At 58.4% G+C, this 54,279-nt stretch carries 69 protein-coding genes and 4 tRNA genes (1 of these 73 only partly in view); 23 read left to right on the top strand and 50 right to left on the bottom strand.

Going from position 1 to position 54,279, the window contains the following annotated elements:
• On the bottom strand, positions 1-907 hold the 5' portion of the coding sequence (locus BR41_RS22400) for a hypothetical protein (protein ID WP_035061842.1). The gene continues 248 nt to the left of window position 1, outside the view; the window shows 907 of its 1,155 coding nt (coding positions 1-907); it begins with the start codon at positions 905-907; the stop codon falls past the left edge of the window.
• 245 nt (positions 908-1,152) lie between these two features.
• Here BR41_RS22400 and BR41_RS22395 point away from each other — a divergent pair, with 245 nt between their 5' ends.
• The 4 genes from BR41_RS22395 to BR41_RS22380 all read left to right on the top strand — a co-directional run bounded on the left by BR41_RS22395 (position 1,153) and on the right by BR41_RS22380 (position 5,760).
• The gene (locus BR41_RS22395) at positions 1,153-1,875 is read left to right on the top strand and encodes a response regulator (protein WP_035061839.1); all 723 of its coding nucleotides are present in this window, start codon (positions 1,153-1,155) and stop codon (positions 1,873-1,875) included.
• Positions 1,875-3,344, top strand: a complete 1,470-nt coding sequence (locus BR41_RS22390; protein ID WP_084187544.1) for an ATP-binding protein — start codon at positions 1,875-1,877, stop codon at positions 3,342-3,344. The genes BR41_RS22395 and BR41_RS22390 overlap by 1 nt, the downstream gene beginning before the upstream one ends.
• 284 nt (positions 3,345-3,628) lie before the next feature.
• Positions 3,629-4,921: a voltage-gated chloride channel family protein gene (locus BR41_RS22385; protein WP_051711644.1), complete on the top strand. Its 1,293-nt coding sequence runs from the start codon at positions 3,629-3,631 to the stop codon at positions 4,919-4,921.
• Positions 4,922-4,980: 59 nt separating this feature from the next.
• Positions 4,981-5,760: an SDR family NAD(P)-dependent oxidoreductase gene (locus BR41_RS22380; protein WP_035061836.1), complete on the top strand. Its 780-nt coding sequence runs from the start codon at positions 4,981-4,983 to the stop codon at positions 5,758-5,760.
• Between the two features lie 91 nt (positions 5,761-5,851).
• Here the strand turns inward: BR41_RS22380 and BR41_RS22375 are convergent, their stop codons facing one another.
• The 4 genes from BR41_RS22375 to tssB form a co-directional block, all read right to left on the bottom strand.
• Positions 5,852-6,379, bottom strand: a complete 528-nt coding sequence (locus tag BR41_RS22375) for an REP-associated tyrosine transposase (protein WP_035061835.1) — start codon at positions 6,377-6,379, stop codon at positions 5,852-5,854.
• Between the two features lie 68 nt (positions 6,380-6,447).
• Positions 6,448-8,040, bottom strand: coding sequence for a type VI secretion system protein TssA (gene tssA / locus BR41_RS22370; protein WP_051711642.1), 1,593 nt, complete (start codon positions 8,038-8,040; stop codon positions 6,448-6,450).
• A 60-nt stretch (positions 8,041-8,100) separates the two neighbouring features.
• Positions 8,101-9,642, bottom strand: coding sequence for a type VI secretion system contractile sheath large subunit (gene tssC, locus BR41_RS22365; RefSeq protein ID WP_035061834.1), 1,542 nt, complete (start codon positions 9,640-9,642; stop codon positions 8,101-8,103).
• 34 nt (positions 9,643-9,676) lie between these two features.
• Positions 9,677-10,183, bottom strand: a complete 507-nt coding sequence (gene tssB, locus BR41_RS22360; RefSeq protein WP_035061831.1) for a type VI secretion system contractile sheath small subunit — start codon at positions 10,181-10,183, stop codon at positions 9,677-9,679.
• Between the two features lie 271 nt (positions 10,184-10,454).
• Between tssB and tssK the strand changes: the two genes are divergently transcribed.
• The 4 genes from tssK (at position 10,455) to BR41_RS22340 (ending at position 14,714) form a co-directional block, all read left to right on the top strand.
• Positions 10,455-11,819: a type VI secretion system baseplate subunit TssK gene (tssK, locus tag BR41_RS22355; protein ID WP_308417281.1), complete on the top strand. Its 1,365-nt coding sequence runs from the start codon at positions 10,455-10,457 to the stop codon at positions 11,817-11,819.
• Positions 11,816-12,535, top strand: coding sequence for a DotU/TssL family secretion system protein (locus BR41_RS23395; RefSeq protein WP_051711640.1), 720 nt, complete (start codon positions 11,816-11,818; stop codon positions 12,533-12,535). The genes tssK and BR41_RS23395 overlap by 4 nt, the downstream gene beginning before the upstream one ends.
• Before the next feature lie 593 nt (positions 12,536-13,128).
• Positions 13,129-14,181, top strand: coding sequence for an OmpA family protein (locus tag BR41_RS24785; RefSeq protein ID WP_169741357.1), 1,053 nt, complete (start codon positions 13,129-13,131; stop codon positions 14,179-14,181).
• A gap of 47 nt (positions 14,182-14,228) precedes the next feature.
• Positions 14,229-14,714, top strand: a complete 486-nt coding sequence (locus tag BR41_RS22340; protein ID WP_035061829.1) for an Hcp family type VI secretion system effector — start codon at positions 14,229-14,231, stop codon at positions 14,712-14,714.
• 332 nt (positions 14,715-15,046) lie between these two features.
• On the opposite strand, the gene BR41_RS22335 is transcribed toward BR41_RS22340, so the two are convergent.
• The 5 genes from BR41_RS22335 to BR41_RS22315 all read right to left on the bottom strand — a co-directional run bounded on the left by BR41_RS22335 (position 15,047) and on the right by BR41_RS22315 (position 16,343).
• A tRNA-Glu gene (locus tag BR41_RS22335) sits at positions 15,047-15,122 on the bottom strand.
• Positions 15,123-15,144: 22 nt separating this feature from the next.
• Positions 15,145-15,221 (bottom strand) — tRNA-Arg (locus BR41_RS22330).
• A gap of 30 nt (positions 15,222-15,251) precedes the next feature.
• Positions 15,252-15,327, bottom strand: a tRNA-Glu gene (locus BR41_RS22325).
• 43 nt (positions 15,328-15,370) lie between these two features.
• A tRNA-Ala gene (locus BR41_RS22320) sits at positions 15,371-15,446 on the bottom strand.
• 96 nt (positions 15,447-15,542) lie between these two features.
• Complete coding sequence (locus BR41_RS22315; RefSeq protein ID WP_051711638.1) at positions 15,543-16,343, bottom strand: outer membrane protein assembly factor BamD; 801 nt, start codon at positions 16,341-16,343, stop codon at positions 15,543-15,545.
• On the opposite strand from BR41_RS22315, the gene rluD reads away from it, so the two are divergent.
• A complete protein-coding gene (gene rluD, locus BR41_RS22310; RefSeq protein WP_035061826.1) occupies positions 16,342-17,394 on the top strand; it encodes a 23S rRNA pseudouridine(1911/1915/1917) synthase RluD in 1,053 nt (350 codons plus the stop codon). The two genes, BR41_RS22315 and rluD, sit on opposite strands and share 2 nt — an antisense overlap.
• A complete protein-coding gene (gene pgeF, locus BR41_RS22305; protein ID WP_035061823.1) occupies positions 17,381-18,118 on the top strand; it encodes a peptidoglycan editing factor PgeF in 738 nt (245 codons plus the stop codon). Before rluD ends, pgeF begins: the two co-directional genes overlap by 14 nt.
• On the opposite strand, the gene BR41_RS22300 is transcribed toward pgeF, so the two are convergent.
• From BR41_RS22300 to BR41_RS22260, 9 genes are all read right to left on the bottom strand, one after another.
• Positions 18,078-18,344, bottom strand: a complete 267-nt coding sequence (locus BR41_RS22300) for a hypothetical protein (protein WP_211251836.1) — start codon at positions 18,342-18,344, stop codon at positions 18,078-18,080. The two genes, pgeF and BR41_RS22300, sit on opposite strands and share 41 nt — an antisense overlap.
• An 81-nt stretch (positions 18,345-18,425) precedes the next feature.
• On the bottom strand, positions 18,426-19,211 hold the full coding sequence (fliR, locus tag BR41_RS22295; RefSeq protein ID WP_035061820.1) for a flagellar biosynthetic protein FliR: 786 nt from the start codon (positions 19,209-19,211) through the stop codon (positions 18,426-18,428).
• 10 nt (positions 19,212-19,221) lie between these two features.
• Positions 19,222-19,491: a flagellar biosynthesis protein FliQ gene (gene fliQ / locus BR41_RS22290; protein WP_035061817.1), complete on the bottom strand. Its 270-nt coding sequence runs from the start codon at positions 19,489-19,491 to the stop codon at positions 19,222-19,224.
• A 5-nt stretch (positions 19,492-19,496) separates the two neighbouring features.
• Positions 19,497-20,249, bottom strand: a complete 753-nt coding sequence (gene fliP / locus BR41_RS22285; RefSeq protein ID WP_035061815.1) for a flagellar type III secretion system pore protein FliP — start codon at positions 20,247-20,249, stop codon at positions 19,497-19,499.
• Complete coding sequence (gene fliO / locus BR41_RS22280) at positions 20,246-20,716, bottom strand: flagellar biosynthetic protein FliO (RefSeq protein WP_084187540.1); 471 nt, start codon at positions 20,714-20,716, stop codon at positions 20,246-20,248. Before fliO ends, fliP begins: the two co-directional genes overlap by 4 nt.
• Positions 20,716-21,150 (bottom strand): flagellar motor switch protein FliN, encoded by a 435-nt coding sequence (gene fliN, locus BR41_RS22275; protein WP_035061812.1) that lies wholly within the window; start codon positions 21,148-21,150, stop codon positions 20,716-20,718. Before fliN ends, fliO begins: the two co-directional genes overlap by 1 nt.
• Positions 21,143-22,156: a flagellar motor switch protein FliM gene (fliM, locus tag BR41_RS22270; RefSeq protein WP_035061809.1), complete on the bottom strand. Its 1,014-nt coding sequence runs from the start codon at positions 22,154-22,156 to the stop codon at positions 21,143-21,145. Before fliM ends, fliN begins: the two co-directional genes overlap by 8 nt.
• 60 nt (positions 22,157-22,216) lie before the next feature.
• On the bottom strand, positions 22,217-22,852 hold the full coding sequence (locus tag BR41_RS22265) for a flagellar basal body-associated FliL family protein (RefSeq protein ID WP_051711637.1): 636 nt from the start codon (positions 22,850-22,852) through the stop codon (positions 22,217-22,219).
• A 113-nt stretch (positions 22,853-22,965) separates the two neighbouring features.
• On the bottom strand, positions 22,966-24,045 hold the full coding sequence (locus BR41_RS22260) for a flagellar hook-length control protein FliK (RefSeq protein ID WP_035061806.1): 1,080 nt from the start codon (positions 24,043-24,045) through the stop codon (positions 22,966-22,968).
• A 110-nt stretch (positions 24,046-24,155) separates the two neighbouring features.
• Here BR41_RS22260 and flhB point away from each other — a divergent pair, with 110 nt between their 5' ends.
• From flhB to BR41_RS22200, 12 genes are all read left to right on the top strand, one after another.
• Positions 24,156-25,295, top strand: a complete 1,140-nt coding sequence (flhB, locus tag BR41_RS22255; protein WP_035061805.1) for a flagellar biosynthesis protein FlhB — start codon at positions 24,156-24,158, stop codon at positions 25,293-25,295.
• A gap of 122 nt (positions 25,296-25,417) precedes the next feature.
• The gene (gene flhA, locus BR41_RS22250; RefSeq protein WP_373278367.1) at positions 25,418-27,442 is read left to right on the top strand and encodes a flagellar biosynthesis protein FlhA; all 2,025 of its coding nucleotides are present in this window, start codon (positions 25,418-25,420) and stop codon (positions 27,440-27,442) included.
• A gap of 76 nt (positions 27,443-27,518) precedes the next feature.
• Entirely contained in the window at positions 27,519-29,045 is a 1,527-nt protein-coding gene (gene flhF / locus BR41_RS22245; RefSeq protein WP_035061801.1) for a flagellar biosynthesis GTPase FlhF, read from the top strand.
• On the top strand, positions 29,038-29,928 hold the full coding sequence (locus BR41_RS22240; protein WP_035061799.1) for a MinD/ParA family ATP-binding protein: 891 nt from the start codon (positions 29,038-29,040) through the stop codon (positions 29,926-29,928). The genes flhF and BR41_RS22240 overlap by 8 nt, the downstream gene beginning before the upstream one ends.
• A 13-nt stretch (positions 29,929-29,941) precedes the next feature.
• Positions 29,942-31,012 carry an ABC transporter permease gene (locus BR41_RS22235; protein ID WP_035061798.1) on the top strand — a complete coding sequence of 357 codons (1,071 nt, stop codon included), beginning with the start codon at positions 29,942-29,944 and terminating at the stop codon, positions 31,010-31,012.
• A 2-nt stretch (positions 31,013-31,014) separates the two neighbouring features.
• Complete coding sequence (locus BR41_RS22230; protein ID WP_035061795.1) at positions 31,015-31,776, top strand: ABC transporter ATP-binding protein; 762 nt, start codon at positions 31,015-31,017, stop codon at positions 31,774-31,776.
• Positions 31,773-32,819 (top strand): MlaD family protein, encoded by a 1,047-nt coding sequence (locus tag BR41_RS23390; protein ID WP_051711635.1) that lies wholly within the window; start codon positions 31,773-31,775, stop codon positions 32,817-32,819. The genes BR41_RS22230 and BR41_RS23390 overlap by 4 nt, the downstream gene beginning before the upstream one ends.
• A gap of 10 nt (positions 32,820-32,829) precedes the next feature.
• On the top strand, positions 32,830-33,423 hold the full coding sequence (locus BR41_RS22220) for an ABC-type transport auxiliary lipoprotein family protein (RefSeq protein ID WP_035061793.1): 594 nt from the start codon (positions 32,830-32,832) through the stop codon (positions 33,421-33,423).
• Between the two features lie 55 nt (positions 33,424-33,478).
• The gene (locus BR41_RS22215) at positions 33,479-34,222 is read left to right on the top strand and encodes an RNA polymerase sigma factor FliA (protein ID WP_035061792.1); all 744 of its coding nucleotides are present in this window, start codon (positions 33,479-33,481) and stop codon (positions 34,220-34,222) included.
• A gap of 40 nt (positions 34,223-34,262) precedes the next feature.
• Positions 34,263-35,003 carry a flagellar motor protein gene (locus tag BR41_RS22210; RefSeq protein WP_035061789.1) on the top strand — a complete coding sequence of 247 codons (741 nt, stop codon included), beginning with the start codon at positions 34,263-34,265 and terminating at the stop codon, positions 35,001-35,003.
• A gap of 237 nt (positions 35,004-35,240) precedes the next feature.
• Positions 35,241-35,993: a GNAT family N-acetyltransferase gene (locus tag BR41_RS22205; RefSeq protein WP_035061787.1), complete on the top strand. Its 753-nt coding sequence runs from the start codon at positions 35,241-35,243 to the stop codon at positions 35,991-35,993.
• A gap of 202 nt (positions 35,994-36,195) precedes the next feature.
• Positions 36,196-36,897: a lysophospholipid acyltransferase family protein gene (locus tag BR41_RS22200; protein ID WP_169741356.1), complete on the top strand. Its 702-nt coding sequence runs from the start codon at positions 36,196-36,198 to the stop codon at positions 36,895-36,897.
• Here the strand turns inward: BR41_RS22200 and BR41_RS22195 are convergent.
• The gene (locus BR41_RS22195; protein WP_035061785.1) at positions 36,894-37,715 is read right to left on the bottom strand and encodes a symmetrical bis(5'-nucleosyl)-tetraphosphatase; all 822 of its coding nucleotides are present in this window, start codon (positions 37,713-37,715) and stop codon (positions 36,894-36,896) included. The two genes, BR41_RS22200 and BR41_RS22195, sit on opposite strands and share 4 nt — an antisense overlap.
• A 265-nt stretch (positions 37,716-37,980) precedes the next feature.
• Between BR41_RS22195 and BR41_RS23875 the strand changes: the two genes are divergently transcribed.
• Positions 37,981-38,913 (top strand): HDOD domain-containing protein, encoded by a 933-nt coding sequence (locus BR41_RS23875; protein ID WP_169741355.1) that lies wholly within the window; start codon positions 37,981-37,983, stop codon positions 38,911-38,913.
• A gap of 43 nt (positions 38,914-38,956) precedes the next feature.
• Here BR41_RS23875 and rplQ read toward each other — a convergent pair whose 3' ends face one another.
• The 30 genes from rplQ to tuf form a co-directional block, all read right to left on the bottom strand.
• On the bottom strand, positions 38,957-39,343 hold the full coding sequence (gene rplQ, locus BR41_RS22185) for a 50S ribosomal protein L17 (protein WP_035061784.1): 387 nt from the start codon (positions 39,341-39,343) through the stop codon (positions 38,957-38,959).
• A 25-nt stretch (positions 39,344-39,368) separates the two neighbouring features.
• Positions 39,369-40,352, bottom strand: a complete 984-nt coding sequence (locus tag BR41_RS22180; protein WP_035061782.1) for a DNA-directed RNA polymerase subunit alpha — start codon at positions 40,350-40,352, stop codon at positions 39,369-39,371.
• 39 nt (positions 40,353-40,391) lie between these two features.
• Positions 40,392-41,018, bottom strand: coding sequence for a 30S ribosomal protein S4 (gene rpsD / locus BR41_RS22175; protein ID WP_035061780.1), 627 nt, complete (start codon positions 41,016-41,018; stop codon positions 40,392-40,394).
• Between the two features lie 14 nt (positions 41,019-41,032).
• Positions 41,033-41,425 carry a 30S ribosomal protein S11 gene (rpsK, locus tag BR41_RS22170; RefSeq protein ID WP_018748522.1) on the bottom strand — a complete coding sequence of 131 codons (393 nt, stop codon included), beginning with the start codon at positions 41,423-41,425 and terminating at the stop codon, positions 41,033-41,035.
• A gap of 30 nt (positions 41,426-41,455) precedes the next feature.
• On the bottom strand, positions 41,456-41,818 hold the full coding sequence (rpsM, locus tag BR41_RS22165) for a 30S ribosomal protein S13 (RefSeq protein WP_035061777.1): 363 nt from the start codon (positions 41,816-41,818) through the stop codon (positions 41,456-41,458).
• Positions 41,819-41,879: 61 nt separating this feature from the next.
• Entirely contained in the window at positions 41,880-41,993 is a 114-nt protein-coding gene (gene rpmJ / locus BR41_RS22160; RefSeq protein WP_018748524.1) for a 50S ribosomal protein L36, read from the bottom strand.
• 37 nt (positions 41,994-42,030) lie between these two features.
• Entirely contained in the window at positions 42,031-42,249 is a 219-nt protein-coding gene (infA, locus tag BR41_RS22155; protein WP_035061773.1) for a translation initiation factor IF-1, read from the bottom strand.
• A 16-nt stretch (positions 42,250-42,265) separates the two neighbouring features.
• Positions 42,266-43,570, bottom strand: a complete 1,305-nt coding sequence (gene secY, locus BR41_RS22150) for a preprotein translocase subunit SecY (RefSeq protein WP_035061772.1) — start codon at positions 43,568-43,570, stop codon at positions 42,266-42,268.
• Positions 43,571-43,596: 26 nt separating this feature from the next.
• On the bottom strand, positions 43,597-44,037 hold the full coding sequence (rplO, locus tag BR41_RS22145; protein ID WP_035061771.1) for a 50S ribosomal protein L15: 441 nt from the start codon (positions 44,035-44,037) through the stop codon (positions 43,597-43,599).
• Between the two features lies 1 nt (position 44,038).
• The gene (rpmD, locus tag BR41_RS22140; RefSeq protein ID WP_035061769.1) at positions 44,039-44,224 is read right to left on the bottom strand and encodes a 50S ribosomal protein L30; all 186 of its coding nucleotides are present in this window, start codon (positions 44,222-44,224) and stop codon (positions 44,039-44,041) included.
• A complete protein-coding gene (gene rpsE / locus BR41_RS22135) occupies positions 44,224-44,736 on the bottom strand; it encodes a 30S ribosomal protein S5 (protein ID WP_035061767.1) in 513 nt (170 codons plus the stop codon). The genes rpmD and rpsE overlap by 1 nt, the downstream gene beginning before the upstream one ends.
• A gap of 19 nt (positions 44,737-44,755) precedes the next feature.
• The gene (rplR, locus tag BR41_RS22130) at positions 44,756-45,109 is read right to left on the bottom strand and encodes a 50S ribosomal protein L18 (protein ID WP_035061765.1); all 354 of its coding nucleotides are present in this window, start codon (positions 45,107-45,109) and stop codon (positions 44,756-44,758) included.
• Between the two features lie 13 nt (positions 45,110-45,122).
• Positions 45,123-45,656 (bottom strand): 50S ribosomal protein L6, encoded by a 534-nt coding sequence (gene rplF, locus BR41_RS22125; RefSeq protein ID WP_035061763.1) that lies wholly within the window; start codon positions 45,654-45,656, stop codon positions 45,123-45,125.
• Between the two features lie 12 nt (positions 45,657-45,668).
• Positions 45,669-46,061 carry a 30S ribosomal protein S8 gene (gene rpsH / locus BR41_RS22120; protein WP_035061761.1) on the bottom strand — a complete coding sequence of 131 codons (393 nt, stop codon included), beginning with the start codon at positions 46,059-46,061 and terminating at the stop codon, positions 45,669-45,671.
• A 15-nt stretch (positions 46,062-46,076) separates the two neighbouring features.
• The gene (gene rpsN / locus BR41_RS22115) at positions 46,077-46,382 is read right to left on the bottom strand and encodes a 30S ribosomal protein S14 (protein ID WP_035061760.1); all 306 of its coding nucleotides are present in this window, start codon (positions 46,380-46,382) and stop codon (positions 46,077-46,079) included.
• Positions 46,383-46,389: 7 nt separating this feature from the next.
• Positions 46,390-46,929 (bottom strand): 50S ribosomal protein L5, encoded by a 540-nt coding sequence (rplE, locus tag BR41_RS22110; protein ID WP_035061759.1) that lies wholly within the window; start codon positions 46,927-46,929, stop codon positions 46,390-46,392.
• Between the two features lie 10 nt (positions 46,930-46,939).
• Positions 46,940-47,260, bottom strand: coding sequence for a 50S ribosomal protein L24 (gene rplX, locus BR41_RS22105; protein ID WP_035061757.1), 321 nt, complete (start codon positions 47,258-47,260; stop codon positions 46,940-46,942).
• A 10-nt stretch (positions 47,261-47,270) separates the two neighbouring features.
• Complete coding sequence (gene rplN, locus BR41_RS22100) at positions 47,271-47,639, bottom strand: 50S ribosomal protein L14 (RefSeq protein ID WP_035061755.1); 369 nt, start codon at positions 47,637-47,639, stop codon at positions 47,271-47,273.
• Positions 47,640-47,830: 191 nt separating this feature from the next.
• Positions 47,831-48,094, bottom strand: coding sequence for a 30S ribosomal protein S17 (gene rpsQ, locus BR41_RS22090; protein WP_035061751.1), 264 nt, complete (start codon positions 48,092-48,094; stop codon positions 47,831-47,833).
• 2 nt (positions 48,095-48,096) lie between these two features.
• Positions 48,097-48,285 (bottom strand): 50S ribosomal protein L29, encoded by a 189-nt coding sequence (gene rpmC, locus BR41_RS22085; protein ID WP_035061750.1) that lies wholly within the window; start codon positions 48,283-48,285, stop codon positions 48,097-48,099.
• Entirely contained in the window at positions 48,285-48,701 is a 417-nt protein-coding gene (rplP, locus tag BR41_RS22080; RefSeq protein WP_035061749.1) for a 50S ribosomal protein L16, read from the bottom strand. Before rplP ends, rpmC begins: the two co-directional genes overlap by 1 nt.
• On the bottom strand, positions 48,685-49,389 hold the full coding sequence (gene rpsC, locus BR41_RS22075; protein ID WP_035061748.1) for a 30S ribosomal protein S3: 705 nt from the start codon (positions 49,387-49,389) through the stop codon (positions 48,685-48,687). Before rpsC ends, rplP begins: the two co-directional genes overlap by 17 nt.
• Before the next feature lie 9 nt (positions 49,390-49,398).
• Entirely contained in the window at positions 49,399-49,728 is a 330-nt protein-coding gene (gene rplV, locus BR41_RS22070) for a 50S ribosomal protein L22 (RefSeq protein ID WP_035061746.1), read from the bottom strand.
• A 9-nt stretch (positions 49,729-49,737) separates the two neighbouring features.
• Positions 49,738-50,013 (bottom strand): 30S ribosomal protein S19, encoded by a 276-nt coding sequence (gene rpsS, locus BR41_RS22065; protein WP_035061744.1) that lies wholly within the window; start codon positions 50,011-50,013, stop codon positions 49,738-49,740.
• A gap of 6 nt (positions 50,014-50,019) precedes the next feature.
• Positions 50,020-50,853 carry a 50S ribosomal protein L2 gene (gene rplB / locus BR41_RS22060; protein ID WP_035061742.1) on the bottom strand — a complete coding sequence of 278 codons (834 nt, stop codon included), beginning with the start codon at positions 50,851-50,853 and terminating at the stop codon, positions 50,020-50,022.
• A 12-nt stretch (positions 50,854-50,865) separates the two neighbouring features.
• On the bottom strand, positions 50,866-51,171 hold the full coding sequence (gene rplW / locus BR41_RS22055) for a 50S ribosomal protein L23 (protein ID WP_035061739.1): 306 nt from the start codon (positions 51,169-51,171) through the stop codon (positions 50,866-50,868).
• On the bottom strand, positions 51,168-51,788 hold the full coding sequence (gene rplD, locus BR41_RS22050; protein ID WP_035061737.1) for a 50S ribosomal protein L4: 621 nt from the start codon (positions 51,786-51,788) through the stop codon (positions 51,168-51,170). Before rplD ends, rplW begins: the two co-directional genes overlap by 4 nt.
• Positions 51,788-52,432, bottom strand: coding sequence for a 50S ribosomal protein L3 (gene rplC, locus BR41_RS22045; protein WP_035061735.1), 645 nt, complete (start codon positions 52,430-52,432; stop codon positions 51,788-51,790). The genes rplD and rplC overlap by 1 nt, the downstream gene beginning before the upstream one ends.
• A 255-nt stretch (positions 52,433-52,687) precedes the next feature.
• A complete protein-coding gene (gene rpsJ / locus BR41_RS22040; RefSeq protein WP_035061732.1) occupies positions 52,688-52,999 on the bottom strand; it encodes a 30S ribosomal protein S10 in 312 nt (103 codons plus the stop codon).
• A gap of 89 nt (positions 53,000-53,088) precedes the next feature.
• On the bottom strand, positions 53,089-54,279 hold the full coding sequence (tuf, locus tag BR41_RS22035; protein WP_035059896.1) for an elongation factor Tu: 1,191 nt from the start codon (positions 54,277-54,279) through the stop codon (positions 53,089-53,091).

The following is a 54,279-nucleotide window of genomic DNA, read 5'->3' as shown; positions in this document are numbered from 1 at the left end:
TATCGGTTTGACTGAGCGAATTCATGAGCGACGAAAACGCCGATTGCGCGGAATTCAGATCGCCGGCGTTCAGCGCGCTGGAAACCGCGCTCAGTTCCGAGCCGATTTGCCCACCGCCATCGCTGCCGCCGTGATGGTGGTGATGGTGTGGCTGCGCCCCGCCCGCTTGCGCCACACCGCCCGACGCAGACGAACTGGCAGACGACGTAATGTCTTGCAGCAGATTCGAGAACGCCGATTGCGCGCCACTCAGATCGCCGGATGCCAAGGCATTCGACAAGGTGGTGAAATCGGTATCGATCTGCCCCAGCAAACCACTGGCGCCGCTCGATGCGCTGCTGACCGAGCTGGTGGATGCGGTGCTGGATGTACTGCTGGTACTGCTGCTCGACGAACTGCTGGTGCTGTCGAGCGAGCCAAACCGGCTGGTGATGTCCTTGAGCAAGGAAGCAAAGCTCGATTGCGCCGAACTCAGGTCATTGCTCTTGAGCGCGCTTTGCACCGAACTCAGATCAGACGCGATCTGCTGAATGCCGCTGCTGCCGGAATCCCCTTCCGACGGCGGCGGACCCGGCGGGCGCGGGCGATCTTGCTGCAAGGTGGCAAACGCTTTCTGCGCCGTCGAGAGATCACCCGATTGCAGGGCGGTGCCAAGCGCGCTGAAATCGGACTGGAATTGCTGCGACGGCGAGTTGCCACCGCCGGAGGATGAATTCGAAGATGAACTGGACGTAGAGGGCTGTGACTGCTGCAGCGCAGCGTAAGCCTGCTGGGCAGCGGTCATGTCGCCCGAATTGAGCGCACTCTCCAACGCCTTGTAATTCTGGCGGCGCTGCTTGAGTTCGTCCGAAATTTTGCTTGAGTAATAGCTGCTGCTCGACGAGGAAATGCCGGAAATCGTGCTCATGATCGGGGCTCCCGCTGTTGCCAGTGTTTGAAAGGGGCTTGCCGAAAACTGCAGTCGAATCCTGCTTCGGCATGACAGCATTTCAACACCGGCTTGTATCCCGGCCATGTCGACGGCATGCCGATTTGTAGCGTTATTTGTCAGCTTCCGGCCAATTTGTACGATTTTGTATCGACACGATGCAGCGATACTTTCAGCTACATTTGGATTGAAACCACTCTGACCGCCCCGGACATAATGCCGCCATGGAAACCGCCGCCCACATTCTGGTCGTCGACGACGACGCCGAGATCCGTAGCCTGCTGGCCGAATCGCTCGAATCCTACGGGCTGAAAGTCTCGGTCGCCGCCGATGGCGCATCGATGCAACGAACCCTGGCGGCATCGAAAATCGACCTCGTCGTGCTCGACCTGACCTTGCCCGGCGATGACGGACTGGTGCTGTGCCGCAACCTGCGCTCCAAATCCAACCTGCCGGTCATCATGCTCACCGCACGCGGCGACCCGGTAGACCGGATTCTCGGGCTGGAAATGGGCGCGGACGACTATCTGACCAAACCATTCGAGCCGCGCGAGCTGCTGGCGCGCATCCGCACCGTGCTGCGCCGTACCTGGATGCTGCCGCCCAATCTGGAAAAATCCGAGACCCGCAACCTGCGCTTTGCCGGCTGGCGACTCGACCTGCGCGCCCGGCAGCTGATCAACCCGGATGGCATGGTCGTACTGCTCTCCGGGGGTGAATTCCGCATGCTCAACGCCATGCTGGAACACCCGCACCAAGTCCTCAGCCGCGATCAATTGCTCAATCTGACGCAAGGGCGCGATGCCGACCCGTTCGATCGCTCGGTCGATCTGCAAATCAGCCGTTTGCGGCAAAAGCTGGGCGATGCCGCACGTGGCGCCACCATGCTGAAAACCGTGCGTAACGAAGGCTATATGTTGAATGCCGACGTCACGGTGGAACACTAATGGGAACAATGTGGCGCCGCTTCTGGGGCTCGATCGCCAACCGGATTTTCCTGCTGCTGGTCTTCGGCATCACCGCAGCCGTGCTGCTCACGCTCTGGCTGGGCATACGGCAGGAGCGGCGGGACTTCATGCAGATGCGCACTCAGCATATGGCCGACCGGGTGGTCCAATTGCTGAAGCTGCTCGACGCCGTGCCCGCGGATTCGCGCTCCAAAGTATTGGCGGTGGAATTAGGGCCCGGCTTGGGCGTTGAGCCCAATGCGAGCGCGCCGCTGCAAGGTGAGCCGGATGAAAGCGTGCAGTTCATGCTGGCCGCCCGTTTGCGCGGCACGGCAACCGTGCTTGGTGTGCGCAATCAGGCGATGTGCACGAACGAATCCCCGCCAGAGGTGGAACCGGAGCGCCGCATGCGTCCCGGCCCCTGCCACGTGATCGATTTGCGTCTGGCCGATGGCACGCCCTTGCGCCTGACCGCCGCCGAACCGGGCCGCATGATGCCAAGGCCACCTGGCCCGGGTGGTCCCGGCGGACCAGGCCCCGGCCCGCGCCCCCCGGCCCCGCTGGATTTCAGCCTGCAGATCGGCGTGTTCCTGTTATGTGTCGCCGCCTTGGCCTATCTGGCGGCACGCATGACCGTGAAACCCTTGCGGCAACTCGCCAAGCTGGCTGGGCAGTTCGGCGACAACATGGATAAAGCGCCGCTCCCCGAACAAGGCCCGATCGAAGTGCGCAAGGCCACCGCCGCGCTCAACGCCATGCAGGCCAAGATCCAGCAGCACATCGAACAGCGCGTTTACATCCTTGCCGCCATCGCCCACGACTTGCAGACACCGCTCACCCGCCTGCGCTTGCGGCTGGAAAAGGTCGAAGACATCGACCTGCGCAAGCGCCTGATCGACGACCTTGCCGCCACGCAAATCCTGATCAAGGAAGGGCTCGACTATGCCCGCAGCTCTGGCGGCGCAGCAGAAAAACGCCAGATCGATTTCGACTCCTTGCTGGCAAGCGTGTGCGCCGAAGCGAGCGATGCCGGCCAGCACGTTGAATACGACAATGTGCCGACGGGCGTTGCCGTGATCGGCCACCCCGGCATGCTGTACCGCTGCCTGATGAATCTGGTCGAGAACGCGGTCAAATACGGCGACTTCGCCCGCGTCAGCGCCCATGCCGACGCCGGGGCAGTCACCATCCACATTCGCGACGGCGGGCCGGGCGTCCCTGAAGGCGAGATAGACCGGGTCTTCCAGCCGTTCTACCGGCTGGAGACATCCCGCTCGCGCGAAACCGGTGGTGCCGGGCTGGGCCTTGCCATCGCCCGTAATATCGCCGAACGGCATGGCGGCAAGGTGTGGCTGGAAAACACCGCGATGGGCGCGATGGCGGTGTTGGTGCTGCCGCTTGTTCAAACAGATTCGCGAACAGATTCGAGCGTGGAATCCCAAGCAGAATCCGCCGGTCCGGATCAGTAGTCTTAGGCCGCAGCAGCGCCTCTAGCCACAGACTGCGCCCGGGCAATGGGGGAAAAACCGGGCGGCCTCAAGGCTCAGTTCTATATCCCCTCTCACACTTGTGGGAGAGGGTGCTTGCAAAGCACTCTGGAATTGGCACAACCCTCTCCCCCGCCCCCTCTCCCGCAAGCGTGAGCGGGGAGACAACCCCTCGCTAGCGTTGTGGGCCAGGCTACGGGCGTGATTACCATCATGCCATCGCAATACTTGTCCGCCCTGCCCAATCGCCCCACAATCGGGCGGCTATGCAATCGAACCCCTTCCCTGAACAACTCGCAATTCTGAAAGCCTGTGCCAAGTGGCTGGCTTTGGCCGCCATCGTCGCCACACTGGCCGGGACGGCATCCGCCTGGCTGTTGCTCGCGCTCGACTGGGCCACCGGCACGCGCGAGGCAAATCGCTGGCTGATCTGGCTGCTACCGCTGGCTGGCTTTGCGGTGGGTTGGGTGTATCTCAAGTTCGGTCGCCAAGTCGAAGCCGGCAATAACCTGCTGATCGACGAAATCCACGACCCCAAGAAGGTGATCCCGCTCCGCATGGCCCCGCTGGTGCTGGGGGGGACGATCATCTCCCACCTGTTTGGCGCATCGGTCGGCCGCGAGGGGACTGCAGTACAAATGGGCGGCGCGCTGGCGGATCAGCTCACCCACCTGTTCCGCTTGCAGCGTGAAGACCGCCGCATCTTGTTGATGGCGGGCATCAGCGCCGGCTTTGCCTCGGTGTTCGGCACACCGCTGGCCGGCGCCGTCTTCGGACTGGAAGTGCTGGCCATCGGCCGTCTGCGTTATGACGCGATCCTGCCTTGCTTCGTGGCAGCGATCATCGCCGATCGGGTCGGACTGTTGTGGGGCGTGCACCACACCCATTACGTAGCTGGTGCAATTCCGGCGCTATCGACCGCGGGCTTCTTCGGCACGCTGGCCGCTGGGGCCATTTTCGGCCTGACCGGCATGCTGTTTGCCCGAGCCACGCATCGACTGTCCCGGCTCATCAAACACCACGTCGCGTATGCGCCCCTGCGCCCCCTGCTTGGCGGGGCTGTGCTCGCAGTCGTGATCTACGTACTGGGGGCCTATCGCTATACCGGCCTTGGCATTCCGGTCATCGTCGAGTCCTTCCAGCACCCGGTCGCACCGTGGGACTTCGCTGCCAAATTCGCATTCACCGTGGCATCACTCAGTGCCGGCTTCAAGGGCGGCGAGGTCACGCCCCTGTTCTATATCGGCGCCACGCTCGGCAATGCACTCGCACCGCTGCTGCACATGCCTTTCCCGCTGCTGGCCGCGCTCGGCTTCGTCGCGGTGTTCGCCGGGGCGGCCAATACCCCCCTCGCGTCCACACTGATGGCGATGGAATTGTTCGGCCCGGAAATTGGCGTTTACGCTGGTTTGGCCTGCGTGATGAGCTATCTTTTCTCCGGGCACACCGGCATTTACCACGCACAACGGCTCGGGCAAGGTAAGCACCTGACGGCTTCGCCTGGCGAGCCGGATCAAACCAGCCCGATGGATGCGAAACCCCACAATTCCGCGGACTAGGTCACCAAGCTCGCGCCATTGTGTGAAAGCTCGTTTGAAAATTCGATAAGGACGTCGCGTTGTTCAAGCCGCTCAACCCCAAGCTGAAAGACTGGACCAACCAGCGCGTGTGGCTGATTGGCGCATCCAGCGGCATTGGCGCAGCGCTGGCACAGGCCATGCTGGCGGCAGGGGCACGCGTGGCGCTATCAGCACGCAACCAGCCCAAACTGGCCGAGTTGGCCAGTGGCAACCCACAAGCCTTGGTATTGCCGCTCGATGCGACTGACGATGCAGCCTGGGGCTCGGCCAACGCGATCCTGCAGGCGGATTGGGGTGGCATCGATCTGATCGTGTTCTGCGCCGCAGACTATCGGCCGCAGCGGAGTTGGGAGTTGGACGCCGACCACGTGCGCCACACGCTCGACGTCAATCTGGCCAGCGTCTATTTCGGACTGGAAACCGTGCTGCCCGGACTGATCGCTGCAGGGCGCGGCGGCATAGCCATCGTCGCCAGTGTGGAAGGCTATATGGGCTTGCCGAACGCCACTGTCTATGGGCCGACCAAAGCCGCACTGATCAATCTGGCCGAGCTGTTGTACGGCGATCTACACCCCAAAGGACTCGGCGTGTACCTGATCAATCCGGGCTTTGTGAAGACACGGCTGAGCGCCAGGAGCCGATTCCGCATGCCAGCCCTGCTCTCCCCGGAAGATGCCACCGAGGCCATCCTGAACGGCTTCGCCCGCGGTCAGTTCGAAATCGACTTTCCACGCCGTTTCACCCGCATGCTGCGGCTGATCCGCCTGCTGCCGTATCGCTGGCGGTTTTTCCTGTTTGAGCGGGTGTTGGGGTGGTGATGCTCACACCACAATCCGTAGGGCGTAATCCCCGTCGCGTGCGAATCTTTGATTCGCTCAGCAAAGGGCATTGCGCCGAATCCCCCGCACCTCAATCATCGTAATTCAAGCCAGCTTCATTCCCGCCCGCCCACTCAACCGGGTACACGCCTTGCGCAACCAAACGGTGGAACGTAGAACTCGGCCAGTCGGCCACCCGTCGCACCAAGCCATGTTTTAACGGGTTGATATGGATGTAATCCATGTGCGCGCGGAAATCCGCCTCGTCCCGAATCAAGTGTTCCCAGTAACGCCGCTGCCAAATGCCGCGCTCCCCTCGACGTAACCGCACCACAGAGCGATGTTCCGCGACCGGCAGCGATTTGGAAAAGATCATCTTGATTAGGTGCCAGCGCACCGCAAAATCAGCATCGCCCGTCGGCAACTCGATCACGCAATGCAGATGATCCGGAAGAACTACCCAGCCATGAATGATGAAAGGATAAAGCTGGCGTACCCTTGCTACAGCCGTGCGTAAATGATTGACGTAGTGGATCAACAGGTCATTCCCCTGTCGATGCAACAGGTTCACGGTAAAGAAATAGGTTCCGCCGGGATGCCAAGCTCTTCGGTAATCCATGCTACGGGTTGTTGTGATGGAACGGGTGCGGCGCAATGCCCTACGGGGATTGCGCCCTACATGTTGTTCTAAGATCCCAACGCCAGCGTACGAGCCGGGTCCAGCCGGGCCAGCTGCGGCATCAGCCTCTCGATGTGCGCCAATACGCCGGGGCGATCGACGTCCTTGCGTAACAGCTTCTGCCGCAACAAGCGCAACTGCTGTGCCTTGATAGCAAACGCCAACTCCGGCTCCCAGCGGTCGAGACAGTAGGCATCAACGTCGAGATCAAGCGTGGCGAGTAGATGCAAAGCCACATCCGGGCGCGCATTGGCTTCAGCGAGCCTGGCCATCAGCAACTGGCGCAACAATCGATGCCGCTCACCTGCTACGGCCGGTAAATCACACAACCACCCAAACGCTGCCTCCAAGCCGGAAGAGGCAGCCAATTCACTAGCCTGCGCTTCAGTCTCGCGCCAGTGCTCGCCGCCGGCATCCACCGGTAGCGGCAAGATCGCCTCACCCGCTTCGATATCACGGACGATGGCATAGCGCGCAATCCACTCCAGCGTCGCATCTTCCGCAAACGGGCTGCCATCGCTAAAGGCGAGCCGCTCAAGGCCATCGAGCCGGTCACGCATCTGGGCGAAATCGGTCAATAACAGATCACGCCAGCCACCATATGGCGCACCAGCTTGGCCTTGTGCCAGCCAGGCGAAATACTGCAGATCGAGCCAGAAATGATTGGCCCCTTCCAGAAACGCCGTTTCGACTCGCTCAATCAACTCATGCCATTGCTGCTGCAACACCAACCGTTTGAGCTGCTGTCGCAACTCGGCGCGCGGCGGCGCAAGGCGGGTGAGGCCACGAACATCGTGCGGTGGCAGTTCGGCAACCAGATCCCAACGCACGCAGCGCACCAGCCGGTAAGCGGGTAAATAGCCGTGGGGCTGGCGGCGCATGAAAACGGCCATTTGCCGTGCTTGCTCAATGAGCTCACGCGCCGAGGTGATTTCAGCGCCTGCCGCCGTCGGCACTGGATTGGCTGACGAGGCAGACGAATCTGCGGCAGAGGGAAGCGAAGCTGCACCAGCATGCTGGTGCGGGGGCTCGATCAGTGGCTCGAAATGCCGCAACAGCGGCCGTAGCAGCGGCCGGCCGGGCTCATCCCACGCTTCGGTCAAGTGCTCGATCAACACCAGCGCTGAGCAGGCTCGCTCGATATCTGGCTTGCTCGTCTCAAGCTGCTGGCCGATGTGCGCGGTAACACGCTCGCTCAAGAGCCATTCCAGCGCGGCCTTGCGGCTTTCCGGGCGATGCGGCAGCACGTGATCTGGATAGCGGACGATCAACGCAGCGATCAGCTCCAATCCGTCGGCCAAGCCCGCCACGCCGTCTTGCCGCAGGCGGGCAAACGCATAGTAGGCGGCCGGGCGTAAATCCTTGCAGTGCTCACGCAGCAGCCGTTCGCTGGCAGTGATCACCAAGGCATCATCAATGCCGCTGAACTTGGCGACTTCCTCCTTGATCAACAGGAAGTCGTCCTCATACGCCGGATCGCTGCCCACTTCGGATAGCCCCGGAATCGGTTCCAGCCACGCCTGCCACTGGCTCAAGCGAGAACGCGCCAAGTCACCCGGCGCATTCTGCTCGAACAGGGCTTTGAACCACGACGGCAACATACGGATTTCCTGAAGTGGCGAGCCCGATCAACAAGGCCCGCCGTACGACCGCTAGAGAGATCAGTTCTTGGCCTTGGGCATCTGTGAAACCAATGACAGATTGATATCCAGCCCCTCGATCTGGAAGTGCGGCACCACGAACAGCTTCACGCGGAAGAAGCCCGGGTTGTCGTCGATATCCTCAACCGTCACGTGGGCTTCACGTAGCGGGTGCGATGCTTGCAGCTCATCGCTCGGATCGGTCATCTCGGTGACGAGGTTCTTGATCCAGCTGTTGAGTTCCAGCTCCAGCACGCGACGATCCTTGGTGGTGCCGATGTTTTCGCGCTGGATCAACTTGAGATAGTGCGCCAACCGAGACAGCAAGAAGATGTACGGCAGGCGCGCATTGATGCGGCTGTTGGCGGTCGCTTCGCGGGTTTCGTACAACACTGGTTTTTGCGCCGAATTGGCCGAGAAGAAACAGGCGTAATCGCGGTTCTTGTAGAACGACAGCGGGATGAAACCGAGATTGGCGAACTCGAACTCGCGCGTTTCCGGGATCAACACCTCGGTCGGGATCTTCACCTGATTACCGGTTCCCAGATCGTAAAGATGGATCGGCAGGTCCTTCACCGCGCCACCGGCCTGCGGCCCGCGCACCTGCACACACCAACCATTCTTGACGAAGCTCTTGACCATATTGGCCGCGAAAGCGAATGACGCATTGGCCCACAGGTAGCGACTGTGATCCGGGCCTTTGACCGCCTCGGTGTAATTGAAGGCGCGCACCGGTGTGGTATCCGGTCCATAGGGCAAACGGGCGAGGAAACGCGGCAGCACCAGGCCGACATAGCGGGCATCGTCGGTATCGCGAAAGCTCTTCCACTTGATGTATTCGGCGCGGTCGAAGTAGTTGCCGACGTCCTGGATCGCGGCGACTTCTTCCATCGATTCCTTGCCGAAGAAGGCCGCCCCTACCGCCCCCACGAACGGCATATGCGCGGCAGCAGATACTTTGGAGATATTGCGCAACAGCGCCACGTCTTGCGGGCCGCGGTCGAATTCGTAGTTGGAGATGATGGCGCCGATCGGCTCGCCACCCGGGGTGTCGTATTCCTGGATATAGGTGTGGCGGTAAAGGCCGCTTTGCACCACTTCCGGGGTGTCTTCGAAATCCTGGCGCAAGGCATCCTTGGAAATGTCGAGCAGCTCGATTTTCACGTTCTTGCGGAAATCGGTACGGTCGACCAGAAACTTGAGGCCACGCCAGGCAGATTCAATCTGCTGAAAGGTCTCGTGGTGCATGATCGCATCGAGCTGGCGGCTGATCTGCGCGTCGATATTCGCGATATGAAAATCAAGCAGGCTCTTGTCGAGGCGTTCGACCTTCTGCGACGACGCCTGAATCATTTTCAGGAAGACGTTGACCGCAACCGCGACCCGCTCGTCGATCGAGGACTCGGACAGCGCATCGCTATTCTGGAAAATTTCAAACGGCTGCGCCCTGCTGACCGGAACCAGATTGATCTTGGCGCACAGCGACTCATAGACACCAACCGGCGCACCACGTGACGGCATGCTTGTCTCTGGGCTGCTCATCGGGGTTTCTTGCATGGACATGCGGGGGTTCTCCTTGATTGATCACGGCCCGGTATCAGGCTTGGTCGGCATCCAGCGGGGCGATGCGTTCCAGTTCGAGGCGCAAGCTGCTCGACTGCGAGTCATCGCGGAGGATCTTTTCCAGCTCACGCCGGAATGAGGCGTTATCGAGCAGGTTGGATTTGAGATCGCGCAGCAGATTGCGCATCGCCATCAGCGCCTGCAACTGCGGCACTTGGCGCGCGACCTGATCGGGCTGGAAGTCCTTCATCGATTTGAAATCGAGCGAGACGGTCATGTCGTCGCCCTGCCCCACCAGCGTGTTCTCAACCGTAATGCGCGCACGCGGGTTGAGCTCTGCCAGCACCGAATCGAAGTTGTTCTTGTTGACTGACAGCTTGCTGCGCTCGGCCAGCGTCCGGGCATCTTGACCATGTCCGTAGTCACCCATGACCAGCAGCTTGAGTGGCAGCTCGACTTTCTTTTGCGCGCCGCCTGTATGCAAATCGAGTTTGATATTGACCCGCGCAGCCGGAACTTCATTCTGAAAACTATCCGTCATTTTTCTACGCCTTAAAAACCAGAATTATCTGATCAAATTTTCAGATAATTCCTATTTGAAAAATAAATCAATTCAGTTAATTGCAATTCCAACCAAAATTCGATCGATTGATCGAAACCAAATCCTAATGTAATCTTCACGAAAATTGCAATCAGAAACACAAATAAAAAACCTCAATTTAAAAAAACAAAAATCATATAAAAATCAATGCACTGCTGAATTTGAGATTTATCTCATTCAAAAATGAAAAATTCATGATTTTTTAAGGGATATGCAAGCTGCCATCATGAAAATATCGAAACCACTCTGGGCAGAAGGCGCATTGTTATCGCCCCAATACTTTCAGCAGCAAACGCTCTGGGATCAGCAAGCATGCGAAAACGCAGCCAGAATGGCCGGCCCCCATCCCTGGGGGATATGGCAGCTCGATTGGGATATAGCCGCACTGGATTTAGGGCAATTGAAATTGCGCGAACTCCGGCTGAGATTGCCGGATGGCGCCATGGTCGACACCCGCCAATGCGATCCGCTACCCGCCGCCCGTGATCTGGCGCAAGCCATCCCGCCACAACGACAAACGGTCGAAATACTGCTGGGGCTGCCGCTCTACGATGCGGGCGGCGACAACTGCGGCGATGCCACACACCCGGCCATGCGGCCCAAACGTTTCTTCGCCGAATACAAGCAAGTGGCCGACCTGTTCAGTACGGCCAGTGAGGAAATGGCCGTCGAGCGGCAAGCATTGGCGCTATTGTTCGATTTCGAATCCCACGCCGATTACGTCACCTGCCCACTGGCCCGGCTAACCCGCAACGCGCAGGGCAGTTTCGAGCTTGACCCCGGCTACATCCCACCCTGCCTGAGTCTCACCGCAAGCCAGCCCTTGCTCGATCTGCTCGGCCGTCTGTGCGACATCCTGCTGATCCGAAGCCGGCGTCTTTCTGCGCGGCGACATGAGCGCAACGACAACATCGCGGACTTCTCGGTCTCGGATGTTTCGCAATTCTGGCTGCTCAACTGCATCAACGCCGCCTGGCCGGAACTGAACCATCTGCGCACGCACCCCGTGCAACATCCCGAGCGGCTGTATCTATCGATGGCGCGGCTAGCCGGGGCGTTATCCACGTTCTCACTGGGCGATCCGCTCGATGCCATTCCGCGCTATCGCCATATTGGTGCTGAAACCACCTTTGCAGCGCTGGAACGGCTGTTGCGCGATCTGCTTGATACCGTCATCCCGTCACCAGTGATCCCTGTCGAGCTGACCCGGCTCAAACCGACGCAGTGGCGCGCGCAGTTCTACGATGTGCGCCTGACCGAAAACGTCGATTTCTTCCTGTCGGTTCATGCCGGCATGCCCGCACTTCAGCTGCAAGAGCAGTTCCCGCTGGTCTGCAAGGCCGGCGCACCCGATGAGGTCGAACGCGTGATCAACTCTGCTGTGGGTTGCGTGCCGCTGAAGGCACTGCAGCGCGTGCCCAGCGCCATTCCCTTGCGACTGGAAAACCAATACTTCGCGCTCGACGCCACTCACCCGGCCCATGCCCGAATGCTCGCGGCCAGAGCCTGCAGCTTCTATGTCCCGGCCTCACTGCCTGAGATCAGCCTCGAACTGTATGCGGTGCTGCGGTCATGATGCCCAACGCCTTGCCATTGCGCGCCATGCTGCGCGACACCGCGCTGCAAGTGGCTTTGCTATCGCAGCAGGCCGAAGTCCCTTCGATGACAATCTGGCGGACGCGTTGCACAGGCTTGATCGAGCAATTACGCCAAGCCATGCGCAATCAGCATTACGACGAGGCGATGATTGCGGAAGTCAGCTATGCCCAATGCGCGTTATTGGATGAAGCTGCCCTACGCCATTTGCCAGACCACCAGCGCAACGACTGGGAAAGCGAGCCGTTGCAAGTCCGTTTTTTTGGTAGTTACAACGCCGGAGATGTTGTTTACGAGCGGATCGACGCGCTGCTGCGGCAGAGCGAACCACCGGCGCAGCTCGTCGAGCTTTACAGCACGCTATTAGGCTTGGGGTTCTTGGGTCGCTATCCCGATGCGGACAACCAGCAGCGCCAAAGGATCGTTGCCACGCTTGCTCGACTCAGCAAGATTGATGGCCAAGACGATAGCCAGCTGCTGATCGTGCACGCACGGCGCGGCTGGCGTATCCCGTGGCGCGCACTGTCACCGCTAAGCTGGGCGGTCATTAGCATTGGGTTGACCATTGGTTTCTGGGTGTTGCTGGATCGACAGCTGGATCAAGCCGTCACGCGATTGACCCAGCCACAAGCAGGGGATGGTTTGACCTCGCCGCACACGACGGGACCGGCAAAGCAGGACACCAAGGGGAGCTGATCATGTCGGAGCGCTATCCCCTTCATGCCCTGCTGCTTTGGGCTGCCCTTCTGGCAAGTAGCCTGGCGCTATTTTGTCTGCCACTGTCGACTGTGGGCCGTCTAGCACTCGCGTTGAGTGTTGTCGCCGTCGCGCTCATCGCACTGTATTGGCTGAACACGCAGCAGAAACGTTGGGCAGCCACCACACCAACGCCACTAGCCGGGCTAGCCAGCCATGCACAACTCCCTGTCATCCTGGTGGTTGGCTCGCAGGCAGCAAGACTGTTTCCACGGAGCGCTGGGCACGGTTCAATCAGGCTAAATTCCAATGGAATCTGGTTACACGTCGGCAGCCCGGCGCTATTCACTGAAGCAGTACGAATGGTGGAGCGTGCGCAAGGCCGCCTTCCTTTTGCGGTGCTGCTGCCGGTACTGCCGGATGAATGCCTGGATGCCGCAACAGTCACAAGCGAATTGATGCAATGGCGCTGCACGTTCGCGGAATTTACGCGCGTATCTGGACGCTCACTGCCCTGCTATCTCGCTACATATGCTCATTTGGGATGGTCGAATCTGAATGATTCAACCGATGTCGTATGGTTTGGCGATGTATTGACCGATTCAACTGTGCTGACCGACAGCAACGCACTGAACGACCGGTTGCAGGCCATCCGGCACCGACTGGAACAATGCCCGACTGCCACCAAGCGAAATGCCCTCGGGCAAGCCCTGCTGGATTGGCTCAATGAAACCATCTTGCCGACACTAGATGCCCCCGCACCCGGCGCTCCGCCGCTGGCACTGCAAGGTTTACTGATCGCCGACATCGGCACGCCAGATCATCGGCCGCCAGCTATTGGTGCCTGGCCGCATTGGTTGAACGAAAAAAGCGGGCTGCTCCCAACTCTGGCAGCATCGGCCAGTTGTTCGCTGCCGATACCCAGTTTTCTTATCCCGCTCCTCCCCACGCGCACTGGCGGACTGCCGTTGTGGCGTGGCGCGTGCCACGCCGTCTGCCTTGCCATGATCGCGCTGTGCACTGCCTTCGCCGCCTCGGCCTGGAGCAACCAACGCTTGGTCGAGCGCGTGACGAGCGACCTTGCGACCTATCGACAGACACCAAACGATCCCATTCACACCAAGCGGGCAGCATTGCATACGCTGGAGCAGGATCGCACCGAGTTGCGTCACTACTTGCAGCTTGGCACGCCATTTCACCTGGGCTGGGGGCTTTATCGCGGCGTGATCTTGTTGCCGGTAATCGATCAGGCCATCACCAGCTATCGCCCTTCCGCTCCACTACCCACCACGGTGACGCTGGATAGCCTGTCGCTGTTCGATAGCGGCAAGACCACGCTCAAGCCTGATGTGGAGCGGGAATTGGTCAAAGCGTTATTCCTGATCCAGTCCAACCGGAACAAACGCGTGCTGATCGCCGGGCACACCGACCGCAGCGGCACAGCCAGCGCCAACCTGAAACTATCGGATGCCCGCGCCCGCGCCGTCCGCGATTGGTTTGTCGCGATGTCCGATCTGCCTGAAACACAGTTCGTCATCCAGGGCTATGGCGACTCGCGCCCAATCGCCAGCAATGCCGATGCAGCGGGGCGAGCCCGCAATCGCCGCGTCGAAATCACGCTCGTGCCGGATACGCCGGCACGCTGACGTCCTCGCCCCAACCCAACCGGGGCTCAACCCAAGGAGCAAACAGCATGGCAATTCCCGCATACATGTGGATCAAGGATGACGGTGGCGCCGATATCAAAGGATCGGTCACGGTGCAGGATCGCGAAGGCAGTGTCGAAGTCGTGGCTTTCAATCACGGCATACGCATTCCCACCGATGGCAATACCGGCAAGCTGACGGGCACGCGTGTTCATGACCCGATGGTTGTTACCAAGGAATTCGATGCCTCATCGCCCTATCTCTACAAGGCTGTGACCAGCGGCCAGACGCTGAAAGGCATCGAGATCAAGTGGTATCAGATCGACGATGCCGGCAACGAAAAGGAGTACTTCAACATGCAGCTTGATAACGTCAAGGTCGTCGGTGTTACCCCGGTCATGCATAACATCAAGGACCCCACCAAGGAGCGCTACAACCACGTGGAAAACGTGGAGCTACGCTACGAGAAAATCACTTGGGCCTACAAGGACGGCAACATCATTCATGCGGATAGCTGGACGGAAGGCCGCTAGTTAACACGCGCGGCAGCAAAGGGAGGGGAGACTCAGGCGATCACTCCTCCTGCCATCAACTGCACAAGCACCATTCCAGTGACAAGTCGTGAAGGAGTCACAGGTTAAAACTGATGATCTGCGCAGAGAATGTGCGGAAAGAAGAAAACGAGCGGGGGTCAGGCTAAAACGCACCCAGCCAAACTGGCTCTGGAGTTGCTCAATGTGAACCGAAATAAAAGTGATGTGGATTGAAGCAGCAGCAATAAGAAATAAAGCCACTCGGCAGTTAACCTCAGAACGAGGACCACTGCATATAACATAATGAGCCAACCGTTAACTGAGCATTAAGGTGGCGTCCCCACGGGGATTCGAACCCCGGTTATCGCCGTGAAAGGGCGGTGTCCTAGGCCTCTAGACGATGGGGACAGAGGCAAATCAAAAGTAACGATGGCGCGCCCGGAGCGATTCGAACGCCCGACCCTCTGGTTCGTAGCCAGATACTCTATCCAACTGAGCTACGGGCGCGCTGTTACTTGCTACTGCGGTACTGCACGATGGCGTCCCCACGGGGATTCGAACCCCGGTTATCGCCGTGAAAGGGCGGTGTCCTAGGCCTCTAGACGATGGGGACGTCTAACAACTTATTCGGTCGCTGAGATAACCGATTTGAAACTTGGTGGAGCTAAGCGGGATCGAACCGCTGACCTCTTGCATGCCATGCAAGCGCTCTCCCAGCTGAGCTATAGCCCCGAAAGAGAGCGCAATTCTAGGGGGTGATCCGGTCCTTGTAAAGCACTTTCGCCAAGTTTCGGTGACAAAATACAAGAACCGAAATCAATCAATTACTTAGAACGGCAGATACCAGGCACCACGCTCCATGAAATCACCGGAAAGCGCTGTGGTGTTCGGGTAGTTCTTCAATAGCACACGCTTGGTATCGTCGCGCAGGTCATTGAGGCCGAGCTTATCGTATGACATCACCATCATAGCGAGCGCCTGTTCCGTCTGCCGTACGTTCGGATAGGTTTCCAATAACGCCTTGCCACGATTGGCTGCGGCTAGATACGCCCCACGCTGGTAGTAGTAGGTTGCGACATGCAACTCATAATTGGCCAGTGCCCCTAGCAAGTAACCCATCCGCGCCGTCGCGTCACCGGCGTATTTGCTATCCGGGAAGCGCTCGACCAGTTGCTTGAAGGTATCGAACGCGTCACGCGCGGCCTTCGGATCACGCTCGGACATGTCCTGCTTGAATACCGCGGAGAGGAACCCCTGTGATTCGTTGAAGTTCACCAAGCCCTTCAGGTAGAGCGCGTAGTCCATGCTCGGATGCGCCGGATTGGTCTTGATGAACCGATCAATGGCGGCGAGCGCCAGCAGCGGCTCCTGATCCTTGTATTGGTCGTAGGCTGTTTCCAGCTGCGATTGCTGCGCGTATTTGCCATATGGGTAGCGCGCTTCCAGCTTCTCGAACAACTTGATCGATTTGGCGTAGTTGCCAGCCGATTGCTCAGCCTTACCCTCGGTGAACAGCTTCTCGGCCGACCAGCCTTTCGTTTCGTCATTTTCCGAAGGCCCGGTGGCACAACCGGCGATGAGCGCCAAGGCCACGGAAGTAAGCGCGAAACGCGTTAAAATCTGCTTCATGATGAATCCCGATTTAGAACCCGACGATTATAGCGATTTGGCGGAAACGCGTGTCCTGACCGTGCCGGCCATTTGTGCCGGCCAACGACTGGACGCCGCCTTGGCCGCCATGCTGCCTGATTATTCACGCAGCCGCCTCTCAAACTGGATCAAAGACGGCCAGGTTGCCGTCGATGGCAAGCCTGCCAGCCCGAAGGACAAGCTCTGGGGCGGCGAAAACATTACTGTTGAAATCCAGCCCAACCCGGAAGAAGTCGCCTTTCAAGGCGAAGACATCCCGCTCGATGTCATCTACGAAGACGACGCGGTGCTGGTGATCAACAAGCCGGCTGACCTCGTCGTCCACCCGGGCAGTGGCAATTGGTCCGGCACACTCCTGAACGGTCTGCTCTACGCCTACCCCGAACTCAAAAGCGTGCCGCGCGCCGGCATCGTGCACCGGCTGGACAAAGACACTAGCGGCCTGATGGTGATAGCACGCACATTGGCCGCGCAAAACCAGCTCGTACAGCAATTGCAGGCACGCACCGTCAAACGTCACTACTTCGCCATCGTGCAGGGCGAGGTCAAACGCAATGGCACCGTCGATGCCCCGATCGGCCGGCATCCGAAGGACCGGATCAAGATGGCCGTGGTCGGCACTGGCAAACCCGCCGTCACGCATTACCGCGTGCTGGAGCATCTATCCGGCCATACGCTGGTCGAATGTCGGCTGGAAACCGGCCGCACTCACCAGATTCGCGTGCACATGGCCCACATCGGTCATCCGCTCGCGGCCGATCCGGTCTACGGTGGCCGACCGAAGTTGCAGGCGCCAGAAATTCAGCTCGCGCTCGATGATTTCGCCCGGCAGGCCTTGCATGCCAAGAAGCTCAGCCTGGTTCACCCGTCCAGCGGCAAGACAATGACCTGGAAATCATCACTGCCGGAAGACTTCGAAAACCTGCTTGCCGCCCTGCGCGCCGCCGCTGGCCTCGATGACGATTGGGATGAAGATGATTGGGATGACGAAGACGACAGCGATATGGAAGTGATCTATGTCCGCGAATGACTGGATCGTGCCGGATTGGCCTGCGCCAGCCCGAGTGCGTTCACTGGTAACCACCCGCACGGGTGGCCTGAGCGCTCCGCCATACACCAGCCTTAACCTTGGTGATCACGTAGGGGATGACCCGGCTGCAGTCGCCGCCAATCGCGCACGCGTTCGTCAGCAACTCCCCGCCGAGCCGCTCTGGCTCACGCAGGTTCATGGCACCCATGTCGCCGATGCATTGACCGCTCCGCAAGCCAGCGAAGCAGATGCGATCGTGGCCCATCAGCCCGGTGCGGTTTGCGCGATCATGACTGCCGATTGCCTACCGGTTCTACTGTGCAATCGCAATGGCACAGTCGTTGGTGCCGCCCACGCGGGCTGGCGTGGCTTATGCGATGGCGTGATCGAAACAACAGCACAAAGCATGAACGTGCCCGGCGAGGAAGTGCTCGCTTGGCTTGGCCCTGCCATCGGGCCGGAAAAATTTGAAGTGGGGGACGAAGTTCGGGCTGCTTTTGTTGCCAACGACTTAGCTGCTGCGCAGGCCTTTAAACCAGGTGCGCAAGCCGGGAAATGGCTGGCGGATATTTATCTACTGGCACGACAGCGACTCGCGGCAATCGGCGTTACCGCTGTGTACGGTGGCGATTTCTGCACTGTGAGCGATGCAGAACGCTTCTTCTCCTACCGTCGCGACAAAATCACTGGCCGGATGGCGAGTCTGATTTGGCTGCAGGATTGACGGCACCCTCAGGCGGCAGCGCATGTGCCGCCTGCGCCGCAGCATCCTCCGCCGCTTCGGCACGCTTCTCGATTCGCTTCACCTGACCGCGCCGCTTGATCCAGATAATCAACCAGGTCGGCAACGCTCCCAATAAAACGATCCACACCACGGCCTTGGCCGGGTCAGCCGTGGCAACGGCAAACATGACCACGACGTAGAGATAACCAATCAGCAGGATGTACATGGATTTGAGGTGTGAGGTGTGAGGTGTGAGGTGTGAGGTGTGAGGTGGCAAGATCGTACGCCGTCTCACCAAATGCCGGGATCAATGCGGATGCGATGCCGTCATCAACTGTGCAATAAACCGTGTCACCTGCCCGATCATCGCGTCGATATGCGGTGGCAGATACGGCATCACCAGATACAGCGCGCCCAAACCAATCCCGAGCAGCAAGGGAAACCCGACCGCAAACACATTGAGCTGCGGTGCGGCCCGCGTCATGATACCGATGGCGAGGTTGGCCACCAGCAAGGCACCAACCACCGGCAACGAAAGCAGCATACCCATCCGGAAAACCATCGCCCCTTGGTCGGCCATCAACTTGAGCCCACCCGCACCCAGCGGGTGGGGATCAATGGGAAGCTGGATAAAGCTATCCGCCAAAACGCGAATCATCACCAGATGGCCGTTGAAGGCCAGGAACAGCAGCAACGTCACCAGACTCAAGAACTGCGCAACCACCGGCACTTGAGCGGCATGCTGCGGATCGAAGAACATGGCAAACCCCAGCCCCATCTGCAAACCGGACAAATGCCCTGCCAATTCGACCGCGGAAAACATCAGCCGCATGGCGAAGCCGATCATCACACCAATCAGCAACTGGTTGACCGCAATCAGGATGCCAGCGGGCGAAACTACCGGAACAGCCGGCACGGTCACCAATGGCGCGAGCACAACGGCCAGCAGGATCGCCAGTCCGACGCGGATTCTGGTGGGAATCGAGCGACTGGAATAAAAGGGATCGGTCAGCAGCAGCCCGAAGATACGCAGGAATGGCCACCAGAACATGGCCAGCCACAGGTCGATCTGCGCCTGCGTTATGGTCAGCATCCAGTGAATCTCAGCTGATCAATTGCGGAATGCTTTGGTACAGCCGGATGGTGTAATCCATAGCCGTCTCGATCATCCATGGGCCGGCCAGCACAAACACGAGAAAGGCCACCAACAGCTTGGGAATGAACGACAGCGTTGCTTCGTTGATCTGCGTCGCGGCCTGGAAAATACTGACGATCAAGCCGGTCAGCAAGGTGGAGAGCAAGATCGGTCCGCCCAGCAGCACCAGCATCTCCATCGCCCGTTGCACTACGGTAATGACTGTTTCCGGCGTCATGGTGGCTACCCCTGAATGAAACTCTGCACGAGCGAGCCCATCAACAATGTCCAGCCGTCGATAAGCACGAACAGCATTAGCTTGAAGGGCAAGGAAACGATCACCGGCGAGACCATCATCATGCCCATGGCCATCAGAATACTCGCGACAACGAAATCGATGAGAATGAAAGGGATAAACACCAGAAAACCGATCTGAAAGGCCGTTTTCAACTCACTCGTCACAAACGCGGGCACCAGTACGCGCAGGCTGACGTCTTCCGGGCCATTCGGCTTTTGCATGCCGGACACCTCGATGAAGAAGCCCAAATCCTTCTGGCGCGTCTGCTTGAGCATGAACTCTTTCAACGGCACCGAGCCCTTGTCGAGCATCTCGTTGAACGTGATTTTCTGTTCGGTATAGGGCTGGTAGGCCTGCTGGTAAATCTTGTCAAAGGTCGGCGCCATCACGAAAAAAGTCAGAAACAGCGACAACCCGACAATCACTTGATTCGGCGGTGCCTGCTGTGTGCCCAATGCCTGCCGCAGCAAGGACAACACGATGGCGATACGCGTGAACGCGGTCATCATCAGCAGGATTGCGGGCAGGAAAGTCAGCGCGGTCAGGAACAACAGCGTCTGGATCGGCAGCGTATAACTGGTGCCACCCGCAGCCGGCGTGGCAGACATGAACGGAATACCCGCGTCGGCAGCGAGCGTTACGCTGCTGGCCAAAAGCAACAGGGCTGAAATGCCAAGGATCGGTATGCGACGCTTCATGCTGACCCATCCCGCTTTTGCAAACGTTTACCTAGCACCTGTGCGAGCCGTTCGGCAAACGCCGGCATGGCAGGCTGCGCGGCGGCTACCGCACTCGGCGGCTTGGGCAGCTCATGGAGCAGATTGACGGCTTGCGCCGTCACGCCAACGACCAGCCAAGTGTCTTCGATCTCGACCACAACCACGCGCTCTTTTGGCCCGACCATCACGCCGGACACCACGCGCAAACGACTGCCGGTGGCCATCGGCACCATCGAAAAGCGCCGCATGGCCCACGCTGCGGCGACGATGACGCCAAGCACCAGCACCAGCGATACCACCACCTGGGCCAATTGCGAAGCGAACGACGGGCTGGCGAGCGCAGTCAGCGGCACGGATGCCGGTGAAGAAGCAAAACCGGCGTGAGCAAGAGCGGGGATGACGAACAGACACGGCGACAGACGTCGCAACCAGGACAGACGCAACATTACTTGTGCAAGCGGCGAATCCGCTCCGCCGGGGTGATGATGTCGGTCAGACGGATACCGAATTTGTCGTTCACTACGACGACTTCGCCCTGCGCAATCAGACAGCCGTTGACCAGCACATCCATTGGTTCGCCAGCGAGGCCATCAAGCTCGACGACCGAGCCTTGCGCCAACTGCAGCAAGCTGCGAATCGCGATCTTGGTGCGCCCCAACTCCACGGTCAGCGTGACCGGGATGTCGAGAATCATGTCGATGTTGCCGGAGGCAGGGCCGGCGATTTGCGGGGTATCGAAGCGCTCGAAGATGTCGGCCGCTTGCACCGTTGAATCCGAACTCGGCGCAGCTGCCGCGTCGGCATCGGCCTGCTCGGCCATGGCTGCCGCCCAGTCGTCGAGGCCGGCCTCTTCTTCCTGTGGCTTGTCGTCTTCAGCCATTGGTTTCTCCCTGACCGTCTTCACCCGAACCGTCGTGATCCGGACCGTTCAGGATGCGGTTTACTTTCAACGCATATTGGCCGTTGAGAATACCATATTTGCATTCCAGCACCGGCACCCCGTCCACCTCGGCGACGATGGCTTCCGGCACTTCCATCGAGATCACATCGCCTTCTTTGAGGTTGAGGATGTCACCGAGCGTGATGCGTGTATTGCCGAGCGTTGCGACCAGATCCACTTCCGCCCCCTGCACCTGCTTCTTGAGCAGATTCACCCAACGGTTGTCGGCTTCGATCCGGTCCGCCTGCATGGTGCTGTACAGCACGTCGCGGATCGGTTCGATCATCGAATACGGGAAGCACACGTGGAAATCGCCACCGCCCGCCCCCAGTTCGATCTTGAACGTATAGGCCACCACCACTTCGGTCGGCGTGGCGATATTGGCGAACTGGGTATTCATTTCCGAGCGCATATATGCGAATTCGCACTCGAACACCGGCTTCCACGCCTTCTGATATTCCTCGAATACGACTTCCAGCAAGCGCTGGATGATGCGTTGTTCGGTTGGCGTGAAATCGCGGCCTTCCACGCGAACGTGATAGCGGCCGTCCGAACCGAACAGGTTATCCACCACCAAGAATACCAGATCCGGATCGAAAATGAACAAGCCGGTGCCACGCAGCGGCTTCATATGGATCAGGTTGAGGTTGGTCGGTACGACCAGATTGCGGATGAATTCGCTGTATTTCTGCACACGCACCGGGCCAACGCTGATTTCGGCGTTGCGGCGCATGAAATTGAACAGGGCAATGCGCAGATAGCGGGCAAAACGCTCATTGATGATTTCGAGCGTCGGCATCCGGCCGCGGACGATCCGCTCTTGCCGGCCGATATCGTAGGCGCGCACGGCGGATGCATCAGCCTGACCTTCGTCGGCGTCCTCCTCCCCGGTCACGCCGCGCAGTAGCGCGTCGACCTCTTCCTGGGAAAGGATATCGTCTGCCATGACTCTTTAAATTCCGCCTGAATTGCGTCGCCGAAAAATGCTGCTAATCGCTATATCGGTTTATTGCACGATAAATGTAGTGAAATTAACCGACAACACGCCGTCGTCTTCGCCTTCCACATCAAGAATCTTGTTAATCACTTTACGCACTTCTTTGCCCAGCTTGTCGGTGCCATCCACAGTGCGAATCTCGGCTGCGGTTTTGCTGCGCAGCAATTGATTCACCTGGCTCTGGATTTTCGGCATCACATTTTTCAGCTTTTCTTGCGTATCTGCATTGGCGACTTCGACAACGATATCGGTCTGCAGCACCGCATCCGTACCATCTGGGCCGGAATTATTCAGGTTGACGGTGAATTGCTGCAGCTTTTCGAAAATCGCTGGGTGATCGTCTTTTTTCTTCTTTTTGGTGTCTTTCTTGGCGTCGCTCTTGCCATGGCTGGCATCAGCAGTGGTGTCATCCGCCGAGGTATCGCGGTTTCCCATCAACAGAAAGGCTGCCAAACCACCGCCAACCAGCAAAACCAGCAGCAAAACGACGGCGACGATGATCAGCAGGAATTTCTTTTTGCTCTTGGGCGCCGCCTCTTTGCCTTTTGCGGCTGGTTCTTTCTTGGCTTCAGCCATGATCTTCGTCTCGATGCGAATGGGATACAGGAAGCGCAAGTATAAATGCCCCAGGCGCAGCTGGGGCATGAAAGCTATGACGCCAGGCTGTTTATAATTCAAAAATCCATTAGAAACAAGCGCTAAGCGAATGATGTTGAGAAGCTGCCTTCAACAGCAGCCCCGTACAGATCGGCGTTAGATTACACGTAGAGGTTAAGGCCACCCCTTGCTACCGGCAGTTTGATGTCGGTGAGATGGGATATCTGGACCGCAACCGGCTTGCCATCGTCGCCCCAACCGGAAAACCCGGCCCGGCCATTTCGTTGCGAGTCCGATTGCTGCTGGAACTGGTTGGCCTGTTGCTGTGCCTGCTGATTGAGCGAGTCGGATGCCACCTGCACGTTGGTGAGTGTGATGCCCTGATCCGCCAGCAGCGATGTCAGCCTTGGGGTTGCCGCAGCCAGTGCTTCACGAACGTTGGCGTGTTGCGAAGTGAAAATCACACTCGCCTGATCGGCCGCCATCGACAGCTTCACCTCCATCGGCCCGAGGTGAGGTGGATTCAATTGCATTTCGAGCTGTTGCTCTTGCCGCCCCAACATCAACGAAACCCGCTGAGCCACCGCATCGCCCCAGCGATTGTCACCCACCGGCTCTTGCACAGTGTGACTAGCCACCACCTGCTTGGCAGACTGAGTTTCGTTGGTGTTTTGCGACAGTTGTAGCTGGGCCAGCCGCTGTTGACTGAGCTGACCGGAAAAATCGTCCGCACTGTTGTCTTGGGTTGACGATTTTTCGCCACCACCCGGCAAGCTTTTGCCGAGGACGGCAAAATCTTCCGTCTTGGCCTGCGCCTGATCGGCACTCAGCAACTTGCCCAGATCAATGGCGCCGACATCCTTTTTGGACTTGCCATCACCACCGCCAGTCAGCAACTGGAGCGTATCGTCCAGCTTGGCGTTCGTGGCATCGGCAGTCGTCGTTTGCGGCAACTGAATCGGTAGTTGCGCTGACTGCAACAGGGCCATCCACGCATCGATCTGCTGTTGCAGGCCATCCGACGCCGTACCATCGGTCTTCTTGTCGTCTGCCTTGTCCGCCGGCTGCGTTGTGGACGTCTTTTGCGGCACATTGTTCTGCTGGCCAACACGGCTCTGCAAAGCAGCATTGAAGCCGGTTTGATCGCCCGGATCATTCGCTTTGCTGGTACCCTGCCGCGAGTCGGCCGACTGGCTTGTCGTTGCCAAGAAGGGGTTAGGATTGACGGCGCTGGTAGTCATCTACTGGTCTCCCGTCGGCATGCAAGCCGATGTTTTGACAATGACATAAGCAAGTTCGGTGCCAACGCAGCACCGTCCATTCAGAAACACCGCACGCTGAAGGAGGCAGCATGGCCGAAGATTCCGATCTCGAACGTACCGAGCCAGCCTCATCCCGGCGTCTTGAAGACGCGCGCAACAAGGGACAAGTACCGCGCTCGCAAGAGCTGGTGACCTTCGCCGTGGTAATGAGCGGATTGGTGGCCTTCCTGAGCAATGGGCCCGCGCTGTATCAAACGCTGCAAAACATCATGGTGGCCAACTTTCGCTTCGACCATGCCACGGTCTCTGATCCACGATTAATGCATGACCACTTCGTCGTTGCGTGTCGGCAAGCACTCACGGCCCTGACCCCGATCTTCATCTCCTGTGCAGTCGCAGCGATGGCCGCACCGATTCTGTTTGGCGGCTGGTTGTTCACGTTCGAACCGATCTCTCCGAATTTCACCCGCATGAATCCGGCCACCGGTATCAAGCGCATGTTCTCGATCCGCGCGGTGGTCGAAATGGGCAAGGCCATCCTCAAGTCCGGCGTGATCGGCGGCGTCGCTGCGGCCGTGCTATGGCGCGAGCGTGAGCAGTTCCTGCAACTGATCATGATGCCGCCGGACAACGGGCTGCTGTATCTATGGCAGATGATCCGTTTCACGCTGTTGATGGTGGCCGGCTCGATGATCCTGCTCGTCGCGGTCGACGTGCCCTACCAGCTCTGGGACTACCACAAGGGCCTGCGCATGACCAAGGAAGAGGTCCGGCAGGAATCCAAGGAATCCGAAGGCGATCCGCAGGTGAAGGGCCGTATCCGCCAGCTGCAACGCGAAGCCGCCCGCAAACGGATGATGGCGGAGATTCCGAAAGCCGATGTGGTGGTGACCAACCCGACCCACTATGCCGTCGCACTCAAATACACCGAACAGATGCGCGCGCCGAAAGTCGTCGCCAAAGGAGCGTTCCTGCTGGCCGAGCGCATTATCGATCTGGCCCGCGACAACAAGGTTTCCATCGTCCGCACACCGCCGTTCGCCCGTGCGCTCTACCACCACGCCGAACTCGGCGAGGAGATTCCGGCCACGCTGTATACTGCCGCCGCAGAGGTGCTGGCTTACATCTACCAGCTCAAGCATTGGCACAGTTACGGCGGTTTGGAGCCATCGCTGAGCGACGAATTACCGGTGCCAGCCGAGCTGGACCCCGGTGCGGTCGACGAATAGCGATCCATGGCAACCCTAATTAAATAAGCAGAAGCAGCAGCCCTTCATGACCTCAGGAATCCGAGTACAACGTGTGGCGTAATTTCAATCTGACCCGGCTGGCAGGCCCCGCGCTCGTGCTGATGGTGCTCGGCATGATGATCCTGCCGCTGCCCGCGCCGGCGCTCGATTTCTTTTTCACCTTCAATATTGCGATCTCGATCATCGTCCTGATGGTGGGTCTATACACGCGTGAGCCGCTGGAGTTTTCCAGCTTCCCCACCGTGCTGCTGTTCACGACGCTGCTGCGTCTGAGCCTGAACGTCGCCTCGACCAAGCTCGTGCTGACGGAAGGCCACACTGGGGCCGGTGCGGCCGGGCAAGTGATCGAATCCTTCGGCCACGTGCTGATCGGCGACAACCTCACCGTCGGCATCATCGCCTTCGTCATTCTCACCATCATCAACTTCGTCGTGATCACCAAGGGTGCCGGCCGGATCGCCGAAGTCTCGGCCCGCTTCACGCTGGATGCGATGCCCGGCAAGCAGATGGCGATCGATGCCGACCTCAATGCCGGTCTGATCGGCGAGGAAGACGCCCGCAAACGTCGCGCCACCATCGCGCAGGAAGCCGACTTCTTCGGCTCCATGGATGGTGCGAGCAAGTTCGTCCGCGGCGATGCGGTCGCCGGCATCATGGTCATGCTGATCAATATCGTCGGCGGGCTGATCGTCGGCATGGTGCAGCACGACCTCGCGTTCGCCGAAGCCGGCAAAACCTACACCCTGCTCACCATCGGTGACGGCTTGGTCGCGCAAATCCCCGGCCTGATCATTTCGGTCGCGGCCGGTGTGGTCGTCTCGCGCGTCGGCACCGAGGAGGACCTGTCCGAGCAGCTGCTTGGCCAGATGTTCTCCAAGCCGCAAGTGCTGTACGTGACCGCCGCTGTGATGGCGGTACTGGGCTTGATTCCCGGCATGCCACACGTGGCGTTCCTGCTGATGGCCGCGATGGCCAGCGGTCTGGCATGGTGGCTGGACGATGTCGAAAAGAAGAGAAAACTCGCCCCGCCACCCAGCGCCGCACCAGGCACCCCGGGCGTACCTGCCCCGACAGAACAGCCGCTGCAGGAAGTTAGCTGGGCCGATGTGCAACCGGTCGATCCGGTCGGGCTGGAAGTCGGCTACCGCATCATTCCACTGGTCGATCGTAATCAGGATGGCGAACTGCTGCGGCGCATTCGCGGCATCCGCAAGAAACTGGCGCAGGAACTCGGCTTTCTCATGCCGGCCGTGCACATTCGCGACAATCTCGAACTAAAGCCCAATCAATATCGCATTCAATTGAAAGGCGTCGATGTCGGCATGGGCGAAGCGTTTGTCGGCCAATGGCTCGCCATCAACCCTGGCAATGCATCTGGCCAGTTGCCCGGCATGCAGACCACTGACCCAACCTTTGGCCTGCCTGCCGTCTGGATCGATGCCAATCTGCGCGACAACGCGCAATCGCTCGGCTTTACGGTGGTCGATGCCAGCACCGTCGTCGGCACGCATATTTCCAACGTACTGCAGAGCCACGCTTCCGAGCTTCTCGGCCGCGAGGAAGTGCAGCAATTGCTGGATCATTTCGCCAAGGAAGCACCAAAACTGATCGAGGATTTGGTGCCAAAAATCATTCCAGTTGGCACCTTGCAGAAAGTTCTTCAGAATTTACTTGAAGAAGGGATGCACATCCGTGATTTGCGTACCATTCTGGAAACACTCGGCGAGCAAATCCTGCGTACACAGGATGTCGATGAGCTGACCGCCACGGTGCGTATTGCACTCGGCCGGGCGATTATCCACCAGCTCTTCCCGGGTGAAGACGAATTGCCGGTCGTTGCATTGGAACCACAGCTGGAAAACATTCTGATGTCCGCCGCTGCCGGTAAATCGCAAGGCGGATTGGAACCGGGATTGGCTGAGCGGCTACTGAAACAAGCATCGCAATTGGCCGAGCAAATGGAGGCGCAAGGCTTGAATACCGTGCTGATTACGCCTGGACAATTGCGGCCGATGCTTTCGCGTTTCTTGCGGCGTTCGATTCCGAATTTGCGCGTGATTGCCCATACCGAAATCCCGGATAGCAAAACGATCCGCATCGTTGGCGTATTGGGCGCAGCGGGATAAGGCAGCAAGTGTATTAGAGCGGCCCGTGTGTCATTAAACGGGCATAATTCACCGTTTGGGGTTAATAGCAGCCGACATGGTCGTCAAAAAGTTCTACGGTGCCACGACACGCGATGCGCTCCGCCAGGTTCGGGATGAACTCGGCCCGGATGCGCTCATCCTGTCGAACCGGCAAGTGGCCGGTGGTGGTATCGAGATCATGGCCGTGGCCGACGCCGATGTAGCCGCCATCACCAGCACACAAACGGTCGATGCGACGCCCAAGCCGACCCCCCGCGCAGTTCAGAATGGCGCACGCTTGATGCGCTCTGCGCAAGAGCCCTCAGCGCCCGTATCCCGTGCACTGGCCCGCTCCTACGCGATCCCCGACGAAGACAACGAACCCGACATCAATGATCTGCCTCGCGCCAGCGAGCCAGTCGAAGAACCACTGCTGGTACGCAGCAGCCGGCCCAGACCGACCCAAACGCTGCAGGATTTTGCCATCGCCCGCCAGCAGGTGATCGAATCCGCGCAACCGGCCCAGTCTGCACCGCAGCAACCCGTGCGCAAGCCGCCGGAAAAACTCCCCACCTTCCGCTTCGAAGAAGAAACGCCCGCCGCGCCTGAACCGGCTGCCGCGCCAGCAGATAAAGAAGCAATGGAAGACATCGCCCGTGAAATCCGTCTGTTGCGCGGCATGCTGGAAAGCCAGCTTGCCGGCATGGCGTGGGGCGAACTCGCCAAACACGCACCAGAAAAACTCGAAGCGCTACGCCAGCTGCTGGCCGCCGGTTTCTGCCCGGCACTGGCTCGCCAGCTGATCGACAAAATGCCCCCCGGCCTCGGTTTCGATCAGGGCCTGCGCTGGGTCAAAGCGGCACTGGCACACAACCTGCCCGCCACGACGACCGGCGAAGACCTGATCAACCGTGGCGGCACCTTCGCCTTGATCGGGCCGACCGGTGTCGGCAAGACCACCACTGTCGCCAAACTCGCTGCACGTTGCGCACTGATGTATGGGCCGGAGTCGGTCGCCCTGCTTACCACCGATAGCTACCGGATCGGCGCGCATGACCAGCTGCGCATCTACGGCCGCATCATCGGCGTGCCGGTGCATGAAGTAAAAGACAACACCGACCTCGAACTCACCCTCGCCGATCTGGCCGATCGCCATCTGATCCTGATCGACACGGTCGGCATGGGGCAGCGCGATTCACGCGTCGGCGAGCAGCTGCGGCTGTTCGAGCACGAACACATCCAGACCCTGCTGCTGCTGGCTGCCAACGCTGCGCCAGCCACGCTTGACGATGTCGCCCGCCGCTACCAGAACCACCAGCTGGCTGGCTGCATCGTCACCAAGCTGGATGAAGCCATGAATCTCGGTGGCTGCCTCGATGTCGCCATCCGCCACAAGCTCAAGCTGCAATTCGTCACCAATGGCCAGCGCGTGCCGGAAGACCTGCACGGCGCGCGCGTCGACTACCTGATCGACCGCACCTTCCGCAATGAACCACCCAAGGCATTCCAGCTGCAGCAGAGCGAATACCCGCTGTTCATGGGGGCTAGCGGCGTGGGTGCCGGCGACGAGCTGCACCTGAACGTCGGAGGCGTGCGTGCATAGCCCGTGGCAGGATCAAGCCTCCGGCCTGCGCGCCATGGTGGCCCCTGCCGCCTGCCGGAGCGTGAGCTTTTGCGGCGGACGCGGTGGCGTCGGCACCACCAGCATCGCAATTCATCTGGCTGCTGCATTGGCCGAACGCCAGCGCGAAGTCATCCTGCTCGACGAATACACCGGTCTTTCCAACGCGGCTCACCGTCTCCGGCTCGCACCGCGTTACAACTTCGAAGACGCCATTCGCCGCGAAAGCTCGCTGGCCGATACGCTGCTCGAAACCTCGGCCGGTTTCTCGGTTCTGCCGGTCGCCGCGCGCCCGCAAACACTCGCCGCCATGAATGAGCGTGAACTCGCCTGGCTGGGCGCAGAATTCGAAGCCGTTACCGGCGCTGCCGACTTCCTCCTGCTCGACACCCGCCCCGCCACCGGCCCCGGCGTGCCGAGCTTGAGCCTGGCCGCCGACGACGTAGTGGTGATCGTCTCCGAGCGCGCCGAATCGCTGACCGACGCCTACGCCACCATCAAGCTGCTCTACACCGAATACGCCCGCCGCGAATTCCGCATTCTGGTCAACCGTGTGGACAGCCTGACCGAAGCCAATTTCCTGTATCAACGCATCAAGCGCGTCGCCCAGCAGTATCTGGGCAGCGCCGTGCAGCTGCGGCTGATCGGTTTCGTCCCCGAGGACGAACTGCTCAAACGTGCCACGCGCTTGGGCAAGACGGTGCTCGATGCCTTCCCCGATGCCGAATCAAGCCATGCCTTCCGGCAACTGGCCGATGCGATGCTGCGTTGGCGCAAGCCCGAAGCCGGCTTCGAAAACCCGGCCGATTTCGTTTACCGGCTGGTCGAATCAAGCCGGATCCTGACTGATCGTTTGCATCATTGATGCGAGTGGCCCCATGAGCGCCACGCTGCAACAAGACGGCAACACGCTCACCCTCGCCGGCCGCCTCGATGCGGATGGCGCCGCAGCCATCTGGCCTCAGGCCCGCGCAGCAATCCAGATTGAAACCATCCACGCCCAAGGCATCGATTACTGCGATGGTGCTGGTTTGGCATTGTTGTTCGAGCTGATCCAGCGCGGCGGCAAGATCGAAGGACTGGCACCGGGATTCGCGGCCTTGCTCGCCGAACTGACGCCGGAAAAACCACTCGCCTCCTCCGCCCCGCCGGCAACCGCAAACTGGATTGGCTCCCTCGGGCATGCCACAGCCGAGACATTGGCATCGCTATACGACCGCGTCGGTTTTGTCGGCGAAATCATCGTTGCCGCCAGAACGCGGCTCGGTAGTCACACTCGCTTCCACCGTCACGATTTCTTGCAAGTCGCCGCCTCGGCCGGGGCCGATGGACTCCCCATCGTCGGGCTGATCGCCTTTCTGCTTGGCGTGATTCTGGCTTTTCAGTCGGCAATCCCGATGAAGCAGTTCGGTGCAGAGTTGTTCGTTGCCAACCTCGTCGGGTTAGCGCTGATTCGCGAACTCGCGCCACTGATGACCGCTGTACTGCTCGCTGGCCGCACCGGCGCCGCATTTGCAGCCGAACTCGGCACGATGAAAACCAATCAGGAAGTCGACGCGCTCACCACCATGGGCATCGACCCCATGCAAGTGCTGGTACTGCCACGCCTGTGGGCCGTCACACTGATGACGCCGCTGCTGGCAATTTTTGCTGAAGTCGTCGGCCTGTTTGGCGGCGGCTTGGTGCTGCTGAGCTTCGATATCCCGTTCAAGACGGCCTTCATTCAGGTGCAAAGCATCGTCGCCCTGACCGACTTCCTCGGCGGGCTGGTCAAGTCCGCCGTGTTCGGCTTTGGCATCGCTGCCATTGGCTGCTGGCAAGGGTTACGCACCGGTAGCGGCGCGCAAGCTGTCGGTGCCGCGACGACCCGTGCCGTCGTTACCTCGCTGGTATTTCTGGTCGTCTGCGACGGGCTGTTCGCCGTGGCCTTCTACTACCTCGGCTGGTAACCATGACCGAGCCCATCATCCGTGTCGAAAACCTCACCTGTGCCTATGGTGACGAGACGATCCTGCGCGACGTGTCGTTCACGGTGGAAACGGGTGAAGTGTTCGTGATTCTGGGCGGATCGGGCTGCGGCAAATCCACGCTGCTGCGCCACATGATCGGGCTGGAGCGGCCGAAGACCGGGCAAGTCTGGCTCACTGGCGAAGAACTGACCGCCACCGAAGGCCCCGCTCGCCAAGCGCTGATGCGCAAGTTTGGCGTCGCCTACCAATCCGGTGCCCTGTTCGGCTCGATGAGCGTGCTGGACAACGTGCTGCTACCGCTCGTCAATTTCACCCAGCTCGACCGCAGTGCCTGCGAACTGGTGGCGCGGCTGAAATTGCGGCAGGTCGGTTTGGAGGCCTATGCCGATTACTCGCCAGCCGAACTATCGGGCGGGATGCAAAAACGCGCTGCAATCGCCCGCGCTATGGCGCTTGATCCGAAAATCCTGTTCCTGGACGAGCCCTCCGCCGGCCTCGATCCGGTCACCGCCGCCGAGCTGGATGCGCTAATCAACCAGTTGGCCCAGACACTCGGGCTGACCTTCGTTGTCGTCACGCATGAGCTAGCCAGCATCTTCGCTATTGCAGACCGCGCCCTCATGCTCGATAAAGGGGCGAAGGGCGCCATTGCACTCGATACGCCCGAGCAATTGCGTGACCAGCCGCCCAGCGATGCGGTGCGGCGCTTCTTCCATCGTGAGATCAACAAGGAAATGGCATGACCCCGCAAAAGACGGGCTATTTCCGGCTCGGCCTGTTCGTATTGATCGCGTTGACCCTCGGCATCACCCTGCTGATCGCCTTTGGCAGCGGCCGCTGGTTTACCACCACGACCATGATGGAAACCTATTTCGATGAATCGGTGCAGGGCCTCGATGTCGGCTCCAAGGTCAAATACCGCGGCGTCACCGTCGGTGAGATCAGCAAGATCTCGTTCACGCACGCCAAGTACCAGCAAGACTTACCGCCCACCGCACGCAAACAGTATGTGCTGGTCGAAACGCGCCTGAAGCCAGAATTGTTCGGCAGTTCACGCCTGCCCGATGCCAGCCAGCTCGTCGCCGAAGTCGATCGTGGCTTGCGGGTACGCATCGCGCCGCAAGGGCTGACCGGCACCAATTATCTCGAAATCGACTATCAAGACCCGAAAAAGAACCCGCCATTGGCGATCGCCTGGCAACCGGATCAAGCCTATGTCCCTTCTGCTCGCAGCACGGTAGAACAGATCGTGACGTCAGCACAAAACCTCGTCGGCAAGCTGGAGAAACTGGATTTGGTCGCCACGGTAGACCGGCTGAACCGGGTATTGGACAACGGTGCAACGGCGACGGCTGGCTTGAAAACCCGTGAAATCAGCGAGGCGTTGCTGGCCGAAATACACGAATTGAAAGCCACGCCAATTCGCCAGACCGGCGAAGAAACGTTGGCCTTGGTCAAAGAGCTGCGCCAGAGCAGCGAGATCTTGCATCGCCTTGTGTCCGACCCGGCGCTGGCCAGTGCCCCAGCCAACATCGGTGCCAGCGCCCAAGCAGCGCGTGAGCTACTGACCAACCCGGCCCTGGGCAATACGCTCAAGGAATTGAACCGTGCGTCTACAGAGCTGAGCCGGCTGGTAGCCGGCCGCGATCACCAGATCGACACCACGCTAAACAGCCTGCAGGACGCAAGCGAGGAGCTGCACCAGTTGATCAAGCAAACCCGCAGCAATCCATCCAGCCTGCTGTTCAGCACCCCACCCACGCCCTACCCCTTGCCTGTGCGATGAACCCTGCCTGATGAAACCGCTCGCTCTCCTCCTCAGCATCCTGCTCCTCGCCGCCTGCAGCACGCCCCGTACGCCACCGCAGGAGACGCACTACCTGCTGACAGCAGCCCGTGCGCGTGCACCAGTGGCAACGAGCAACGGCTTGACCTTGCGTGTGATGCCATTGCGCGCGCCTGCGCCATTCGATGACAGCCATTTCGTCTACCGGGAAACCGCACAACGCTTCGTGATCGATCCCTATCGCGGTTTTCTGACCCCACCGGACAGACAAATCACGCAGCGACTACGTGAATGGCTCGCTGCCAGTGGTCTGTATGGTCACGTCGTCGACAATACGGCCGACAGCCCCGTTGCTCAGCGATTAGAGGGCGAGTTGCTTGAGCTGACCGTGGATCGCCGCGATTCGCCCGTCGTCTTGCTGCGTTTACGGCTGCGGCTGGTCGACTTGCGCGCCTCGGAACCCGCCATCGTCTTCGATCAAATTTTCTCTGCCAGCCGTCCGGTTTCGCCGTTGACCGCCGACGCCATTGCTGCCGCGGCGGATCAGGCATTAGCCGCAATGCTGGACGAGATCGAATCCACCATCGCACAGGGTTCTCGCTGACTCGCCTCGGGCAAGCGGCTCAGCTAAACTCAATACGCTTACAGATTTTGTACCCATGCCGACCCAACGCGCCCTCAAACTCTATCGTCAGACGCAAAGTGATCATGATCAGGATCGCGTGCAGCTCTACGCGCCGCTGGTGAAGAAGATCGCCTACCACATGGTGGCCCGGTTGCCATCCAGCGTCGAAGTCGACGACCTGATCCAGGTCGGGCTGATGGGGCTGATGGAGGCCGCGCGCAATTTCGATCCGAACGCTGGCGTGCAGTTCGAGACCTTCGCCACACAGCGTATTCGCGGTGCCATGCTGGATGAGTTGCGCAATGCCGACTGGATGCCGCGCCAAACCCGCCGTAACATGCGCGAGATTGAGTCCTGTGTGCACAAGCTTGAACACCAGCTCGGCCATGCCCCTTCCGAAGGGGAGGTCGCCAAGGCCATGGACCTCCCGCTTGAGGAATACCAGCAGATGCTCGGCGATGCACGCGGGCACCAGCTGTTGTACTACGACGATTTCGAAGACGATGACGGCAATAGCCAGCTCGATCAGTTTGTTGCCGACACCACGGCCAACCCTTTTGAAGCACTCGCCGATAGCGGTTTCCGGCAAGTATTGATCGAAGGCATCAACGCATTGCCGGAGCGCGAAAAGATTCTGATGGCGCTGTATTACGACGAAGAACTCAACCTGAAGGAAATCGGCGCAGTGCTCGGCGTAACCGAATCGCGTGTGTCGCAACTCCACAGCCAAGCCATCGCGCGCCTGCGTGCGCGCCTCAAAGATTGGACCGGCCGCTAGGCGCTCTTGACGCCCAACGCCGCTCACCGCACGGGAACTCATGGACAAAATCAGCGTTATCGGCCTCACCCTTGGCCTCGCGGCTATCCTGCTCGGCCAGTACATGGAAGGTGGGCATATCGGCTCGTTGCTGCAATTCACCGCCTTCATGATCGTCATGGGCGGCACCATCGGCGCGGTCATGCTGCAAAGCCGGCTCAGCGACTTCACCGCCGGGGTCAGGATGGTCAAATGGGTGTTCGTGCCGCCGAAGCACGACTTCCGTCGCGTTCTTGCAACACTCGTCAATTGGGGCCAGCAAGCCCGTCGTGGTGGGCTGTTGTCACTGGAAGCCTATCTAGGCGGAGAAAAAGACCCTTATGTAAAACGCGGCTTGGCGATGCTGGTCGACGGGGCCGAACCGGATACCATCCGCCGCTCGATGGAGCTGGATATCGATGCCTTTGAAACCCGCTCCAGAGCCGCGGCCAAGATATGGGAATCAGCCGGTGGCTATGCACCGACTATCGGCATTCTGGGGGCCGTAATGGGCTTGATCCACGTGATGGAGAACCTGACCGATCCTTCCAAGCTCGGCGCCGGTATCGCCGTCGCCTTCGTGGCAACGATCTACGGCGTGGGCTCTGCCAACCTGATTTTCCTGCCAATCTCGAACAAGCTACGCAATCACATCAGCATCGAAATCCGCCGCCGTGAAATGTTGCTGGAAGGCCTGGTGACCATCGCGAATGGTGAAAACCCCCGCATGCTCGAGAACAAGCTGGCCGGGTTCATTCTCTGATTGCTCATGGATCGCCCCTGCGCTGCACGATCATGGCGCAGGCAGGCGAGCCATTCACCCCCACGGCAACATCAGTGCAATATCCGTGCGCCCAAGCAACGAACCAGCTTGCAACAATCCAGCACGGTTCGCCCGTTTCCTGCCGACCACCTCACACCGTCACACGCTGTTCACACTTCGGTCATCGCACCGTCATCGCAACCGCTTAATTTTGTCTCACTCGCAGGAGAGAGACCCATGCTTGAGCAGTTGCAAACAGCTTCAACCCATTCCCGCAAACGCAAGCTGTCCGTCACATTGGCGCGACATCAAGATGACATCCGCGCGGCGCAAATGCTGCGCTACCGTGTATTCGCCGAAGAAATGGGCGCCCGCCTGCCCTCACGCGAGGCTGGCATCGATCAGGATTTGTTCGACCCATACTGCGACCACCTGCTGGTTCAGGACGATGAAACCGGCGAAGTCGTCGGAACCTACCGTATCCTGCCGCCGGATCAGGCGAAAAAACTGGGTAGTTACTACTCGGACACCGAATTCGATCTGACTCGCTTGGGTGCGTTGCGCCCACAGCTGGTCGAAGTTGGCCGCTCCTGTGTCCACCCGGACTACCGTACTGGCGCGACCATTACGCTGCTCTGGGCAGGCTTGGCCGAATACATGCAACGCCGCAACCACCATTACCTGATCGGTTGCGCCAGCGTCTCGTTGATCGATGGCGGCCACTTGGCAGCCAGCCTGTATCGCAAGCTGGTGGACAATCACCTCGGCCCGGTTGAATGGCGCGTGGTGCCACGCTGCCCACTCCCACTGGCTGCGCTGAACCAAAAGCTCGACGCGGAAGTCCCCCCGCTGATCAAGGGCTACTTGCGCGCAGGTGCCATGATTTGCGGCGAGCCAGCATGGGATCCTGACTTCAATACTGCTGATCTGTTCGTTCTGCTGCCGATGCAGAAAATGGACCAGCGCTACGCACGGCATTTCATTCGCTAACGCATGGCAATAGGGACATAGCGGGATGAAAGCGGAGCAGCTAAACTCCGGGGAACTTTTTTCACCCTGGATTGTATCGCCGTCCCCAGCCATGCCAGTTTTCGTTCTGCGCTTGTATCGGCTTTGTCGTTTTCTGCTGCATGTGATGCGCGGGATGGCTACGGTAGCCTGGGTTTTCCCCAGGCTGGATCGGGCCGCACGCGTGACACGAATTCACGCCTGGTCGGCTCAGCTGACCAAGCTGCTTGGCATCAGCATTCGCGTACAAGGCGTTGCACCCGGTCTGTATCCGGCCAATCACCTGTTGATTTCCAACCACATCTCATGGATGGATATCTTCGTCCTCAACGCCGTGACGGTGTCCCGCTTCGTTGCCAAAGCGGAAATCCGCCACTGGCCCGTGGTGGGCAAGCTCTGTATCGGCACCGGCACGCTATTCATTGAACGTGAGCGCAAACGCGATACCGCACGAGTCGGCCAAGACATGCTGTCCGCCCTGCAAGGTGGCGACTGTCTAACCGTCTTCCCGGAAGGCACCACCAGCTGTGGCAACGGCATCCTGCCTTTCCGCTCCTCCCTGCTGCAAGCTGCGGTAGATGGCCAGACCACACTGCAACCCGTGTATTTGCGTTACTGCAATGCCAAAGGGCAGCGTTGCGAGCTGGCGGCCTACGTCAACGATATGAGCATCGGCCACTCGTTGTGGCGCATCCTCGGCAATCGCGGTCTGACAGTGGAAATCAACTTCCTATCGCCAGTAGCCAGCGAACAGCATGACCGTCGCACACTCACCCGGGCAGTCGAAGCGCGCATTCATGCGGCACACGTCGCGCTAAACGCACATTCGCAAGCGCAGCATCCCGAGCAAGCCGTGCAGGTGCAGCCCTGTACCCACAAGCCCTAGTCGGCCAACTCCTGATACACCTGCTGCGCCGGCACCTGAAACAATCGGCCGCTATCCAGATCGACCCCGGTCAGCGCCCCACCCCAAATGCAGCCGGTATCGAGCGCCCATAACGTCTCGCTCACGCGCAATCCCAAGGCTGACCAATGACCGCAAATAACACGCGGCGTTGCCACGCGCTGCGGCCATTCGAACCAAGGACATAATCCCGCCGGAGCCCGGTCGAGTTCACCTTTGTACTTGAGCTGCAAAGCACCAGCCGTATCGACAAAACGCATTCGGGTCGCAGCATTCACCACAAAACGCAAACGATCATCCCCTTGCAGTGCATCCGACCACTGCAATGGCTGATTGCCATACATCGCGGCCAGAAAAGATCGCCACTGATTTCCCGCCAATACCGATCCCACCTCATCCGCCAACGACTGCGCCAAGCGTGCATCCCATCCTGGCCAGATGCCGGCATGCACGACGATGGCATCCGACAGCGTCAGCATCAGCGGCTGCCTACGCAGCCAGTCGACGATTTCCGGCAAATCCGGCGCTTGCAACACCGTCGCCATCGTATCGCCAAGCTTGGCTTTGCTCACACCTGCAGCAATGGCCAGCAGATGCAAATCGTGATTCCCCAATACCGTTTGTACCGCAGCACCTTGCCTCATCACCCAGCGCAATACCGCAAGTGAATCCGGCCCCCGATTAACGAGATCGCCGACCAGATAAAGCGTGTCGCGTTGCGGATCAAATTGCATCCGATCCAGTAGAAGCTGGAGTTCCGTATAACAGCCCTGGATATCGCCGATTGCGTACCGTGCCATGCTGATAGCCTATTCGTAGAAGATTCAAGGAGCGCCCAAGGCAGGCCGGGCAGATCATGAAATGCGGCGAGGATGTCGTCGACTTGCTTGCGGCAAGAAACCCGTAGAAGAAATAGCGCGCCCCGGACCGACACCGCGAACAGCACGAATATCGAGATATAGGTCACTCCGATTGCATCCCTTTCAGCAAATCGAAGCAATTATCTGCTGAAACAAGCGCTTAACACCCGCTACAATGCAAGCAATCATTACTCGATGCCACCCGATGCTGACTAGCGCTCCACAGACCCGTTCTTCCTGGATCAGCCACTGGAGCACGCTCGACCTGCCGGTGCTGCAGTATACGCTGGATCAAATGCAGGGTTTGCGCGCCCGCAGCGACGAAATCGGTCTACGGGATCTTGCCAGCATGATTGAGCATGATGCGTTGCTTACCCAGCGCATGATCCGATTCCTGCAAGACCACCGCCACGCCAGTCAACTCACCGATGTCAGCACCGTGGATCGCGTACTGCTTATGGTTGGTATCGACGGATTCTTCAAGGAGTTCGCCCGTGTCGAATCGGTAGAGCAACGACTGGCTGATCATCCTTCCGCTCGAGAAGGCTTGCGACGGGTCATGGCGCGCAATTATTTCGCAAGCCAGCTTGCCGCAGCTATCGCAGACCGACGCCACGACCTGGATCCGCTGGAAACCAAGACGGCCTCCCTACTCTCAGGCCTGGCGGAAATGCTGCTATGGCTCTCCGCACCCCAACTTGCCGTCACCATCATGCGCAATCAAATCCAGAATCCGGATTTACGCAGCCGGGATGCACAAATAGCTGTCATCGGTTTTCCTCTGATCGATCTTCAACTGGATATCGCCCAGCAATGGAAATTACCGACGCTGCTCATGCACTTGATGGACGAGCACCGCGCTGACGAGCCCAGAGTGCGCACGGTGACCGCAGCAACGGCTATCGCGCGCCATTTAGGCCACGGCTGGGACAACCCTGCACTACCTGATGACTACCAGGTTGTGGCGGATCTACTCAATACCGATGTCGATGCGGCCTACCAGTTGGTGCGAGACTGTGCATTGCGCACCGGACACCACTGGCAGTGGTATCAATGCTTGCCGCCAATCAGTCAACGTCCATTAATAGTAATCGCCTCCGAACCACAACCACCTGAACCACAAATATTGCAGGCATAAAAAAGGCCAGCATAAGCTGGCCTTTTTTATTGTCATCGTCTGCTTATTCAGCAGCGACCACTTCCGCATCTTCCGGACGGTCAACGAGTTCAACAAACGCCATCGGCGCATTGTCGCCCGCGCGGAAACCGCACTTCAGGATACGGAGGTAACCACCATTGCGGGCGGAATAACGCGGGCCGAGCACATCGAACAGCTTGACCACGATATCACGATCGCGGGTGCGGTTAAACGCGAGGCGGCGGTTAGCCAGCGACGGTGCCTTGCCGAGGGTAATCAGCGGTTCTGCGACGCGGCGCAGTTCCTTAGCCTTCGGCAAAGTGGTTTTGATGACTTCGTGACGCAACAGCGCATTTGCCAGATTGCGCAACAGCGCTTGGCGGTGAGCCGACGTACGATTCAGTTTACGATTGCCATTTCCATGACGCATTTGTCAGTTCCTTTCCGTTGACCGCTCAGGGCTTTTCCAAGCCAGCCGGCGGCCAGTTTTCGAGGCGCATGCCCAGCGACAGACCCTTCGAAGCCAGCACTTCCTTGATTTCATTCAAGGACTTGCGGCCCAGATTCGGTGCCTTCAAGAGTTCAGTCTCGGTGCGCTGGATCAGATCCCCGATGTAGTAGATGTTTTCGGCCTTGAGGCAGTTCGCCGAACGCACGGTCAGTTCGAGGTCGTCCACCGGACGCAGCAGGATCGGATCGATCTGCGGCGCTTGCGGTTTCTCTTCCTCGACTGGAGTGCCTTCGAGATCGGCGAACACCACGAGCTGATCCATCAGAATGCGAGCGGCTTGGCGCACGGCATCTTCTGGCGTCAGCACGCCGTTCGTTTCGATATCGAGGATCAGGCGATCCAGATCGGTACGCTGTTCAACACGGGCGCTTTCGACCGCGTAGCTAACGCGACGGATCGGGCTGAACGACGCATCCAGCTGGATGGTGCCGATGGTGCGATTTTCGTCGTTGGACAGACGAACTGGCGCCGGCTGGTAACCACGGCCTTTTTCGACCTTGATTTCCACGTTCAACTTGCCACCAGCGGAAAGGTGAGCAATCACGTGTTCCGGATTGACCACTTCCACATCATGTGGCAATTGGATGTCGCCGGCTTTAACTACGCCTTCACCATCTTTTACCAGCGTCAGCGTCACGGCCTCACGACCGTGCAGCTTGAGCACCACACCCTTCAGGTTCAGCAGGATATCGACCACGTCTTCCTGCACGCCATCAAGCGCGGAGTATTCGTGAACGACACCGTCGATCTTGACTTCGGTCGGGGCAAAGCCCGGCATCGAAGACAGCAGGATGCGGCGCAAGGCGTTACCGAGCGTATGGCCGTAACCGCGCTCGAACGGCTCCATCACTACCCGTGCTTGGGCAGCAGATTGAGCCTGCACGTCGATGATGCGCGGCTTGAGCAACTCATTAGCGAGGTTTTGCATATATTCAGTGATCCCTTGGGCCTGAGCGGTTGTCAGCGATTACTTGGAATAGAATTCCACCACCAGCGATTCATTCAGATCGCTGGACAGGTCGGAACGCTCCGGCGCGCTCTTGAACACGCCTTCCATCTTCTTGCTGTCAACCTGCACCCAGCCCGGAAATCCGATGCCTTCGGTCAGCGACAGAGCTTCTACCACGCGAGCTTGCTTTTGGGCTTTTTCGCGCACGGACACGACGTCACCGGCCTTCACTTGGAAGGACGCGATATTGACGACTTGGCCATTCACGACGATTGCCTTGTGGCTTACCAGTTGGCGTGCTTCAGCACGTGTCGAACCAAAACCCATACGATAAACAACGTTATCGAGGCGGGATTCGAGCAGCTTCAGCAGGTTTTCGCCAGTGGAGCCTTTACGGCGGCTGGCTTCTTCAAAATAACGGCGGAACTGACGTTCCAGCACGCCGTAGATACGACGGATCTTTTGCTTCTCACGCAGGTGAACACCGTAGTCGGAAAGACGCGGTTGTTTACCGTTAGCGCCATGCTGGCCTGGGGCTTGTTCCAGCTTGCACTTGCTATCGAGCGAGCGACGAGCGCTCTTCAGGAAAAGGTCTGTACCTTCGCGGCGTGCGAGTTTGCACTTGGGTCCAATATAACGAGCCATGACTTACTCCGGGATTAGATACGACGCTTTTTCGGCGGACGGCAGCCGTTATGCGGCACAGGCGTCACATCCGAAATGCTGGTGATCTTGAAGCCGAGCGCGTTCAATGCACGCACCGCGGATTCGCGACCCGGACCAGGGCCCTTGATACGAACTTCAAGGTTCTTCACACCATATTCTTGGGCAACTTTACCAGCGTGCTCTGCAGCAACCTGTGCCGCAAAGGGTGTACTTTTCCGAGAGCCCTTAAAACCAGCACCGCCCGAGGTAGCCCAAGAAAGTGCATTGCCTTGGCGATCGGTGATGGTAATGATCGTGTTATTGAAAGACGCGTGCACATGCACGATGCCTTCCGACACGCTCTTTTTGACTTTCTTCCGTACACGCACTGTGTTTGCTTTAGCCATTTAACTAAATCCTTTAATTACGCTGCCGGCTTATTTCTTGCCGGCAATAGGCTTGCGCGGACCCTTACGGGTACGAGCATTGGTACGCGTGCGTTGGCCGCGAACTGGCAGACCCTTGCGATGGCGGAAGCCACGATAGCAACCAAGGTCCATCAGACGCTTGATGCTCATCGTAATTTCGCGACGCAGGTCGCCTTCAACGGTGAACTTACCGATTTCTTCACGCAACTTGTCGAGTTCAGCTTCGCTGAGATCCTTGACCTTCTTGGTAGGCGCAACGGCGGTGGCTTCGCAGATCGCGTAAGCGCGAGTGCGGCCGATGCCGTAAATTGCCTGAAGGCCGATCACAGCATGCTGGTGATTGGGAATGTTAACCCCAGCAATACGGGCCATACTTCTTTACCCCAGGTTCAAAAAAGTTTTCGAGTATAACGCTAGTTGCCGATTTATTCAATCAGCCTTGGCGTTGCTTATGCCGCGGGTCGGTGCAGATCACGCGCACAACACGGTTGCGGCGGATGATTTTGCAGTTGCGGCAGATTTTCTTGACCGATGCTTGAACTCTCATCGTCTTTCCTTTCAGTCAAAATGAAATCCCGAGCGGCTTATTTCGCCCGGAATACGATGCGAGCCTTGGTCAGATCGTAGGGAGTCAGTTCTACGGTGACCTTGTCACCGGGAAGAATGCGGATGTAATGCATCCGCATCTTGCCGGAGATATGACCAAGAATCACATGCCCGTTTTCGAGTTTCACTCGAAACGTTGCATTCGGCAGCGTTTCGAGCACCTCGCCTTGCATCTGGATGACGTCTTCTTTCGCCATGACAGCCTACTTATGCTCAGCCTTTGAAATTGGCTTTTTTCAGCAGACTCTCGTACTGGTGCGACAACACGTACGATTGCATCTGCGCCATGAAGTCCATCGTCACCACTACCAAAATCAGCAGTGAAGTGCCGCCGAAATAGAACGGAACGTTCCACTTCAGGATCAAGAACTCTGGAATCAAGCAAATCGTGGTGATATATACAGCGCCAATCAACGTCAGCTTCAGAATGAGCTTTTCGATGTAGCGCGCCGTATGCTCACCCGGACGATAGCCCGGGATCATCGCACCGCTTTTCTTCAGGTTGTCCGCGGTTTCCTTCGGGTTGAAGACCAACGCGGTATAGAAGTAACAAAAGAAGATAATCGCCGCCGCATACAAGAGCACATACAACGGCTGCCCAGGATGGAGCTTGTCGCCAATGCCTTTAAGCCACGAGAACCGCTCGCTATTACCAGTCCAAGACAGCACGGTAGCCGGAAACAGAATGATCGACGAAGCAAAAATCGGCGGAATCACACCAGCCATGTTGAGCTTGAGTGGAAGGTGCGTGCTTTGCGCCTGCTGAATGCGGTTACCAACTTGGCGCTTGGCATAATGCACAGGCACCTTTCGCTGGCCGCGTTCAACAAAGACCACCGCAGCGGTTAGCAGCACCACACCAACGAACAGGAACAACACCAGCAAGATCGGCAACGCACCCTGGTTTGCCAAGGTAAGCGTTTTGCCAATTGCTGACGGCACACCCGCCGCAATACCGCCACAGATCAAGATCGAGATCCCGTTACCAAGACCTCGCTCTGTAATCTGCTCGCCCAGCCACATCAGGAACATCGTACCCGTAACAAGCGTGACGATGGCCAAGAACAGGAACTGGACTTGCGGCAACACCACAAGGCCCGGCTGCTTCAGCAACATGGTCGCAATGCCGAAGCTTTGCGCACTAGCCAATGCCACCGTTGCATAACGCGTGTACTGCGTGATCTTGCGACGGCCGGCATCACCCTCTTTCTTCAATTGCTTGAGCGTCGGAAAAACCTCAGCTGCAAGTTGAAGAATGATCGATGCCGAAATGTACGGCATGATCCCGATAGCAAAAACAGTGAAACGAGACAGCGCGCCACCTGAGAACATGTTGAACATGTTCAGCAGGCCGGTTTGCTGCGATTCAAACAACTTTGCCAGTTCTGCCGGGTTGATACCCGGCACCGGGATGTGCGCGCCGATTCGATAAACGATCAGCGCACCCACCAAGAACCAGACCCGTTTCTTCAGATCTGCAAACTTGCTACCTGCGGAAGCCAGTGCGGGATTAGCCACGTTGCCGTATTCCTCAAAAGGCTAGGTTAGTCGACGATACTGCCACCCGCCGCTTCGATCGCAGCGCGAGCACCCTTCGAGGCAGCAATGCCCTTCAAGGTAACAGCGCGTTCGATCTTGCCGGACAGGATGACCTTAGCTTGGTCAGCATGCTGGGAAACGAGACCCGCTTGCAGCAGAACGAGAAAATCGACCTCGTTAACCGGAAGCTTGTCCAATGCCGACAGCGTTACTTCAGCCGACTTGCCGCGAGACAGCGACACGAAACCACGCTTCGGCAGGCGACGATGCAGCGGCATTTGACCGCCTTCGAAACCAACCTTGTGGAAGCCACCAGCACGGGATTTTTGACCCTTGTGGCCGCGACCTGCGGTTTTACCCAGACCGGAACCGATACCGCGACCAACACGCTTTTTCGCGTGGGTAGCGCCCTCGGCCGGCTTCAGGTTATTCAGTACGAGAGACATATTAGCCCTCCACCTTCAGCAGATAGCTGATCTTGTTGATCATGCCCCGGTTTTCCGGGGTATCGATCACTTCAGCTGAGTGGTTCAGTTTCTTGAGGCCGAGGCCACGGGCGCATGCCTTGTGGCTTTCCAGACGGCCGATCAGGCTCTTCACGAGCGTGACCTTGATCTTCTTGGCATCAACCATTATTCACCTCCGAAGAGTTCTTCGACGCTCTTGCCGCGCTTGGCCGCGATATCGCCAGCGGTATGCAGTTTGGCAAGGCCGTCCAGCGTGGCGCGAACCACGTTGTACGGATTGGTCGAACCGTGAATCTTTGCGGTGATGTTGTGTACACCAGCCACTTCGAACACAGCGCGCATCGGGCCGCCAGCGATAATGCCGGTACCTTCAGGAGCAGGCTGCATGAAGACTGTCGTCGCGCCGTGCTTACCGATCACGCTATGCGGAACGGTGCCATTCTTCAGCGACGCCTTGAACATCTTCTTGCGAGCTTCTTCCAGCGCTTTCTGCACCGCTACCGGCACTTCTTTCGCCTTGCCCTTGCCCATGCCGACTGCACCGTCGCCATCACCGACCACGGTCAGTGCGGCAAAGCCCATAATGCGACCGCCCTTGACGACTTTGGTGACGCGGTTAACGCCAACCATCTTCTCGCGAAGGCCGTCCCCGCGATCTTCTACTTCGTTCTTAGCCATGTTGTAACTCCAAGCTCAATTAGAAGACGAGGCCGCCTTCACGAGCCGCGTCGGCAAGCGCCTTAACGCGACCGTGATAGTGGAAACCGGAACGATCGAATGCAACTTGCTCGACACCAGCAGCCTTCGCCTTTTCAGCGATGCGCTTGCCCACGAGGGTTGCAGCTTCAACGTTGCCGCCATTTTTGATTTGACCGCGTACTTCAGCCTCGAGGCTGGAAGCAGCTGCAAGCACCTTGCCGCCAGTCGCATCAATGACTTGGGCGTAGATGTTGCCGTTGGTCCGATGCACCGAAAGGCGCACCACCTTGAGCTCCGCAATCTTTGCACGGGTTTTACGTGCGCGGCGGGCTCGGGTTTCTTTCTTGTCCATGATTCAGCCTCGATTACTTCTTCTTGGTTTCTTTCAGAACCACGACTTCATCCGAGTAACGAACGCCCTTGCCCTTATAGGGTTCCGGCGAGCGATAAGCACGAATTTCAGCAGCGACTTGACCAAGAACTTGCTTGTCGGCGCCCTTGAGGACGATTTCAGTCTGGGTCGGGGTCTCAACTTTCACACCGGCCGGCATCTTGTGCACAACCGGATGGGAGAAGCCGAGCGTCAGGTTCAGCGCATCACCTTGAGCCTGAGCACGATAGCCCACGCCAACCAGGTTCAATTTGCGCTCAAAACCCTTGGAAACGCCGGTCACCATATTGTTGACCAGTGCACGCAGGGTGCCGGACATCGAACGTGCGAAACGATCGCCATTCTTGGCCGCAAACACAACTGCGTTGTTTTCTACCTTAACTTCGACCGAACCGGTCAGCGGCTGCGTGAGCGAACCGTTCGGGCCCTTGACGACGATTGCAGCGGCATCGACTTTAACTTCGACACCAGACGGAATGGCTACCGGATTTTTAGCTACGCGAGACATTAGTTCACCTCATCAAGCTACGAAGCAAAGCAGCTCGCCACCAACACCATTGGCACGCGCTTTGCGATCGGTCATCACACCCTTGGACGTGGACAGAATCGCCACACCAAGACCATTCATCACTTGCGGAATGTCGTTCGCACCCTTGTAGATGCGCAGACCCGGCTTGGACACGCGCTCAATACGCTCGATGACCGGACGGCCAGCATAGTACTTGAGCTCGATGGTCAGCACCGGCTTCACGTCGCCAGAAGCGACAAACGATTCGATATAACCTTCATCCTGCAGTACCTTGGCGATCGCAATCTTCAATTTCGAAGACGGCATCGCGACTTGTACCTTGTCCGCACGCTGGGCGTTACGGATGCGGGTCAGCATATCGGCGATAGGATCATGCATTGCCATGTTTCTACTCTCCTATTACCAGCTGGCCTTCACCATGCCGGGGATTTCACCCTTCATGGCGAGCTCGCGGAGCTTGTTGCGGCCAAGGCCGAATTTGCTGTACACACCACGCGGACGACCGGTCAACGAGCAACGGTTGTGCAGGCGGGTCGGCGCGCTGTTACGCGGCAGCGATTGCAGCTTCAGGCGGGCCTGAAAGCGGTCTTCTTCACTCGCGTTGACGTCGTTGGCAGTTGCAAGCAGCGCCTGGCGCTTAGCTGCGAACTTTTCGACGACGGCGCGACGCTTCTCTTCACGTTTAATCAGTGCAAGTTTTGCCATGATCGCCTCAATTCTTGAACGGGAACTTGAACGCGGCGAGAAGGGCGCGAGCCTCTTCGTCTGTCTTCGCGGTCGTCGTAATGGTGATGTTCATCCCGCGCAGAGCATCGATCTTGTCGTACTCGATTTCCGGGAAGATGATCTGTTCCTTGACACCCATGTTGAAGTTGCCACGACCGTCGAAGGACTTGGCAGACACACCACGGAAGTCACGGACGCGCGGCAGCGCAACCGAAACCAGGCGATCAAAGAATTCGTACATCCGGTCACGGCGCAGAGTCACCTTGCAACCAATCGGATAGTCATCACGAATCTTGAAGCCAGCAATGGATTTCTTCGCCTTGGTCACAACCACTTTCTGGCCGGTGATCTTTTCCAGATCGCCCACAGCATGTTCCATCACTTTCTTGTCAGCAACCGCTTCACCCACACCCATGTTCAGGGTGATCTTTTCGATGCGCGGCACTTCCATGACCGACTTGTAGCCGAACTGTTCAATCAGCTTCGGTACAACTTGCTCTTTGTAAATATCTTGCAGACGAGCCATGTTTTACCCCTTAGCTGCCAACGACTTCGCCGCTGGACTTGAACACGCGGACTTTCTTGCCGTCATCGAGCAGCTTGAAGCCAACGCGATCAGCCTTGCCGGTCGCCGGGTTGAAAATTGCAACGTTGGACACGTGCACCGGCAGCGTCAGCTCGACGATGCCACCTTGAACACCGCGCAGCGGGTTAGGCTTTTGATGCTTTTTGACCACGTGCACGCCTTCAACAACCAGCTTGTCTTCGGTCGGCAGCATACGCACGACGGTGCCGCGCTTGCCCTTGTCCTTGCCGGTAATGACGATGACTTCATCGCCCTTGCGAATCTTGTTCATTCCGATCTCCTTACAACACTTCCGGCGCAAGCGAAACGATCTTCATGAATCGCTCGGTGCGCAGCTCACGCGTCACCGGCCCGAAGATACGGGTACCGATCGGCTCAAGCTTGTTGTTAAGGAGAACGGCGGCATTGCCGTCGAACTTGATCAGCGAACCGTCGGCACGACGAACGCCCTTGGCGGTGCGAACGACGACGGCGCTGTAGACGTCACCCTTCTTGACACGACCACGCGGGGCGGCATCTTTGATGGTCACCTTGATGATGTCGCCAACTGAAGCGTAGCGACGCTTGGAGCCGCCCAACACCTTGATGCACATCACGTGACGCGCACCGGTATTGTCTGCAACCTCCAGCATGGATTGCATTTGGATCATTTAAAAACAACCTCCAACTTATACCGCACATTAATCCCGACAAAGCCGAGGTGCTCGGCTAAACCGAGCCAGGATGCGGTCAGTTTTGGATCCCGTAAGGGAAGGAACAACGGCAGTGTTACGCCGAAGATAGAAAAGCGGGCATTGTACACAGAGTACAATGCCCGCGCAAGCATGCATCAGATCAAAGATCAGACCACGCGAGCCTTTTCCAGCAGTGCCGTCACATACCAAGACTTGGTCTTTGACAGCGGACGCCCCTCTTCGATCGAAACCAGATCACCTTCGTGATACTGATTTGTCTCATCGTGAGCGTGGTATTTCTTGGAACGGCGAACAACTTTGCCGTACAGCGGGTGCTTGACCAAGTGCTCGACCAGGACAGTGACGGTTTTATCCATCTTGTCGCTGACGACGCGGCCGGTCAAAGAACGCTTCGATTTGGATTCGCTCATGATTACGCCGCCTTGTCAGCCAGAATGGTACGAACACGCGCAATTTCCTTGCGCACCCGGTTGATTTCGCTCGTCTTCGCCAGCTGACCAGTCGCATGTTGCATGCGCAGGCCAAACTGAGCGCGGAGAAGCGCCGTCAATTCGCCCTTGAGCTCTTCGACGGACTTTTGACGCAGTTCAGCAGCTTTCATCATTGCCCCACTTGGCGAGTAACGAAGGAAACCGCGAACGGCAGCTTGGCCGAAGCCAGGCGGAACGCCTCACGTGCAATCACTTCGTCCACGCCGTCGAGTTCATAGAGAACCTTGCCCGGCTGGATTTCAGCAACCCAGTACTCCGGGCTACCCTTACCATTACCCATCCGCACTTCGGCCGGCTTGGTCGAGATCGGTTTATCCGGGAAAACACGGATCCACACGCGACCGCCACGCTTGATGTAACGGGTGATGGCACGACGGGCAGCTTCGATCTGACGTGCAGTCAGACGGCCGCGGCTGGTGGCCTTCAGGCCCCAGGTACCGAACGCAACGGAATTGCCACGAGTGGCGATACCGGTGTTACGGCCCTTTTGGACCTTACGGAACTTGAGTCTAGTTGGCTGCAGCATTGCGAGGCCCCTTTCTTGGTTTCTTCTGGGTTTCCGGCGCCGGCTCTGCAGCCTTTTCGCCTGGCTTCATTTCGCCCTTATAAACCCAAACCTTGATCCCGATGATGCCGTAGGTCGTCTTGGCTTCGGACGTTGCGTAGTCGATATCGGCACGCAACGTGTGAAGCGGCACACGACCTTCGCGATACCATTCGGTACGTGCGATTTCAATGCCGTTCAGACGGCCAGACGACATGATCTTGATGCCCTGAGCACCGAGACGCATGGCGTTTTGCATCGCGCGCTTCATGGCACGACGGAACATCACGCGCTTTTCCAGCTGCGACGAGATGCTATCGGCGATGATCTGCGCATCGATTTCCGGCTTACGGACTTCTTCGATGTTAACGTGCACCGGCACCTTGAGGATGTTTTGCAGCTCTTTCTTGAGCAGCTCGATATCCTCGCCTTTCTTGCCGATAACAACACCTGGACGCGCGGTCTGGATGGTGATCTTGGCATTCTTGGCCGGGCGCTCGATCACGATGCGGCTAACCGCAGCGTTTGCCAGCTTTTTCTTCAGGAACTCACGCACTTCGATATCAGCGGTGAGCATCTCGGAGAAGTTCTTGCTGTTGGCGTACCAGCGCGAGGCCCAGTTCTTGGTGACGGCGAGACGAAAACCCGTCGGATGAATTTTCTGACCCATAATCGCTCCTTAGTCGCCAACAGTCAGCGTGATGTGGCAGGTCTGCTTCTCAATCTTGTTACCGCGGCCCTTGGCACGAGCAGTAAAACGCTTGAGGGACGGACCCTTATCCACATAAATCGTCGCGACTTTGAGGGAGTCGATATCGGCACCCTCATTGTGCTCCGCGTTGGCGATTGCCGATTCCAGCACCTTCTTAATCAGGACAGCACCCTTTTTCGGGCTGAAGGCGAGGATGTTCAGCGCTTGTTCCACCGGTTTGCCACGGACAAGGTCAGCGACCAGCCGAGCTTTTTGGGCGGAGAGACGAGCATTGCTCAGTACAGCGGATACTTGCATGTCTTCACCTTATCGCTTGGCTTTTTTGTCGGCGGCATGGCCTTTGAAAGTCCGGGTGAGCGCAAACTCACCCAACTTGTGGCCAACCATGTTTTCGTTCACGTAGACCGGAACGTGCTGCTTACCGTTGTGCACAGCGATCGTCAAACCGACGAAATCTGGCAAAACGGTGGAACGACGCGACCAAGTTTTAATCGGGCGCTTGTCGTTCGATGCACGGGCAGTCTCAATCTTCTTGATAAGGTGCAGGTCGACGAAAGGACCCTTCTTAACAGAACGTGCCATGTTCAATTACCCCTTAGTCGCATAACGACGACGAACGATCATGCCGTCAGTACGCTTGTTGTTGCGGGTACGATAGCCCTTGGTCGGTTGGCCCCATGGACTAACCGGAACGCGACCTTCACCAGTCTTACCTTCACCACCGCCGTGCGGGTGATCGACCGGGTTCATCGCGACACCACGAACCGTCGGACGAATACCCAACCAACGCTTCGCACCGGCTTTGCCGTAGGAGCGCAGGCTATGCTCTTCGTTACCGACTTCACCCAGCGTAGCGCGGCAGTCGATATGCACCTTGCGGATTTCGCCAGAGCGCAGACGCAACTGGGCGTAAGCACCTTCACGAGCCAGCAATTGCACACCAGCACCAGCGGAGCGAGCGATTTGCGCACCCTTACCCGGTTGCAGCTCGACGCAGTGGATAGTGGAACCGACCGGAATATTACGGATCGGCATCGCGGAACCCACCTTGATCGGCGCATCAGAACCCGAGACAACGGTCATACCGGCCTTCAGGCCCTTCGGGGCGATGATGTAGCGACGCTCGCCATCGGCGTAGCACAGCAACGCGATGTTCGCGGTACGGTTCGGGTCATATTCCAGACGCTCAACTTTGGCAACGATGCCATCCTTGTTGCGCTTGAAATCGATCACACGATAGTGCTGCTTATGCCCACCACCCATATGACGAGTCGTGATCACACCGCGATTGTTACGACCAGCGGTCTTCGATTGCGGCTCAAGCAACGGCGCGTACGGCGCACCCTTGTGCAGATCCGGATTGACGACCTTGACGACAGCGCGGCGACCAGCGGACGTCGGTTTTACTTTAACCAATGCCATTTCTCAGTCTCCTTATTGCGCAGCCGCAACATCGATTTCTTGGCCAGGAGCCAGGCTAACGTACGCCTTTTTCCAGTCCTTGCGCTGACCGTTGAAACGGCCGAAACGCTTGGATTTACCCTTAACGTTCAACACGGTCACCGACTCGACCTGCACCTTGAAGAGCAGCTCAACCGCAGCCTTGATTTCGGCCTTGGTAGCGTCAGTGGAAACGCGGAACACGATTTGTTCGTTCTTTTCAGCAACGAAGGTGGTCTTTTCGGATACAACCGGACCACGCAACACCTGAAGCAAACGGTTTTCAGTGAATTGCGTCATGCGAAGAGCTCCTCGAAAGCAGCCAGCGCTTCGCGGGTCAGCACGACCTTCTTGAAGCGGACCAGGCTCACCGGATCAGCTTGCGACGGCTCAAGCACCAGAACGTCATGCAGATTGCGCGACGCAAGGTACAGGTTCTCGTCCAGTTCCTTGGTGATGATCAGAACGGAATCGAGATTCAGCGAGCCGAGCTTTTGCACCAAGACCTTGGTCTTCGGCGCTTCGAGCGCGAACGAGTCAACCACGATCAGACGATCTTCACGCACCAGTTGCGACAGAATGGTCGCGATACCGGCACGGTACATCTTGCGGTTAACCTTTTGGCTGAAGTTCTCATCCGGGCTGTTCGGGAACGTCTTACCACCACCACGCCACAACGGCGAGGACGTCATACCGGCACGAGCGCGGCCCGTACCCTTTTGACGCCACGGTTTCTTGGTGGTGTGCTTGACATCCGTACGATCTTTTTGAGCACGATTGCCGCTGCGCGCATTTGCAAAGTAAGCGGTGACCACCTGGTGGACCAGCGCCTCATTGAATTCACGCGCAAACAGGGCATCGGACGCGGCGACGGCGGCTTGCGCCTCACCGCTAGCATTGATGACTTTCAGTTCCATCATGCACCTGCCTTCACACTCGGACGAACGACAACGTCATTGCCCTTGGAGCCCGGAACCGCACCCTTGACCAGCAGAAGCTGGCGCTCAACATCGATGCGAACCACTTCGAGGTTCTGCACGGTAGACTTGACGTTACCGAGCTGACCCGCCATGCGCTTACCCGGGAAAATACGACCCGGATCCTGCGCCTGACCGATAGAACCTGGCGTATTGTGCGAACGGGAGTTACCGTGCGAAGCACGGTTGGAACTGAAATGGTGACGCTTGATAACACCAGAGAAACCCTTACCCTGAGTGGTACCGGAAACATCAACCAATTGACCAGCTGCGAACAACTCCACGGACAGCGCATCACCAGCCTTCAGATCAGCAAGCTTCTCAGCAGAGACACGGAACTCAACGAGCCCCAGACCTGCTTCGACACCTGCCTTGGCAAAGTGACCGGCTTCCGCCTTGTTGACGCGATTGGCCTTCTTGGCGCCGAAAGTTACCTGAACGGCAGCATAGCCGTCGGTTTCCACGGACTTGATTTGCGTGACGCGATTTGCGGACATGTCCAGCACCGTTACCGGGATGGATGCACCATCTTCGGCAAAGACGCGAGTCATGCCGACTTTGCGACCGACAAGACCTAAGCTCATAGTTATTTCCTTTTCAGGGCCGATTGCGATTGATCGGCTAATAACTGACTAATTAAATGAAAAACAAAAGGGCTTACCACCCGAAAGTGGTAAGCCCGCGATACTAGCACAGCTTTTTCTTTTGCCGCAAGCACTTAGCGCACTCGCGGCCTATCTTTTTAACTTCTACTCCACGGCTCATTCAAACCGGAGAAGCAATCAACAGCGACCGGGTACTGCGCACCAAGACAACCGCGCACACAAACTCCCCGCCGATTACTGAAGCTTGATTTCGACGTCAACACCAGCCGGCAGATCCAGCTTCATCAGCGCATCAACGGTCTTGTCAGTCGGATCAACAATATCCATCAAACGCAGATGGGTACGGATTTCGAACTGATCACGCGAAGTCTTGTTTACGTGCGGCGAACGCAGCACGTCAAAACGTTCGATTTTAGTCGGCAACGGCACCGGACCCTTGACGACTGCACCGGTACGCTTAGCGGTATCAACGATTTCTTGAGCCGAACGATCGATCAGCGCGTAGTCGAATGCCTTCAAGCGGATACGGATTTTTTGGTTTGCCATGGTTTTTCCCAAAGAGCGAGGCAGTTAGATCACTGCCGAAACATCATGAAAGAACAGAAGGCGAGCCTTGCGGCTCGCCCATATCAGTATTACTCGATGATCTTAGCCACGACACCCGCGCCGACGGTACGACCGCCTTCACGAATCGCGAAACGCAGACCTTGCTCCATCGCGATCGGAGCAATCAGCGACACCACCACTTCCACGTTGTCGCCTGGCATCACCATTTCAGTACCAGCCGGCAATTCAACCGCACCGGTCACGTCGGTGGTACGGAAGTAGAACTGCGGACGGTAGCCATTGAAGAACGGCGTATGACGACCACCCTCTTCCTTGGACAACACGTACACCGAACCCGAGAACTTGGTGTGCGGGGTGATCGAGCCCGGCTTGGCCAGAACTTGACCGCGCTGAACATCTTCACGCTTGGTACCGCGCAGCAGCGCGCCAATGTTGTCGCCAGCCTGACCTTGGTCGAGCAGCTTGCGGAACATTTCCACACCCGTGCAGGTGGTCTTGACCGTCGGCACGATACCGACGATTTCGATTTCTTCACCAACCTTGACGATGCCGCGCTCAACACGACCGGTCACCACAGTACCGCGACCCGAGATGGAGAACACGTCCTCCACCGGCATCAGGAAGGCGCCATCGATGGCACGTTCCGGCGTCGGGATGTAGGAATCCAGTGCGTCCGCCAGACGGAAGATCGCCGGCTCGCCGTATTCGGACTGATCACCTTCGAGAGCCAGACGGGCAGAACCAGTAATGATCGGGGTATCGTCACCTGGAAAGTCGTACTTGGAGAGCAGCTCGCGCACTTCCATTTCGACCAGTTCCAGCAACTCAGCGTCATCCACCAAGTCAGCCTTGTTCATGAAGACGATGATGTATGGCACGCCAACCTGGCGGGACAACAGGATGTGCTCGCGCGTTTGCGGCATCGGGCCGTCAGCGGCCGACACAACCAACACAGCACCGTCCATCTGCGCCGCGCCAGTGATCATGTTCTTCACATAGTCAGCGTGACCCGGGCAGTCGACGTGCGCATAGTGGCGCGCATCGGTTTCGTATTCAACGTGAGCGGTGTTAATGGTAATACCGCGCGCCTTTTCTTCCGGCGCGCTATCGATCTGGTCGTAACCCTTCGCTTCGCCACCGAACTTCTTCGACAGAATGGTGGTGATCGCTGCGGTCAGCGTGGTCTTGCCGTGGTCAACGTGACCAATCGTGCCCACGTTCACGTGCGGCTTCGTACGTTCAAACTTACCCTTAGCCAT

It is taken from the genome of Andreprevotia chitinilytica DSM 18519 (assembly GCF_000711875.1).
GTDB classification, from domain to species: domain Bacteria; phylum Pseudomonadota; class Gammaproteobacteria; order Burkholderiales; family Chitinibacteraceae; genus Andreprevotia; species Andreprevotia chitinilytica.
The sequence above is the reverse complement of the archived record's forward strand: the minus strand, read 5'-3'. Positions and strand labels throughout refer to the sequence as shown.

Coding starts and splice junctions, on each gene's coding strand:
- rpsN (WP_035061760.1), bottom strand. CDS start 46,382: ATGGCAAAACTTGCACTGATTAAACGTGAAGAGAAGCGTCGCGCCGTC.
- BR41_RS22340 (WP_035061829.1), top strand. CDS start 14,229: ATGGCAATTCCCGCATACATGTGGATCAAGGATGACGGTGGCGCCGAT.
- BR41_RS22210 (WP_035061789.1), top strand. CDS start 34,263: ATGGACAAAATCAGCGTTATCGGCCTCACCCTTGGCCTCGCGGCTATC.
- BR41_RS22230 (WP_035061795.1), top strand. CDS start 31,015: ATGACCGAGCCCATCATCCGTGTCGAAAACCTCACCTGTGCCTATGGT.
- rpsE (WP_035061767.1), bottom strand. CDS start 44,736: ATGGCTAAGAACGAAGTAGAAGATCGCGGGGACGGCCTTCGCGAGAAG.
- tuf (WP_035059896.1), bottom strand. CDS start 54,279: ATGGCTAAGGGTAAGTTTGAACGTACGAAGCCGCACGTGAACGTGGGC.
- tssA (WP_051711642.1), bottom strand. CDS start 8,040: ATGTTGCCGTCGTGGTTCAAAGCCCTGTTCGAGCAGAATGCGCCGGGT.
- rpsD (WP_035061780.1), bottom strand. CDS start 41,018: ATGGCTCGTTATATTGGACCCAAGTGCAAACTCGCACGCCGCGAAGGT.
- rpmD (WP_035061769.1), bottom strand. CDS start 44,224: ATGGTTGATGCCAAGAAGATCAAGGTCACGCTCGTGAAGAGCCTGATC.
- fliP (WP_035061815.1), bottom strand. CDS start 20,249: ATGAAGCGTCGCATACCGATCCTTGGCATTTCAGCCCTGTTGCTTTTG.
- rplR (WP_035061765.1), bottom strand. CDS start 45,109: ATGGACAAGAAAGAAACCCGAGCCCGCCGCGCACGTAAAACCCGTGCA.
- BR41_RS22300 (WP_211251836.1), bottom strand. CDS start 18,344: ATGTACATCCTGCTGATTGGTTATCTCTACGTCGTGGTCATGTTTGCC.
- fliN (WP_035061812.1), bottom strand. CDS start 21,150: ATGGCTGAAGACGACAAGCCACAGGAAGAAGAGGCCGGCCTCGACGAC.
- rpsC (WP_035061748.1), bottom strand. CDS start 49,389: ATGGGTCAGAAAATTCATCCGACGGGTTTTCGTCTCGCCGTCACCAAG.
- rpsM (WP_035061777.1), bottom strand. CDS start 41,818: ATGGCCCGTATTGCTGGGGTTAACATTCCCAATCACCAGCATGCTGTG.
- flhA (WP_373278367.1), top strand. CDS start 25,418: ATGGTGCTCGGCATGATGATCCTGCCGCTGCCCGCGCCGGCGCTCGAT.
- rpmC (WP_035061750.1), bottom strand. CDS start 48,285: ATGAAAGCTGCTGAACTGCGTCAAAAGTCCGTCGAAGAGCTCAAGGGC.
- rplW (WP_035061739.1), bottom strand. CDS start 51,171: ATGACGCAATTCACTGAAAACCGTTTGCTTCAGGTGTTGCGTGGTCCG.
- BR41_RS22260 (WP_035061806.1), bottom strand. CDS start 24,045: ATGACTACCAGCGCCGTCAATCCTAACCCCTTCTTGGCAACGACAAGC.
- BR41_RS22395 (WP_035061839.1), top strand. CDS start 1,153: ATGGAAACCGCCGCCCACATTCTGGTCGTCGACGACGACGCCGAGATC.
- rpsH (WP_035061761.1), bottom strand. CDS start 46,061: ATGGCAATGCATGATCCTATCGCCGATATGCTGACCCGCATCCGTAAC.
- tssC (WP_035061834.1), bottom strand. CDS start 9,642: ATGTCCATGCAAGAAACCCCGATGAGCAGCCCAGAGACAAGCATGCCG.
- fliM (WP_035061809.1), bottom strand. CDS start 22,156: ATGGCAGACGATATCCTTTCCCAGGAAGAGGTCGACGCGCTACTGCGC.
- rplE (WP_035061759.1), bottom strand. CDS start 46,929: ATGGCTCGTCTGCAAGATATTTACAAAGAGCAAGTTGTACCGAAGCTG.
- BR41_RS22265 (WP_051711637.1), bottom strand. CDS start 22,852: ATGCCCCAGCTGCGCCTGGGGCATTTATACTTGCGCTTCCTGTATCCC.
- rplQ (WP_035061784.1), bottom strand. CDS start 39,343: ATGCGTCATGGAAATGGCAATCGTAAACTGAATCGTACGTCGGCTCAC.
- rplV (WP_035061746.1), bottom strand. CDS start 49,728: ATGCAAGTATCCGCTGTACTGAGCAATGCTCGTCTCTCCGCCCAAAAA.
- BR41_RS22180 (WP_035061782.1), bottom strand. CDS start 40,352: ATGCAAAACCTCGCTAATGAGTTGCTCAAGCCGCGCATCATCGACGTG.
- rplB (WP_035061742.1), bottom strand. CDS start 50,853: ATGGCATTGGTTAAAGTAAAACCGACGTCCGCTGGTCGCCGCGCTGTC.
- BR41_RS22315 (WP_051711638.1), bottom strand. CDS start 16,343: ATGAAGCAGATTTTAACGCGTTTCGCGCTTACTTCCGTGGCCTTGGCG.
- rpmJ (WP_018748524.1), bottom strand. CDS start 41,993: ATGAGAGTTCAAGCATCGGTCAAGAAAATCTGCCGCAACTGCAAAATC.
- tssK (WP_308417281.1), top strand. CDS start 10,455: ATGCAAGCTGCCATCATGAAAATATCGAAACCACTCTGGGCAGAAGGC.
- flhF (WP_035061801.1), top strand. CDS start 27,519: ATGGTCGTCAAAAAGTTCTACGGTGCCACGACACGCGATGCGCTCCGC.
- rpsK (WP_018748522.1), bottom strand. CDS start 41,425: ATGGCTAAAGCAAACACAGTGCGTGTACGGAAGAAAGTCAAAAAGAGC.
- flhB (WP_035061805.1), top strand. CDS start 24,156: ATGGCCGAAGATTCCGATCTCGAACGTACCGAGCCAGCCTCATCCCGG.
- tssB (WP_035061831.1), bottom strand. CDS start 10,183: ATGACGGATAGTTTTCAGAATGAAGTTCCGGCTGCGCGGGTCAATATC.
- BR41_RS22205 (WP_035061787.1), top strand. CDS start 35,241: ATGCTTGAGCAGTTGCAAACAGCTTCAACCCATTCCCGCAAACGCAAG.
- fliQ (WP_035061817.1), bottom strand. CDS start 19,491: ATGACGCCGGAAACAGTCATTACCGTAGTGCAACGGGCGATGGAGATG.
- rpsQ (WP_035061751.1), bottom strand. CDS start 48,094: ATGAGCGAATCCAAATCGAAGCGTTCTTTGACCGGCCGCGTCGTCAGC.
- rpsJ (WP_035061732.1), bottom strand. CDS start 52,999: ATGGCAAACCAAAAAATCCGTATCCGCTTGAAGGCATTCGACTACGCG.
- BR41_RS23395 (WP_051711640.1), top strand. CDS start 11,816: ATGATGCCCAACGCCTTGCCATTGCGCGCCATGCTGCGCGACACCGCG.
- BR41_RS23875 (WP_169741355.1), top strand. CDS start 37,981: ATGCTGACTAGCGCTCCACAGACCCGTTCTTCCTGGATCAGCCACTGG.
- fliO (WP_084187540.1), bottom strand. CDS start 20,716: ATGTTGCGTCTGTCCTGGTTGCGACGTCTGTCGCCGTGTCTGTTCGTC.
- BR41_RS22385 (WP_051711644.1), top strand. CDS start 3,629: ATGCAATCGAACCCCTTCCCTGAACAACTCGCAATTCTGAAAGCCTGT.
- rluD (WP_035061826.1), top strand. CDS start 16,342: ATGATGAATCCCGATTTAGAACCCGACGATTATAGCGATTTGGCGGAA.
- rpsS (WP_035061744.1), bottom strand. CDS start 50,013: ATGGCACGTTCTGTTAAGAAGGGTCCTTTCGTCGACCTGCACCTTATC.
- rplF (WP_035061763.1), bottom strand. CDS start 45,656: ATGTCTCGCGTAGCTAAAAATCCGGTAGCCATTCCGTCTGGTGTCGAA.
- rplC (WP_035061735.1), bottom strand. CDS start 52,432: ATGAGCTTAGGTCTTGTCGGTCGCAAAGTCGGCATGACTCGCGTCTTT.
- rplO (WP_035061771.1), bottom strand. CDS start 44,037: ATGTCTCTCGTACTGAATAACCTGAAGCCGGCCGAGGGCGCTACCCAC.
- BR41_RS22235 (WP_035061798.1), top strand. CDS start 29,942: ATGAGCGCCACGCTGCAACAAGACGGCAACACGCTCACCCTCGCCGGC.
- BR41_RS22375 (WP_035061835.1), bottom strand. CDS start 6,379: ATGGATTACCGAAGAGCTTGGCATCCCGGCGGAACCTATTTCTTTACC.
- pgeF (WP_035061823.1), top strand. CDS start 17,381: ATGTCCGCGAATGACTGGATCGTGCCGGATTGGCCTGCGCCAGCCCGA.
- BR41_RS22220 (WP_035061793.1), top strand. CDS start 32,830: ATGAAACCGCTCGCTCTCCTCCTCAGCATCCTGCTCCTCGCCGCCTGC.
- infA (WP_035061773.1), bottom strand. CDS start 42,249: ATGGCGAAAGAAGACGTCATCCAGATGCAAGGCGAGGTGCTCGAAACG.
- BR41_RS22195 (WP_035061785.1), bottom strand. CDS start 37,715: ATGGCACGGTACGCAATCGGCGATATCCAGGGCTGTTATACGGAACTC.
- BR41_RS23390 (WP_051711635.1), top strand. CDS start 31,773: ATGACCCCGCAAAAGACGGGCTATTTCCGGCTCGGCCTGTTCGTATTG.
- rplN (WP_035061755.1), bottom strand. CDS start 47,639: ATGATCCAAATGCAATCCATGCTGGAGGTTGCAGACAATACCGGTGCG.
- BR41_RS22390 (WP_084187544.1), top strand. CDS start 1,875: ATGGGAACAATGTGGCGCCGCTTCTGGGGCTCGATCGCCAACCGGATT.
- fliR (WP_035061820.1), bottom strand. CDS start 19,211: ATGCTGACCATAACGCAGGCGCAGATCGACCTGTGGCTGGCCATGTTC.
- rplX (WP_035061757.1), bottom strand. CDS start 47,260: ATGAACAAGATTCGCAAGGGCGATGAAGTCATCGTCATTACCGGCAAG.
- BR41_RS22215 (WP_035061792.1), top strand. CDS start 33,479: ATGCCGACCCAACGCGCCCTCAAACTCTATCGTCAGACGCAAAGTGAT.
- rplD (WP_035061737.1), bottom strand. CDS start 51,788: ATGGAACTGAAAGTCATCAATGCTAGCGGTGAGGCGCAAGCCGCCGTC.
- rplP (WP_035061749.1), bottom strand. CDS start 48,701: ATGCTGCAGCCAACTAGACTCAAGTTCCGTAAGGTCCAAAAGGGCCGT.